Raw genomic sequence first — 57671 nt, 5'->3', positions numbered from 1 at the left:
CAGGAACGCCCACGTCTTGTCCCAGCCGTGCACCGGGTCCTGCGGGTCCTTGTCGCCGAGCACGTAGGGCAAGCCCATCAGGAACGTGCGGCCAGGACCGGAATTGGCCGGCCGCGCGTAGATCAGCTTGTCGGGGTGGGCCTTGCACCATTGCAGCAGTTGCTCGGGTGTCTTCGGCGGATCGCTGACCTTGGCCGGGTTGTATTCGAGCAGCGGACCAGCCGGCATATACGCGACCTCGAGCCCGTAGCCTTGCGCGAGATCCTGCATCTTGCGCGGGCCCGGCGCGTACTTGTCGAGCACGCCGGGGAACTGCGCCGCGTTGTCGGGCAGCAGCTTGATCCACAGGTTCTGTTCGATGCCGGCCGCGAGCGCGTCGGTGCCGGTCAAAACGAGGTCGATGTCGGAGCGGCCCGCGGCCTGCATCGCCTTGATCTTGCCGGGCAATTGCGGCGCGGGCGCGTTCGTGAACGTGATGTTCGCGACGAGATTCGGATTCTTCGCCTTGAACGCCTCGAAGCCCTTCTGCGTGAGTTGAAGATCGCCGGCCACGTCGACGATATTGATCGTGACCGGATCGGCCGCGTGCGCGGCAAGGGTGAACGCCGCGCTCGCGGCGATACAGACGGATACCAGCTTGAACGACAACCTGTGCGAAACAGTCATTGCGTCTCCTCGCTTCTTGGTATGGAAGCCCGCTGGTCGATGCGTTGCGGGCGGTGTCTTTCTACCAAGGGAACATAGCGAAGCGCAACAGCCGATGTCAAGCAAATAGTCGAGAGCGTGGGTCGGGCGAGAAAATGGTCGTTTTACCTGAAATCCTTGTCGTTCAATGCCCGGCACCGCGGGCTAAGGGCAAACCCGAGCCCTCGCCGCGATAGCAATACATGTTGTCTGGTTAGCGGACAACTGCTCAACCTCCGCGCACGCCCTGCGTATTGACGAACAGCGAATACAACCCGTGGCTCGCCGCCATGAACAGCCGGTTGCGATGCCGTCCGCCGAAGCAAACGTTCGCGCAACGCTCTGGCAACGCGATGTGGCCGAGCGGCTCGCCTTGCGGGCTGAACACGCGCACGCCGTCGAGCTCGTCGGTGCCCATGCCCCACCCGCACCACAAGTTGCCATGCGTGTCGACACGAAAACCGTCCGGGGTGCCTGGCCCCGCGTCGATCAGCACGCGGTTGTTCGACAGCGTCGTGCCTTTGCCATTGGCCTCGACATCGAATACGCGGATCTTGCGCGGCTCGCCGCGCGATTGGACCACGTACAACAGCGATTCGTCCGGCGAGAACGCGAGACCGTTCGGAGCGAGCACGTCGTCGATGACCATCGACACCTCGCCCGACTGGCCGTCGATCCGATACACGCACGCCTTCAGCTCGGACTGCTGCTGCTCGCCCTCGTAGAAACCTTCGATGCCGAAGGTCGGGTCGGTAAACCAGATCGAGCCGTCCGATTTGACGACCACGTCGTTCGGCGAATTGAAGCGCTTGCCCTGATAGCGATCGGCGAGCACGGTGATCGAGCCGTCGTACTCGGTGCGCGTCACACGCCGCGTCAGGTGCTCGCAACTGACGAGACGCCCTTCGCGATCGCGCGTATGGCCGTTCGCATTGTTCGACGATTGACGGAACGTGCTGACCGCGCCCGTCGTTTCGTCCCAGCGCAGGATGCGGTCGTTCGGAATGTCGCTCCACAGCAGATAGCGGCCATCGCCGAACCACACCGGCCCCTCCGACCAGCGCGTGCCCTGATACAAGCATTCGACCGACGCCGACGCGATGATCAACGACTTGAAGCGCGGATCGAACACACGGATGGAGGGATCGGGATAGCGTCGGCTGTGATCGGTCATGGGGTTGTCTGCGTATCGGAGCGGTTCGATTGGATGGGCGCGAACTCGCGCTCGAGAGCGAGCAGCGTGCGCGCGGTCTGCGCGATCTTCGCATGATGCTCGCGCGGTGTCGAACTGAGCAGCGGCTGCAGCGGCCCCATGTCGGCGAGGCCCGTGAACGTGATTGCATCGTGCAGCACGCGGATCAGCGAGATGTCGTTGCGCAGCGTTTCGAGCGGCATGAACGCATCGTACAGACGTTGGGCGGTGTCGTGATCGGCGCTATCGGCGCTCCGGCCGCTTTGCACCGCGCGCAGCAGCGCCATCACCATGCTCGGCGCGATACAGCCGCTTCCGGTCGTCCACGCTGCGAGCCCGAACTCTCGCAGATGCACGAGCGCCGGCCGCTCGCCCATGCCCGATACGATCTTCGCGGCCGGCACGCGTTGCAGCAGCCGGCGCAGATACGGATCGTCAGCGGGGTTGTCGCGCGGGATCGCATACTTGACCGCGCTCAGCGTCCCACGCTCGACGAGCCGCGCGAGCGTATCGACAGCGACGTAGTTTTCGCACTTGATATACAGCGTGAGCGGCATGCCGGCCGTGTCGGCGATCCGCGTGAGGCCCGTCTCGACGCCCTCGGACGTCGTGAAGCCGCCGAGCGGCAGCACCATCGCCGTGCGGTAACGCGTCTGCGCGAGGATGCGCGCCTGATCGAGCATCTTGCCGTAGTCGGGACCCAGCGCCGGAATCACCCGTGTCCCGGGACCCGCGGCCTCGGCGAGCAGGTCCAGCAGCTCGCGGTATTCGCTGACCGCGACGTGATAGAGGTTCGCATTGCCGCCATACAGCAGCGTGCGTACGCCGCCCGCTTCGATATGGCGGATAAGCGCGAGATTCTGGGCAGGGTCGAGCGTGTAGTCGGCCCGGCGCGCGAGCGGCGGCACGGCCATGACCGACGCGGCGAACTCGCCGTCGCTAAGCGGTGATTCGTTCATGATGGTTGACGCGGAAACGCGCTAGGCGGAGGTTTCACGGTAGCATCGGCATCGCAATGTTGTCAAACAACCTGCGCGTGACGATCGCCCAGCATGCCGTCGGCGGCGAATTGCGCGGGAGCCGATCACGAAATTTCCTTTTGTATAACAATGAAGCGGGCCCGTAGCCAGCGGAATCGGCGCAGGCTTTTTTTGGCAACAAGGACGCGGCGAGCAATAACCCGCTTTCCCAGATAATCGAGTAAATACGATTTAGTTTAAAGCGCGACGAAATAATGCTGTCAACGAAACATATTAAAATCTGTCGCCGGATGCCGATTAGCCGCGCCGCGCACCCGAGAAGCCCGGCCGGGTTAAAGATTTATTTCAATCAGCATAATAATAGGCGACGCCCGCGTTGCTATCACGTGGCGGCTATCGTTTACCCCGCGGAGCACCGGCGCATTGCGTTCGAGTTTTTAGTGATAGATTATGCGGACCAAAAGAGCGGACCGAAGTTTGTCTGCCAATAACCGCGAACGGGATGTTTGCGAGCCTGAGAGAGCCAAAAAATTGTCGCTACACTTTATCGAGCAGATGGCACCGCTACTGGACGCCGCCGACGAGGCGGAATGGTTCGGCGTGATTACGGGCTTTGCCGAAACGTGGGGCTTCGACAAGATTCTGGTCGCGATGCTGCCGCGGCCAACCATGCGTCTCGAGGACGCTTACCTGCGCAGCACTTACGCACCGGCATGGCGCCAGACGTACGACGAGCAAGGCATGGTGCATATCGATCCGACGGTCGCACACTGCCTGTCACGCTCATCGCCGCTGGTCTGGACGCCCGAGATTTTCGCCAGCCCGGCGCAGCAATCCCTGTATGAGGAAGCTCGCTCGTACGGCCTCGGCGCGGGCGTGACGCTGCCAATTCATGGGCCGAATCTGGAAGCCGGCATGATGTGCTTCGTCAATGACGACAAGCCGTCAGACGGGTTCAGGCGCCATGTGAACGCCGCGTTGCCGAACCTCGTGCTGTTGCGCGACCTGGTGATCGACACCAGCAAACAGCATCTGAATTCACATGCGCAGACCTTGATGCCGAAGCTCACGCCGCGCGAGCGCGAATGTCTGAAATGGACCGCACGCGGCAAATCCACGTGGGAGATATCTCACATCCTGAGTTGCTCGGAAGCGGTGGTGAACTTCCATATGAAAAACATCAGGGCGAAATTCGGCGTGAATTCGCGGCGTGCGGCAGCCGTGATCGCGGCGCAGCTTGGGCTTATTGACCCGGGTTGAGCAGCGCGGCCGCGTCGCGGCTGTACATCACACGCTCGGCGCGACCCAGATCGGCGTCCGACACGGTCTTCATGAAGTACAGACCCAGCAGGATCGACACCGGCGCCGGGATCTCCGCGCCCGACTCGAAGCGGCTGCCGCGCGATTGCGTGACGCCGAAGCGAGCCCAGAAACGGCGCTGGCTCTCTTTTTTCTTCTTCCGATAGGCAATGATCAGAACCCGATCCACTGCCGAAGAGACCTCCGAAGGACGCGCCTGGAGGTGGGTTTGCGGTTGCCAGTGATTGTCGAGGAGTTCCATTTTGGACCCTTGTAGGTTGGGGGCGGAGACGAGTCTGAATTCTGATATACCCGATAAGCATCCACACCTATCCAGGTAGGTAGGTGGCGTAAAGATTCAGAATGCATAAGTTTTCCTGCGTATCTGGCAGCCCCCCAACGCGTACAGGAGAACGTCATGCAAACCACGATCCGAATTGGACTCCGGCAGGAATTCGACAACGAACTGATCAACGAGATGTACCGCTTGCGCGCCCGTGTCTTTCACGGCCGGCTCGGCTGGGAAATTCCGACCATCGCGGGAATGGAGATAGACGGCTACGACGCGCTCGGGCCGTACTACATGCTGATTCAGGGCGAAGACGAACGGTTGCGCGGCTGTTGGCGCCTGATGCCGACCGAAGGTCCGAACATGCTGAAAGACACCTTCCCGCAGCTACTGCATGGCGCGGCCGCGCCGGTCGGGCGACATATCTGGGAACTGAGCCGCTGGGCGATCGAAACCGGCGGTGAGGAACAGTCGTTTGGTTTCACGGATATGACAATCCGCGCAATTCAGGAAGTAATGCGCTTCGCGCAGCGCATGGGCATCACGCATTACGTCACGGTGACCACCACGCCGATTGAGCGCATGCTGCGCCGTGCCGGCCTCGACATCAGCCGGCTCGGGCCGCCGCGGCAGATTGGCATCGAGCGGGCCGTCGCGCTCGACGTCGCGGTGAGCGCGAAAACGCTGACCTCGCTGTTCGGGCCGGTCGCCGTCGCTGCTTGAGCCGCGCCGAAGCGCGGCCTGACAAAAGTCGCAACGCCTTCACCCGCGCGCGGACTCAGGAACCGAACATCCGTTCCAGCGCGTTCTCGAGATGCGCGCGCATTGCGGCCCCCGCGCCCGCCGCGTCCTTGCGGCGGATTGCGTCGAGCACCGCCATGTGTTCGGCCTGCACCAGCCGCTGCCGCTCCACCGTCTTGACGAGCGACAGATTGCGCGACAGGTTCATGCTGAACAGGATCTGTTCCTCGATGAACGACATCACCGTGATGAAAAACGGATTCTTCGACGCGCGCGCGACCGCCTGATGAAACAGGAAGTCATCCTTCGCGCCGATCCCCTGCGCCTCGATGATGCGCTCGAGCTCTTCCCACGCGTGCTGGATCGCGGCGATGTCGTCGGCGTCGGCCTTCAGCGCTGCCTGCGCGGCCGCGCCCGCCTCGGTCACGATGCGAAACTCATAGCAGCGGCGGATATCGGACAGCGTTTCGAGCGGCGCGAAGCGGCGTACGTCCGGATCGGGGCGCCGCGCGACGGTCGTGCCAGAGCCGTGCCGCGTCGAGATGATGCCGTCGGCCCGCAATCGCGCGAGCGCTTCGCGCACGGTCGGTCGGGACGTGGCGAAACGCTCCGCCAGCGCGTGCTCGGTCGGCAATCGCTCGCCTTCCTTGTACTCGCCTTCGAGGATGCGGTTGAGAATGTCGCCGTAGATCTGGTCGGGTAAGCCCTTGGTTTTTCGATCGTTCATCAGCGGACTGGCCAGCTTGTCTGAATATGGCTTGATTGTAAGGCCAACCCTGTTTCGGCTTCAGCAAAGTTTTACGGGTTGTAAGCATGCCAGGCCGCTTCGCGCACGCCGCCGCGCCCGCCATTTTGTCCGCGCCGCGCCGGAATATTTGGCAAATGTTTGATTTACATCCTGGTCCGGTGCATCTTTTCCGGCGATCATCTAAGCTTCATTGGTATAAAAGATCAATAAACCTGCCGCAGCTAGCAATCTGGCAGACGCATTTTTGACTCGGAGCCGATATGTACACACGCATCCTTGTAGCGGTCGACGGCAGCAATACCTCACGCCGTGCGTTCGAAGCGGCGCTCGATCTCGCCAAATCGAATGGCGCGGTGTTGCGGCCATTTTATGTCGTCGAAAACACGCCGATGTACTTCGAGGCGCCCGGCTACGACCCGTCGATCCTGCGCAACCGCCTGATCGAGGAAGGCCAGGAACTGCGTGCCGAGTTTTCGAAAGTGATGGCCGAGCAAGGTGTGAAGGGCGACCCGGCGGTCTCCGAGGCTTCGTCGCTCGGCGATGTCGCCGAGATCGTGCTGCAGGCCGCCGCCGAATTCAACGCCGACCTGCTCGTGATGGGCACGCACGGCCGGCGTGGCTTTCAGCGGCTGATTCTCGGCAGCGTCGCTGAACGCTGCGTGCGCCAGGCCACTCTTCCGGTTCTGCTGGTACCGTCCGCCGCGGGCACCGACAAGGAACCCGCCTGACTCTTTCATCAGGCGCAGGGCGGCACGCCACGCCCTGCCTTGCCGGAATCGAGCCACGCTACCCGTCGACGGGCGACGTCGATATAGGCCGCGGCGACTCACCTTCTCACCTTCTCACCTTCGTCAGAGCACCGCCGTTGCTCGGACTGCCGACCAGCGAACGCGTCACTTTGCCGCCAGTTGCGGGTCATAGCGGGTGGGACAATTTCACCACTACCAATAATCGAACATGCTGAATCCTACTGCTGTGACCCGTTCCTCGACCCGCTCCGCCGGCAACCGCGAGGCCGTGGCGGCACGCGCAGCCGCACGTACCGCCGCGCGCTGCTCCAGCTGTTCGATGCGTGAGATCTGCATGCCGCAGGGGCTGTCGGCGGAGGAACTGCCGAAGCTCGAAACGCTGATCTGTTCGGCGCGCTCGGTGCCGCGCGGCGAAGCGCTGTATCGCAGCGGCGACCGCTTCGACAATATCTACGCGGTGCGCTCCGGCTCGATGAAGACTGTGATGGTCCACCGCGACGGCCGCGAGCAGGTCACCGGGCTGCGTCTGGCCGGCGAGCCGCTCGGGCTCGACGGCATCAGCGCGGACCTCCATGCGTGCAGCGCCGTCGCGCTGGAAGACAGCACGGTGTGCATCGTTCCATATAGCGCGCTGAAGCTGCTGTGTCGCGAAATCAGTTCGATCCAGGAGCGCATGCACAAGCTACTGGGCGCGCAGATCGTCAGCGAAGCCGCGCAGATGATGGTGCTCGGCTCGCTGTCCGCCGACGAGCGCGTCGCCGCCTTCCTGCTGGACGTGTCACAGCGCAATGCGCAGCGCGGCTACTCGTGGTCGGAATTCAATCTGCGAATGACGCGCGAGGACATGGGCAGCTACCTCGGCATGACGCTCGAAACGGTCAGCCGCACCCTGTCAAGATTTCAAAAACGCGGCCTGATCGACACGCGGGGCAAGCACATTCACATCGTCGATCTCGAAGGCTTGCGGCAGATCTAGCGGCCAGAGTGGCCTGGACGGTCGCGCTGTTAGTCTTGGCACGCCGCCTGCGAGCGGGTAGAGTTTTCAGACCCCCCCACGGCAACCGTGTTGCATGGAGACCCGGCCCCAATGAATCGCGACCCTGTCCCGCATCATCCGCTCGTGCAGCGCCTGCTCGACGCGCGTCAAGTCACCGACGACCTGTTTGCGATCGTCAAACCCGACTACCTCTATGAACGGCCGATCCGCGAGCGTCACCGCGTCGTGTTCTACATCGGCCATCTCGAAGCGTTCGATCGCAATCTGCTCGACCAGCGTCTGTTCGATCTGCCGGCTTTCGCGCCGGAACTCGACCAGTTGTTCGCCTTCGGCATCGATCCGGTAGACGGCGGCTTTCCCACCGATCAACCCGGCGATTGGCCGTCGCTCGCCGCCGTGCGCGAGTATGCGACGCGCGCGCGCCGGCAGATCGACACCGCGCTCGACGAACTCGGCAGCGCGGCGCACGACGAGGCGGCCGTGCAGCTGCTGAACGTCGCGATCGAGCATCGGTTGATGCATGCGGAAACGCTCGCGTACATGCTCCATCAGTTGCCTCTCGCGCAGAAGAACACCGCGTTGCGCGAGCCGGTGGTAACGAGCGATGAGCAGCGCGACGCGTTGTCGTCGATGGTCAGCGTGCCGGCCGGCACGGCCGTGCTCGGCATGCCGCGCGAGGCCGGCCGCTTCGGCTGGGATAATGAGTTCGGCGAAATGGGCGTGGACGTGCCCGCGTTCGAGATCGATCGATACATGGTCACGAACGGTGCGTTCCTCGAGTTCATCGAAGACGGCGGTTATCGCGAGCCGAAGTGGTGGTCGCCGAAGGACTGGGCATGGAGGGAAGCGGAGCGCATCGAGCATCCCGCTGGCTGGTCGCAACGCACGGCGCAAGACGGTCGCCCCGCATGGACGCTGCGCACGATGTTCGACGACGTGCCCTTGCCGCTCGACTGGCCCGTCTACGTGAGCCACGCCGAAGCGAGCGCCTACGCGCGCTGGGCCGGCAAAACCCTGCCGACCGAGGCGCAATGGCAACGCGCGGCGCACGGTGCGCCGCAAGCGGCATCGGGGAACTTCGATTTCCGCAGTTGGGATCCACGGCCCGTCGACGCGCATCCGGACAACGTCAGCACGTTCGGCGTGGAAGGTCAGTTCGGCAACGGCTGGGAATGGACCTCGACGCTTTTCGAAGCGCTGCCGGGCTTCGAAGCGTTTCCGTTCTATCCCGGCTATTCGGCCAACTTTTTCGATGGGCAGCACTACGTGCTGAAGGGCGGCTCGGCGCGTACCGCGCTGTGCATGCTGCGGCCGGAATTTCGCAACTGGTTTCAGCCGCATTACCAGTATGTGTATGCGGGGTTTCGGTGTGTGCGGGGTTGTGACAAGTTAAGCAAAAAATGACTCGATGATCATCTTTCGCTTAACTGAAAATATCCGCGCAAAACTGCGGCGCCGTCCGTCCTGAGCACTCAACTCACGACCGAGCCGCATTGCTATCCCGCAGCGGCGTGCTGACTCGAAAGGCCTGCCAGTATCTTGCCCGGCAAAATGGGCAGGTCGCGCACACGCAAGCCAATGGCGTCGTAGACGGCTGCGGCCACTGCGGCATCCACGCCGGTCGCGCCGAGTTCTCCGATGCCGCGGGTACCGATCGCACTTGCATGCGGATCATACTCACTGACGAAGTGGATCTTGATATCGAGCGGAATGTCCGCATTCACCGGGACCGACACGTTCGACAGATTCTTCGCGAGCCAGCCACCGGTATTGGGCTCCTGCACGCTTTCTTCCATCGTCGCCTTGCCCCAACCCCAGATGATCGCGCCCGTCATCTGGCTTCGCGCCGTTTTCGGATTGATAATCCGGCCCGCGGAATAGGCACCCACCGCCCGGCGCAAGCGCACGAGGCCAAGCTCGGGATCGACGCCTACTTCGACAAAGATCGCACCCCACGTCCGCATCGCGTATGGCGTACCGTCGCCGTCCGCGCTGAAGCTGGCGCCACCCGGAAGCGTGAACGCACCGTCCGCGACCATCTCCGGTAGATTAGCCCGCCGCAGGCTCGCGCGAACGTCTTTCCCGCCGAGCGCATCGAGCTTCGCGTTGATTTCCCGACAAGCCAGTGCGATCGCGCTTCCCGTGCTGCCCGTGGCGCTCGATCCATAGACGGGACTCGCCGGGTGAAGGTTGGTATCGCCCCACACAATCGACACGTTCTCGATCGGCAAGCCCAGCTCTTCGGCCGCGATCTGGCAAAAGACCGTCTGCGTGCCGGTGCCGATATCGTGCGTGTTCGCCTCGATCAGCGCCGTGCCGTCGGACCTCAGGCGCACGCGCGCCCCACCGGGAAAGCGGAAATTGCCCATCGAGCTCGTCGCCATCCCATGTCCGATGCGCCACGCTCCGTCTCGTCGTGGCGTCTCGCCGCGCGTGCGCCAGCCATAAAGCCGCGCGCCTTCCTCATACGCCTCGCGAAGCTTTTTTGACGACCAGGGCTTGTTCGTATGCGGATCGACCTCGGCGTAGTTCGCCAGTCGTAGATCGAGCGGATCGATCTTCAGCGCCACGGCGAGTTCGTCCATCGCGCTTTCGAGCGCCCATAGCCCCGGACCTTCCACCGGCGCGCGCATTGGCGTGGGCACGTTGATGTTGCGCCGCTCCAGCCACTGCTTGGTGCGAATGGCGGTCGACGCATAAAGCGTCTTGCTTGCTTCGCTTGCGGGCTCCAGATGCGTGTCCGCAATCGCGCTCGAATTGACGACTTCGTGATCGATGGCGCTGAGCCGGCCGTCCGCCGTTGCCGCAAGCTTGATGTCCTGTTTCACCCACGGCTGATAGCCGACGCAGACGAACTGATCGTGACGCCGCAGATGAAGCTTCACGGGCCGCCCCGCGACGCGTGCCGCGGCGGCGGCAAGAATCTGGTGCGGCCACACATATCCCTTCGAGCCGAACCCGCCGCCCGTGTGCGGTGCGATCACGTGAATGTCGTCCGGCCTCATGCCGAGTGCCGCGGCTACGACAAGCGGCACATTCTCGCTCGCCTGAACCGCATCCCACAGCGTGAGCTTGCCGTGCTCGAATCGCGCAACGGTGCCCGATGTCTCCATCGCATTGTGGTGACGCGCGGCTTGAATATACGTCGCCGCCACGCTTGCGTGTGCGGTTCCGAAAATCGCATCGACGTCGCCCATCTCCAGATCGTCGCCGAGCATGCGTGGCTCGGGCGGCGGCTCGCGCGTCGCGGCGCCGGGAAGGACGGGGTCGTCGCGCTCGCAACGGACAAGCACGGCATCGCGGCCGGCTTCCGCCGCCTCGATGGATTCCGCAAGCACGATTGCGACCGGCTCGCCTTCGTACCGAATCGCGTCGTTTTGCAACGGCAGTGCGAGCACCGCCGCCGGCGGCTGAACCGCACCGAATCGCGGCATATCGTGCGCGGTAAGCACCCGCACCACACCCGGTAAGGTAAGTGCCGCGGTGGCATCCACGTCGATCAGCCGGCCCGACGCGACGGGCGCGCCGACCAACACCGCATGAAGCGTGCCGGGCGGCGTATTGTCAGCCGCGAATTTCGCCTGTCCCGTGACCTTCGCCTGGCCTTCCACGCGGGAGACCGCCGTGCCGATGCTCATGATCGCCCTGCTGCCGTCAGTAACGCACGCACCGCGGCATTGCGCGCCATCGTCACCTTGTAGCCATTGTGAGCGAGCGGCCGGGCGTCGCTCATTGCCGCGTCGACAATCGGCGTGACCACTTCCCTGGTCGGCGCCTGCCCGGCCAGCGACACCTCCGCGGCTGGAAGGCGCCACGGACGTTGCGCCACCGAGCCAAGTGCAATGCGCGCCGACACAATGCGATCCCGATCGAGCTCCACGGATGCGGCTGCCGAGACCAGCGCATATTCGTAGCTGGCGCGCTCGCGGACTTTTACGTAGGCCGATCGTGCGTCCGCGCGGATGGGTATGTGAAAGGAGACGATCACTTCGTCGGCAGCCAGTCTCGTCTCGAGCCGGGCGGCATCGCCGCCCATGCCGGCTGCTTCCTGCTGCGTCAGGTGGAACTCCGTCATCTTGATCATTCGACCGCCGTTCGGCCCGATGACCTCAGCTGTCGCATCCAGACAAGCCAGTGCCACAGCCGGATCGGACGGTTGAACCGCGACGCATGCATCGGTCCAGCCAAAAATTGCATGCCGTTCGTTGATGCCATTGCGCGCGGGGCAGCCCGACCCGGGATTGCGCTTGTTGCAGCCCCATGGCAACGGCGCTTCCGAACGAAAATAAGCGCATCGCGTCTTTTGCATCACATTGCCGCCGAGCGTCGCGCGGTTGCGCACCTGCGCCGAGGCGGCGAGCAGACAGGCTTGAGCCAGCGCGCTCGCGTGGGCGCCGACGAGCGCGTCTTCACCGAGCACGTTCAGGTCCGTCAGCGCGCCGATCACCAGATTGTCACGCTCGCGCACAATACGAACGAGACCTGTGAGTCCACCGACATCGATGACGCGATCGGGCGCTGCGATGCCGAGCCGCATCCAGTTGAGCAGCTCCGTACCGCCCGCGATGATCGCCACGTTGCCCGCCGCCAACGACGCGACTACCTGTTGCGCGGTTGCGCCACGCGCGTATTCGAAGTTTTTCATCGTTCGTGCCCGGCCGCGCCGGCGGCATCGAGCACGGCCGCCGCGATCTGCGGATAGCAAGAGCAGCGGCACAGATTGCCGCTCATCCATTCGCGAACGCTCGCCTCATCGGTCGCGTGCCCTTCAGCGATGCAGGCGACCGCCGAGACGATTTGCCCGGGCGTGCAATAGCCGCACTGAAAGGCATCGTGCTCGATAAATGCCTGCTGTACCGGATGCAGCGTCCCGTCGGCGGCGGCCAGACCTTCGACAGTCGTGACCTCGCAGCCGTCACATTGCACGACGAGCGTCAGACAGCTGTTCATCCGCTTGCCGTCGACCAGCACGGTGCAGGTGCCGCATGCGCCTTCATTACAGCCCTTCTTGGCGCCGCTGAGACCCGAGTCTTCGCGCAACCAGTCCAGCAGCGTGACGCGCGGGTTCACCGTAGCGGCCCGCGGCTGGCCGTTCACACGCATCGCCACCGTGATGCTGCTTGACCAAGGCAGCCCGGCGTCTCCATTTGGAGCTAATTGCTCCCCGAAAGTAGCGTCGTCCATTCCCAATTCCTTGCCGGTTTCAACAATCACTCTGCTTGTATATAGACCATATGGAGTTGATATCAAGGGACGATATCCTTCCTGCTTCCGCACCGTCTCCCAAAGTATCGATCCGGCTCGAACTGCAACGGCGAGCTGCTCGCATGCACTCGCTCGACACTTGCAAGCGGGCCAGGATTAGGTGAGCCGATTTCGACCTGATGCTGATTGAGGCCCCAGGTCCCAGGCCCCAGGCCCCAGCGAAATGCAGTCGATGTAGGTGATGGCGGTCCGCACGATCCAGATAAAAAGTGTCGGCGCAGTATCCTCAAAAAAACAGCATTCGACCAATGCGGGCACCGAATTTAACGATCCTTCTCCGTCGAGAACTGGCCGGTTTGCAACGACCTGTGCCTGACGTCGGTTGGCTGCACGCGCTAAAGGTTATTCGACGTCTGCCCTCATTCACATGGCGGTGAGTGTGCTTCGGCGCGCGTGGGCAGGCGTCGAATAACCCTATATGAACGTCCCCCAGATTGCACCGGCTTTTTGCGTTCGTTCTGACTGACAGGAGGGTTGCAGCTCTATATCCGAGCCTTTTGTGCAGCCTGACCGGCCGCTGGCCCCTATGAATTCCGCTGACTCGCTCCTCATTCTTAACGCGAGCTCGAAGCTCTTGGTTATTCCCAGGTTTCGCGGGTCCCGGTCCGACCTGTGTCGTCATCACTTACGTTTGCCAGCGCAACTTTGACGTTTCACTTGCTTATAAAATTGACTCCCCACGTGAGGGCAAGGCCTGGCAATCAAGCAGGCTTGACGCTGATGTGCGCACGTTCATATGGGCGATCATGCGCCAGCATCGCCCAGATCGTTCGCGCCATCTTGTTCGCTAGCGCGACCGCCACAACATTCGAGGGACTGCGGAGGCTGATTTGCCGGAGCCAATTACCTGGCTCCTTCGTGTGATGCAGCACACTGCGCGCCCCGTGGATCAGCAGAGTGCGCAAATACGGATCCCCTCGCTTACTTATTCCCAACAGTTGGACTTTTCCGCCAGTGCCCGTTTGCGCGGGTACGAGCCCGAGCCATGCCGCGAACTCCCGCCCTGATCTGAACGACTTTGCATCTCCCATTGTCGCGACCGCCGCGATTGCTGTCAGCAGACCAACGCCGGGAATCTCTGCAATCGCCTTGCAGGCATTGTTCTCTTTCATCCAGTTCAGCAAACGGCGTTCGATGTCGGCGATCTGTCGGTCCAGGTTCTCGAGATCGTTCCACTGATCGCGCAGGGATTCGACCAGCATCGCCGGCAGCCGGTCGGCAAGCCTGGCCAACACATGTGGAACCGCTTTGTCCAGCGCGGCGCGGCTCTTGCCCATCACTTCACCGTATTCGGTCAACAAGCCGCGCAGGCTGTTGATCTGCATCGTGCGAGACTTGAGTTTCTGGCGCCGAATCCGATGCAGCGCCAGTACTGCCTGCTGCGCTTCGGTCTTTACGGCGACGCGCTTGCTGGGCATCTGGATGGCCATCCAGATGGCACGTGCGTCCGCCGCGTCATTCTTGTTTCCGATATTGAAAGCCTTGGCGAACTTAGCCGGCACCAACTTCACCTGGTGTCCCATTTCAATCAGCCGCCGAGCCCAATGCTGTGAGCCGCCGCATGCCTCCATCCCGATCAAACACGGTGCGCGGTTCGCGAAGTGTTCGAGGAATGCGGCCCGTTTGATCGACCTGTTGATGACTTCACCGGTTTCTGATTCGACCCAGTGCATCTGCATCACATTCTTCGCGATATCTACTCCGACCGTTGTATAGCTCATCTCGGATCCTCCGGTTTGCCGCGGGAAGGTGTCATCTTCTCCCGGTTGGGTATCTCTGGCACCGTCGGCCTGCGCGGATTCGCTACCTGTGTCATCCCACTGGCGGGTGGGGGACGTTCATTCCATTCTTGACGGCAGTATGCGTTCGTCTACCTCGCCGGGAAGCTGCCATTGAAGGCTCCAACGTCAGCTCGGGAGTATGTTTGTCGAACTGGTGCTCTCGGCCACTAGCAGTCACTGGCGAGAGCACCACAGATTGTCGACGATTTTCGTCCGACGTATCCTAAACGTTTGGATGTACAGCCCCCTCCAACAACGGACAGCGCTCAATTCGATGCAAGCACATCTCAGAATAGCTAGGCCGGTTAGCGATCTTTCCCGAGCAGAAAGCATGTATTGCAAAGCGCTTGACCTGATGGTGCTCGCGAGATTCGAGGATCATCAGGGGTTCGATGGAGTGATGCTCGGACGACCCGGCATGGATTATCACTTCGAGTTCACGCGCTGTCGGGAACACCCGATAGCGCCTACGCCGACCAACGAGGATTTGACGGTGTTTTACGCTCCGGATCAAACGGAGTGGCGGTCAACATGTGAGCGTCTCATCCAGAACGGATTCGCTCACGTGGCCTCGTTCAATCCCTATTGGGACGTATCAGGGCGAACATACGAAGATCCCGACGGCTACCGGATCGTTCTACAGAGGGCTGGATGGCCAGCCTGACGCCGGGTGAGAAGGAGATCACCGTTTGCTTGAATTCCTATTGGTCGCTTAACCGGATTAAGTGCAATACATCCCGAACAATAATGATGGCGCCCTCGGCGCGACGCCTCCTATGGGCCCCAGAATCCAATTCGCATGCTGGAGTGAACTCACTTCCGCACAAAGACACGGAGTCTCAAATTTGGAGATATCCGAACGTCAGATGGAATACGCCGGGCCGACTCACCGGGCCGTCACGGCGTGCTCCTTAGATAAATCTGGCGATGTGCTAGGCGCGGCCATCTTGCGCGCGGACGTCGTGACAGGGTTCCTGTTGTTGAAGCGTGGCACGGCCGCTCCAGCTTGGGCGCTTACGGGATCGGCGGTTATCTCGGCGCTACGCGTCGATTTGCGCTTTCAAGGGCTTGGTATAGGGACAGCTGCGTTGCGACTTCTTCCCGAATGGATGTCGAGATACTGGCCTGAAACGAGCTGCATCATGCTCTCGGTCGACGAAGAAAACGAGCCCGGCCTGCGCTCATATTCGAAAGCCGGTTGGTCGGACCTTGGGCTGCGCGACAAAGGACGGATCGGATGGGTTCGTTATATGAAACGTGACCTCCAGGTAGTGATGCCGCGCGAGCCAAGATAGCCGCGAGGCGAGATCCGGGTTCGACTAGAAGCGATCAGCCAGTGAGTCGACATGAACTGGCGATATTTTTTATCCGAAATACTCTTGCAGCGTGCCTTTCCATCATCCTGATTTCTCCCTATGTCCCCTTCTGTTGATGAACTTCTCGCGCTTGATGTCCTTACATTACGTGAGCACACTGAGCGAGCTGGCGACGCCTTCGACGTATACGAGCACCGGGCGAAACTGTGCGAGTCCTTAGAGATTAATGAAGTGTGCTCCGTGCGACGGGACGGCAAACTCGTGGCTTATGCAATGCTTCGACCGGAAGCAGAAGCGTGCTGGTTCGTTGGCGCTTTTGGTACGCATCCCTTGCATCGAACGTACACGGTGGTAAATGAATTGTTCGGGGAAATCGCGACTCTGGCGACCGAACGAGGGATCGGCGAGCTACGAAGCCATGTCTATAGGACCAACCGTTTGTCTATCGCTTTCCATCGCAAGCTTGGATTTCGGGTGACACGTGAGAACGACAAGGGCTTCGAATTCTTCATCACGCTGGATGAACTAGCCACGAGGCCAGCGGTGCGGCGTACCATTGCCCGGGCGACATCCCGCTTGGAGTAACGCGCGAAGCCAGCTGTGTGCTCAATCGTAACGAGGGGCGGGCATCTCCCGAGTACCCGACCAATTGCCTCTAAGTTCCGGTCACAAAGAGCGCACGTTACCACCTTCATGAGGGTCCGCTTCCGGCAAACCTGACTGGCCGTTCCGGGGTCGTAAGTACGCGTTGGCGGATTTGAAAGTCGCCGCTCCGGAGCCGCCTCGGGCGAGCGCTACGGTGTGCCCGGCAACGAAGCGGTGCTCAACGCGTTCTTGCGCTACCACCATACGCAGGGGCTTTCCGAACGGCTAACGACTATCGACGAACTGTTCGCGCCCTCCACCACGGCGCAGTTCGTTATCTGACGCCATTCGCGGGGGCGGCGAAAATCTCTTCCTCTGGCCCGAGACAGGTTTCTCCATGCGCGCCAACCATGCTTCGCCTACGCAAACTGGCATGCCCGTGCTCCAGACGACGGGCCATATCTCCTCGTTCGGCAACGACGCGATTGCATTGCGCTGGACGAACGAGGACGAACGTCTCGCCGGTTTCTCGCTGATCGATTGCGAGCGCAAACGCACGTTGCGCATCGTCGCGCCGCTCACGCTCACGCTCGCTGACGGAACCACCATGGGCCTGGCCGAGCTGAGGGTCGTTGCGCCCGTGAGCGACGCTGCGCTCGAACCCAACCCGCATGCGTCCCGCTTGAGCGAACGAATCGCAGGGCGACGCGCGAGCGTCTCCCTGGTAGATACACATGGACGCCTAAAGGCGCAATGGAGCGTGGAGCAGCGCGAAGGGTCACGATATCTGCGCGTCCGGCTGGCGATTACGGCGCTTCTTCAGGGCGAAGAGATCGCTGCCGTCTCATTGCTGAAGACGCGCGCTCCAGGCGCCAGGGCCAGTAGTGAGCGCAAGGGCACGCCGGTCATTGCGGGCAACTTCTATCTGGGCTTCGAGCACCCGCTGGCGACAAGTCAGGTGAAGGGCGACAGCCTCAGCTTCATGCTGCATCGCGCGTTGCCGCTGGAGAAAAACAGGACGCTGGTCTACTCCGCTGTGGCAGGTGTAGCCAGCGACGGCCAGGTTCGGCGCGACTTCGGCATCTATCTGGAGCGGGAACGGGCTCGCCCGTATCGCCCGTTTCTACACTACAACAGTTGGGGCGACATCGGCTACCTCACGCCGTACACGCAGGAGCAGGCGCTCGAGCGCATCGCAACAATCGGCCACGAGTTGCACACAGCGCGCGGGGTGCAGATCGATTCGCTTCTGTTCGACGATGGCTGGGACGACCTTGGCGGCGGCTGGCAATTCAGCAAGGCATTTCCACATGGCTTCGCTCCGCTGCGCGACGCTGCCGCGCGATTCGGCGCCGCTCCCGGCATATGGCTTTCCCCGTGGGGCGGCTACGGTATGCCGAAACAGGAACGCGTGACGCGAGGACGTGCCGCTGGTTATGAGGTCATCGACAACGGTCTCGCATTATCGGGGCCGACGTATTACCGGCGCTTTCATGAAGTCGTGATGGACTTGCTCGACAAGGGCGGCGTCAACCATTTCAAGTTCGACGGCACAGGCAATGCCGACAGGGTGTTCCCCGGCAGCCTGTTCGACAGCGATTGGGACGCGGCGATTCAACTGATCGAGGACATCCGCGCGGCCAAGCCCGAAATTTTCATCAATCTCACGACAGGTACGCATCCGTCGCCGTTCTGGCTGCGCCACGTCGACTCCATCTGGCGCGGCGGCAGCGACGATGGCCTGGCGGGCAGCGGCACGAACCGCGAGCGCTGGATCACATACCGCGACACGCAGACGTATCACAACGTCGTGGAGCGCAGTCCGCTCTTTCCACTCAATTCGCTGATGCTGCACGGCATCCTCTACGCGCAGTGCAATCCACGCCTCAATGCGTCGGCGGGCGACGCATTCTCCAACGAAGTGTGGTCGTACTTCGGGACCGGCACGCAATTGCAGGAGCTCTACATTACGCCGGCGCTGCTGGGCGAGCACGACTGGGATGTGCTTGCGCGCGCCGCCCAATGGGCGCGCGAAAACGGCGACATACTTCGCGACAGTCATTGGATCGGCGGAGCGCCGGACGAACAGGCGGCCTATGGTTGGGCAGCGTGGGCGCCGCACAAGGCGATCGTGACGCTGCGCAATCCTCACAGTCGCACGCAACGCTTCACACTCGACCTGCGACGCCAACTGGAACTGCCGGATAACGCGGCGGCTCGATTCGAATCGCGCAGCGTTGGGCGTGCGGGGGATTCCGGTATTCCTGCTCAACTGGACGCTGATCTGTCGCAAGCAGTGCAACTGGCGCCGTTCGAAGTGCTCACGCTCGAACTGCTGCCGGTTGCCGCCGCGAAGCGGTGAAGGGGGGACGAGGTGTAGGCGCTAGTACAACCTGTCGGCCAGTTGAATCGGCTTTGCCTCGATCTGATGGAGGTCGAAGACCAGCACCTCGTTGTTACCTTGCACGAGCCACGGCGCGGGACAATACAGGCGCCTTTGCGGGCCGATGTTCCAGTAGCGTCCGAGATTGTGGCCATTGACCCAGACGATACCCTTGGTCCAGTTGCTCATGTCGAGCCAGGTGTCGCCGACTTCAGTCAGCAGCACGCTCGCCTTATAAAAGAGACCGGGTTTTCGTGGGTTCGTGCAGTCTTCGTTGAGGTTGGCGATAAACGTTTCATCCATCGGCAGCAGGTAGATGTCCCATTCCTCGAGCAACGCGAGCGAGCCGTCGACGTGTTTCATCGTGACCGGCTCGAGCAGACCTTTACGGTCAACGATCGCGGGTCCGAAGTTGACGCGCCCCATGGCCTCGACGAGTATCTCCAGCGCTACCTGGCCGTCCGGGCTCGACCCGTGGTTGTGCCGCGCCGAAGGCAGGGCAAGCGGCGCGCGATGCATCATGTGGAGCGACTGCGCGTACTTCTGCGGCAGTTGCGCTCTCGATACGCCGCCCGCGTACCGTTCACCAAGGAAAACCGTTGCGTAGTCGTGAACGGCGCTGATATCCAGCACACCGCGCGCGTGCTCCGGCAAAGACTTGCGATACAGCACGAAGCCAAACGCCTGACCGTAGCGTTCAAACGGCTGCGGCTCGACGCCATGCTCGCGTGGCAGTGCCGCGGGCAGGTTGTCCCAGATCGAGGCGCAGAGCGTTGGCATCAAGGCCTCAGCGCCTGCGCAGTCAAGCGTGGCGATGACGTCGGGTATGGCTGGCAAGGGTTCGGGCAGATAGCTGGCGATCAGGTCTCGATACTTGATGTACTTCGGCGTCGCCATGCCTTGCTCGCTGATCGGCGCGCAGTAGTCGTAGCTCGTGATGTCGGGCTGATAGTTCCCTGAACCGTCCACGTTCGCGCCGGCAAAAAAGCCAAAGCTCGTGCCGCCGTGAATGACATACAGGTTGAACGACAGTCGCGCCTGCATGAACGTGGCCAAGGTACTGGAGAGGTCGTAGTCCACGCCCGCGAACCCCGCTTCGCCCCAATGCGTGAGCCACCCTGGGTACACCTCGCCAGCCATCGCGGGCACCGAGGGGAATTCGCGGCGCACGGTTGCGATCTGCGCTGCGTCGCCGTTGCTCAGCGCGATCGCGCCGCCCGTTACCGTGGTGCGATTGCGTTCGAGTTGCGGCAGACCGTCTTCGGTGTAGAACGGCCCGGTTATGCCTCCTGCTAGCCAAAGCTGCCTGAGCTCTTCGAGGTAAGCCGGATTGCTCGCATACGAACCGAATTCGTTCTCGATCTGGATCATCAGGATCGGTCCGCCGTGCTCGCTCATCAATGGCTTGATACGTGGAACCAGTTCGTCGATATAGCGAGCCACCGCCGCCATGTAGCGAGGATCGGTGGCCGAGTCGGTCCGCAACTGGATGTCCGGATTGCGCAACAGCCAGGAAGGGAGACCGCCCAGATCCCACTCCGCGCACACGTAAGGTCCGGGGCGCAACAGCACCCACATCTGCTCGGCGTGGCATAGGCGGATGAAGGCCTCGATATCGCGATTCCCGCTGCGGAAGTCGAACACGCCTCTATGCGTCTCGTGGTAATTCCACATGATGTACAACGCGATGCAGTTCATCCCCATCGCCCTTGCCATGCGGATCCGGTGTCGCCAGTACTCGCGCGGGATGCGGGCTGGATGCATCTCGCCGCTGCGAATCTGGAACGGCAGGCCGTCGAGCAGGAAATGTTCGCCGTCGGGGCTAAAGGAGAAGGTATGGCTGCGTTCGAGGTTCACGATGGGCGTTGTCAAGTTGACGAATGCTGGCTACCTGTAAATCGGCTGCACCTGCGAGAACGGTAGAACGCAGTTCCTTAACGATCAACAGCTTGCGAACTTTTTCGGTCCGCGGCGGCGCCATGCCTCGCACGGACCAAAGGTGTCGTTCGCTGGACCGGCCGACCAACGTCAGCTGAGGAACGGCGGATTCAACCGGTGGATGCGATCGCTCGATGGAATCGTTCAGTTGGCGTGCGTATTGCCGGTGCGTGAACTATTCTGAAAAGATCGCAATTGTTCATTCCTTTTCAGGTATTCGACAGGAGGTGTGCCATGTCGATGTCGCCAACCTTGCAGGACTGCCTACGCAGCAAGGGTTCCCGCTACGAAGTCGTGCGTCACCCATACAGCCACTCGAGTATCGAAACGGCTGCTGCGGCGCACATTCCGGGCGACCGCCTCGCCAAGACCGTGCTCCTCGAAGACGAACACGGCTACGTGGCCGCCGTGCTGCCGTCAACTTACGCCGTGCAGCTCTCCGAACTCTGGAGCAAGACAGGGCGCCGGCTCGCCTTGGCCACGGAAGTCGAACTGCGCGAATTATTCAAGGACTGCGATGTGGGAGCGCTGCCGCCAATTTGTATGGCGTATGGCATGAAAACCTACCTGGAATCCAGCCTGGCAGGCCAGCCCGACGTCTACTTCGAGGCGGGCGATCACGAAGAACTGATTCATATGGATGCGGATCAGTTCCTCATGCTGATGGACGATGCGGAGCGCGCCCATTTCGCCCGGCGGATGCGAGGGTTGAGTGGGCGGGCCTGACTCAACTGGCCAACTCGTGCGCTGGCCGCGATAATTTGACCGCCTTTTGCTTCATTTGTCAGGGGGTAACTAATCAGCGGAAGCTAGAATTTTTTTTCCAACTTCCGCTTGATTAGTCACGCGTCATTGCGCCAGCTGCCAGCGCAGCACCGGATGCGTCGCGCCGGCAGGCATCGCCCACACCCCCGTCGGACTGAAGTCATAACCGACGAATGATGCCGGTGTGCTCATCTGCGCGGTGGTCAGCCCGTTCGCCGCGGGAATCGGCGTGCCGTACACGACGCCGACTGTCGCGGTCGTGGTGTCGGTGTCCCAGTACACATCGTTCCCGATCGTGCCGGTATTGGCCCGCGCGATGCCGATCGGCTGATAGGACGGCTGAGTCACGAGACCGGTTGCGAATGACTGGGTGATCGTTCCCGAGTTTATGACGACAAGGCCGGCGCCGCCGCATGGCGTACCGGCAGCGCCTCGGCAATAGCCCAGAAGCGTTGTCGAGCCGGTTGCATAAGACTGGTTGATCGTGCCGCTGTTATCGCCGACAAGGCCGCCGCCGCCCTCATTGATATAACTCAGCGAAACGACCGGACCCGTGGCGAACGACTGGTCGATCAGGCCGCTATTCGCGCCCACCAGACCACCGAGCACATTCCCCGCGGTCACGGCGGCGCTGCTCGAAGAACGCTGGATCGAGCCGGCGTTAGCGCCCACGAGCCCACCGGCTATCGAAAAGTCGAGCAAAGCGAATGCGCCAGGTCCACCGCTAAGAACCGTGCCGGACGTATTCACCCGCAGGACCGTGCCGTTGTTCATGCCGGCCAGCAAGCCCATGTAGACGCTGGCCATCTGGTTGGGAGCCGTGCTCGCCGTGCCCGAAATGTCGACGTTGCGCACGACGCCCTGGGCGCCGATCACGCCGAACATACCCATCAATCGTACGAACTGGGAAGGCGCCAACTGCGCGACCGTTAGCGAACTGATCGTATTGCCTTGTCCGTCGAACTGCCCCGTGAATGGTGTGTCGACGCTGCCGATTGGAACGAAGGCGGTGTTGCTCGTCGCGCTCGCATCGATATTCTTGCCGAGCGCGTAGTTACCGGTGAGGTCGTTGGCGACATTCGACAGATCGGTCAGCGAGTTCACCAGCTTGTACGCGGTGATCTGCGTAACCAGACCGCTGAATGCGGGGGGCGTCCACGCCGGGTTGCTCAGTTGGGTACCGGCAACGTATGTGCCGTTCATGTCATAGAAAGCGCTCAGCGCGCCGGTGCTTTTCGACCAGTCGAGCGTGCCGTGATTCACGACGCTGCCGCCGTTGTCGCTTCCGGTTGCGTCGGCGCGCAAGCTCAGATTGCCCGCGCCTTTGTTCGCAATCGTCGCGCCGCTCGCGACCGACACGTCGCGGTACGCGGCGAGCGTCAGCGAAGCGGGACCAGACCAGCGCAGGGTCGATGCGACGTCCAGATCGCCCGTCGCGCCCATCGCGCCTGTCGTGGTGACATCGACAGAAGTGCCCGAATTCAGGCTGCGGCGCAATGCGCGAGCAGCGGAATTATCGATCGTGAATGCGGGCGTCGAAAGATTCCATTCGCCCGCATGAACGGCTGCCTTTGCGCCGAACGCCAGTTGCGCCGCGCCAGTATCGACTGTCCCGCCGCTGCCGTCCGCGTTGCTGGCGGTGATCGTGCCCAACTGCTCGACACGACCGCTGTCGGCGACGAGCCACACATGTCCGTCGCGGTTCGCCGTGCCCGTCGCCCGAATGCGCGTGCCACCGCCGGCGAGCGCAAACACGTTGCCATCGGCGGCCTGCAGGCTGATCTGCGCGGCTGCGATGCGTCCACTGTTGACGACCGTACCAACGCTCCCCGTCTGCACGAAAACCTGTTTGCTGCTGGCCGAGTCCTGTAACAGCACCTGTTCGCCCACGGCCAGTTCGGCCGTGCCGCCTGGCGCTTTGATCGTGCCCGCATTGACGACCGCGTTTCGCGCGATCAGGAAGACATCGGCGCCGCTCGAACTGATTTTGCCGAGGTTGATCACGCTCGCATTTGACTCGCCCGACAGCGTGAGTGCGTCGCCTTTAATGAAAGCACAGTTGCAGACATCGAGCGTAGACGCGACGAAACGTCCACCCGTTGTCACGACGCCAGAGGGGCCCACGACAATGCCCTGCGGATTGATCACATACACGCTGCCCGTTGCGCTGAGTCTGCCGAGGATTGCCGACGGCGAGCCGCCCGTGACCCTATTCAAGGTCGCGCCGGAGCCGTTGTCGAACGTCACGCGGTTGTGGGCTCCGACAGAGAAGCTGTTCCAATCGATCACGCCGCGCGTCGAACCCGGCTGCGTGACCAGCAGCGCATTGCCATGGCTCGAGATGGTGCCGGCCCCGGCAACGTATTGGCCGCCCTGCGGAAGAACGCCTGCTGCGCACGCAAGGTGCATCAGAGACAGACCGGCAACGGAAATGCACAGGAAAAGCAGCGATAGTGCAGGACGCGTCATACATCCCCCTTTCCGCGCGGGCACGCATGGGAGTGCGCTTGAAGAGCCGGTCTATGTCTATGAAGAATAGCAATTTGGCGCTGCTGCGCCTCGCGATGAACTCAACCTTTCGCGACGATTTGTATTGGCTTTGCGCCGACATGGCGCGTTGCGCAGAAGATGCCAACCGGCGAAATTTCTGCGTTCACTGTGTAGTCTTTCGGTCGACCGTAGGCCCACCCGCCCGGCTTCGCGTCTCCCCACGACCCATTCCGATATCATTTCGCAAGGATGCGCGGCATTTGCCGTTATCACGTATGTAGTCTCTAACCTTTTCCCCGTTGCAGCGGTGACGCGCTCTGAAGTCAGCGATGAAAGTCGATCTAGCCACGCTTTACCTTCTTGTGATCGGAACCTTGTTTGCCAGTTCCGCCATGATGTATTGGGAACACCTGTCCCATCCCAAGCGCGGCAAGGAATTACGAATGCTGGCGGCCGGCTATGCGACCCTCGGAATCGGTTGCGCGGCGGCTGCATTCCGGGTTCAACTGCTCGGTGCAGCTGGCCCCGCAGTGAGTAATCTCGTGATTCTCACCGGCTATCTGCTCGTCCTGGACGGTGTGGCAATGTTCAACGGCCGGCGATATCTCGCGAGCTCGATCGGCTTGCTTCTGCTGATGGGGCTCACGTGGGCCGTGGCTGGCGTGCGTTGGCAGGCTGCCGTCTGGATGTACGTCAGCGCCATCCCGATCGCGCTGGCTTCCGCCATGACGTCGCTCGAACTGCTGCGAGGCGACGGCATGCCGGCGGTTCAATCCCGGCGCGTCGCCGTGGCGGTAACGGGTATCCACGCGCTGTTTTACGTCGCCCGGGCTTTCGTGCTGCCATGGCTGGTGCCGATCTTCGGGCCGCGCGTGCTGGCTGTCTCCAGCGAAATCACGATGTACGAAGGAGTTCTCTACTCGGTCATTTTGCCGATGACCTTGCTCCGGCTGACCCGGGAAGAAATTCATGGTGAGCTTTTGCAGGAGTCCCGCACGGATTACCTGACTCGCCTCGGGAATCGAAAGTTGTTTTTCGAAGAGGGGGAGCGGGTTATCAGCGACCACGGCATAAATCGACTACCCGTCACACTTCTCGCGTTCGACCTCGATCACTTCAAGAGAATCAACGACCACTTTGGGCACAAGACCGGCGACGAAGTTTTGAGGTCATTCGCGGAAACCGTTCGAGCCGTGACGGGTACGGACGCGATTCTTGCACGCATCGGCGGCGAAGAATTTGCCGCCCTGCTGCCGGGCTACGACAGCGACCGCGCAAAAAAGCTAGGCGAGAACGTTCTCAGCCGGTTCGCCGCAATGTCCCATGGCGCCGACGGCGAGCGGATTCGCGCCACCGTCAGCATTGGACTCGCCGAGTCGAGTCGCGAAACGGCTTCCCTCACCGACCTGCTCTCAGCCGCCGACCAGGCGTTGTATCGAGCCAAGTCGCTGGGCGGCAATCGGCTTGAACAGACGCCAACGGCCGCGCTCGCCGCCGCCAGCGGCTCTTCGAGTGGCAATCGGATTTAAGCTCCCGCCAGATAGAGTGTGGGGAAATTTCCGGTTCCGCTCGAAACACTGAATTCGTTGGCCAGCACGGCTCCGTCGATTTTCGGCGTGACCGAGGAGCCACGCGGATTTTCGTCCGAGCGCGATCGCGCACGCAGGTACGATACATGGATGCTCACGATCCCGACACACGACCGACCCAGCCCGTAACCCGCCCTGTCCTCGTCTGGGACGCACCGGTGCGGTTGTTTCACTGGCTGGTGGTCGTGCTGGTCACGGCCGCGTATGTCACGTTGAAGCTGAACTGGATCGACTGGCACGTGCGCGTCGGCGAGACGCTGCTCGCCCTTGTTATCTTCCGGCTGCTATGGGGCTGCTTTGGCAGTGAGACCGCCCGCTTTCGCAGTTTCGTGGCATCACCCGCGGCCGCGCTTCATCATTTGCGCCGCCTGTTTCATCGCGAGCCCGATGTGCAGGTCGGTCACAATGCGGCCGGCGGCTGGATGGTTCTATTTCTGCTCGTCTTGCTGCTGACCGAGACGCTGAGCGGGCTTTACGTCAACAACGACATCGCCGACGCAGGGCCGTTTAGCGAACTGGTGCCCGTGTGGCTCGCCAACGCAATCTCGGATTTGCACGGCCTTGTCTGGTACGTGCTGCTCGCCGCGGTGGTGCTGCACGTGCTCGTGATCGCCCTCTACGCGGTAGCGAAGGGACACAACCTGCTGCGCCCGATGCTGACCGGCTACAAACTACTGCCCTCGTCCGTGGACGCCCCGCGGCAGGCGCCAGCGCTGCTGGCGCTGCTGCCATTCGGCGTCGGCGTTGCCGTGGTGATGCTGCTCGCGGCTTATCTGTGAGCCTGCCGCAAACCCGCTCTCCGGGCGCGGCTACCGTGCCTGCTTCAGTTGCCCTTCGGCGGCATCACCTGGCCGCGAATCTCGCCATCCGGATTTTTCTTCGTGTGAACGTTGATGTACATGTCACCGGCTTCGAACATCTTGGCGTTGTCCGGAGATAGCGTGGCCTGACCGGTCATCGGGCTCGTCACCTCCATGTTGCCCTTCTGCGACAGCCAGACCTTTACGTCAGCGTTTTTACCGGCCGGGGCGGGTCCGTGGAAATGCGCCATTGTGGTCGGACTCGTCAATCCGCTGAAGCTGATATTCCAGGTGACGACCCGCGTGCTGGGGTCGTACGTGAGCTTGGCGCTGCCGCTGCCCGGCGTCTGCACCGGCGGAACCTGTTGGGCGCCCGTCAAAGGCACCTCGAACGAGATGGGCGCCGCTTGCGCCAAGGTCAGCGTACCCGCGAAGGCCAAACCACCGAACACCATGAAAGCGCGCCGCGTGATGGATCGTGACATCTGGTTTTCTCCTGTTGGGTTTGCCCTTGGTGAGCGGGCGATTATTGAAGACTGCAGAAGACCTCGTCGGCGTTGCTGGCAGCCAAACAAGTGAGTCAAGCATAGACGCAAGCAGGCCGTAACGCGAAGGTTGCGTGAGGCCGAAATCCGGCTATGCGTGGCGACCGTCCCGTCACGTCGACGCCAGATGAGTCTGTCCAGCGATTCAAAAGGAAACCGTCGGGCGAAAATCGTTGAGATTTGATCTGGCGCGAAAAATTCTTCCGGTACGATATGCGCTTTGCGTGAAGGCAGCGGATGTAACTGGCGCGACCTGGTGTTGCGCCAGGAGCCTTCATGGATCACACCCATTGTTACGCTGCCATGTTGCGCGCACTCGTCGCGGCGTCTGTTGCGCGCGCTCCGACCGGCGACGTCGCATGCACACTCAGCGCTGGCGTCGACGAATTCGGTGACGGCGATACCGTTGCCTCGGTGATGGCGAGAGCCGATACAGCGCTCTATGCCGCGAAAGCCAATGGCAGAAACTGCGTGATGCTGGCGGGGTCGTCGCAGCGTGCCGATGACATCGTTTCCAGTTTTCCGGCTTAGGAAAGGCTCCGCGGAGGGCTGCGCAGGAGACGCCTGATCGATCGTCCATTCGCACTGCCACTGCAAAAAAAACCGGCATGCAGTCGCCCGCATACCGGTCTCGATTGGGGCCGGTCGCGTCACCGCGAAAAGGGCCGCCGCGCCGATCGGCGCCAGTCCGCGCTTTATTTGCGCTTCAATTGCGAAATATCGCGCACCGCGCCGCGATCGGCCGAGGTCGCGAGCGCCGCGTACGCCTGCAATGCCTGCGACACGACACGCTCGCGATTGGTCGGCTGCCATGCGTCGTCGCCGCGCGCTTCCATCGCCGCGCGACGGCGTGCGAGCTCTTCGTTCGACACCGCGAGATGCATCTTGCGCTGCGGAATGTCGATCTCGATCACGTCGCCGTCTTCGACCAGACCGATCGTGCCGCCCTCCGCCGCTTCCGGCGACGCATGGCCGATCACGAGGCCCGACGAGCCGCCCGAGAAACGGCCATCGGTAAACAGCGCACAGCTCTTGCCGAGGCCCTTCGACTTCAGATACGAAGTCGGGTACAGCATTTCCTGCATGCCCGGACCGCCCTTCGGACCTTCATAGCGGATCACCACGACGTCGCCCGGCACGACCTTGTCACCGAGAATCGCGTCGACCGCGTCGTCCTGGCTTTCGAACACGCGCGCGCGACCCGAGAACAGCCACTGCGATTCGTCGACACCCGCGGTCTTTACGATACAGCCCTTCTCCGCGAGATTGCCGTACAGCACCGCGAGGCCGCCGTCCTTCGAGTACGCGTTCTCCTTGCTGCGGATACAGCCGCTCTTGCGGTCCGTGTCGAGCGTCGCGTAGGTCGCTTCCTGGCTGAAGGCGACCGTGGTCGGAATGCCGCCCGGCGCCGCGCGGAAGAATTTCTGCGCTTCCTCGCCCGCGCCGCCGGCAATGTCCCACTTCGCGATCGCGTTGCCGAGGGTGCCGCTATGCACGTTGCCGCACGACAGATCGAGCAGCTCCGCGCGCGCGAGTTCACCGAGAATACCGATGATGCCGCCCGCGCGATGCACGTCCTCGATGTGGTACTTGTCGGTCATGGGCGCGGCCTTGCACAGGCACGGCACCTTGCGCGAGATACGGTCGATGTCCGACATCGTGAAATCGACGCCCGCTTCCTGCGCGGCGGCCAGCAGGTGCAGCACGGTGTTGGTCGAGCCGCCCATCGCGACGTCGAGCGTCATCGCGTTTTCGAACGCCTGCTTGGTGGCGATGCTGCGCGGCAGGACCGAGGCGTCCTCTTCCTGATAGTAGCGGCGGCACAGATCGACGACCAGGCTGCCCGCCTGCTCGAACAGGCCCTTGCGCCATGCGTGCGTCGCGACGATGGTGCCGTTGCCCGGCAACGCGAGGCCGATCGCCTCGGTCAGGCAGTTCATCGAGTTCGCGGTGAACATGCCCGAGCACGAACCGCAGGTCGGGCACGCGCTGCGCTCGACTTCGGCGACTTCGGCGTCGCTGATCTTCGGATCGGCGGCCTTGATCATCGCGTCGATCAGGTCGATCTTCGCGATCACCTGGCCGTCGGTCGGCGACTTGACCTTGCCCGCTTCCATCGGACCGCCCGACACGAACACGACCGGAATGTTCAGGCGCATCGCGGCCATCAGCATGCCCGGGGTGATCTTGTCGCAGTTCGAGATGCAGACCATCGCGTCCGCGCAGTGCGCGTTGACCATGTACTCGACCGAGTCCGCGATCAGTTCGCGCGACGGCAGCGAATACAGCATGCCGCCGTGGCCCATTGCGATGCCGTCGTCGACGGCGATCGTGTTGAATTCCTTCGCCACGCCGCCGGCCGCTTCGATCTGCTTCGCGACCAGCGCGCCCAGGTCGCGCAGATGCACGTGGCCCGGCACGAACTGCGTAAACGAATTCACGACCGCGATGATCGGCTTGCCGAAATCGTCGTCCTTCATGCCGGTGGCGCGCCACAGCGCGCGGGCGCCGGCCATGTTGCGGCCATGAGTCGAAGTGCGTGAGCGATAGTTAGGCATCGGTATCCTCAGGTATTGCTGTTATCGGTTTTGATGAGCGCCCGCGCGGGCGTGGGGATCGCAGCGCGGACTTTGCGCTGGGAACGAATAGTGCAAGAACGCCAGTAAGACGTCCAATATATTTTTTCTGCGTAATTAGGTCGCGAAAGATATTAATCGATGTCGGGACCGCTCAACCGATTTCACCTTTTCTTGACATTGCCCGCTCCCACCGCGAATAATGCAGCGTTCGTTTAACGAAACCGTGTTCACCATAAGAACATTGAAACGGAAACAGAGGTCTTTTCGAGCGCAACACCGGGTGCGAGGCCAAGCGCGCCCAAGCCTGGGCCCACCCTCCTGGATTCGCGCCAATCTGTCCGCTGTGATCAAGATCAGGTAAGGCAAGTTTGCCGCCAATACGCGCCAGCACCCCGCGCCGGCGCGCCGTACCCGCCCGTCCGCCCAGCACAGGGCCCGGCACTACACAGAGTCACACACATGAAGCGAGACACTCCCCCTCACGCCGCCGGCCGACCGGCCGCTTCGCGCGGCATCGTCGAAGGGCTGGTTTATGTTTTCGAGCAGGTCATGCCCGACCCGTTCGTCCTGTCGATCTGCCTGACGTTCTTCGTCGCCGTGCTGGCGATGCTGATCGCACCGACCGGCACACTGCCGACGCTGCTCGATTCCTGGTACACCGGCACGTTCGGCATTCTGGGCTTCGCGCTGCAGATGATCCTGATCCTCGCGACCGGCTACGCGATCGCGGAAGCGCCGATCGTGCAACGCGGTCTGCGCGCGCTCGCGTCGCATGCGAACTCGCCGACGCGTGCCGCGCTGCTCGTGTTTCCGGTCGTCGCGGTTGCCGCGTGGCTCAATTGGGGGCTCGGGCTCATCGTCGGCGCGTTGCTGTCGCGGGAAATCGCGCGGCGCGTCGACGTCGACTTCGCATGGCTCGTCGCGGGCAGCTATTCGGCCTGGTCGATCTGCAACAGCGGGCTGTCAAGTTCGATCGCGCTATCACAGGCATCGCACGGCAATGCGCTGAATCTCGTCGAGAAAGCGACCGGCCACGTGGTGCCGCTCAGCGAAACCATCTTCGCGCCGTTCGTGTTCATTCCGACCGTGCTGGTCGTCGTCGTGATGACCGCGATCTTCATCAAGATGCATCCGAAGGCGGAGAACGTCGTCGCGTTTCGTCAGAGCGGTGAAGCAGCCGCCGACGCGCCGAGCGACGACCCGCATGCCCGCGCGAGCAGCGAGACATCGCTCGCGGCGCGCCTCGAACAGTCGATGCTCGGCACACTGCTGATGCTCGCGCTCGGCATCGGCTATCTGGCGATGACGTGGCACAAGGAAGGATTCGATCTCGACATCAACAACACGATCCTGATCTTCCTGATGATCGGTCTCGCGCTGCAACGCACGCCGATCGCGTACGCGAATTCGATTCGCCGCGCCGCGCGTCAGACCGGCTCGATGCTGCTGCAATATCCGATGTACGGCGGGATCATGGGCATCATGAAGGGCACGGGTCTCGCGTCGATGATCGCGAAAGCGTTCGTGACGATCGCGTCACCGGTCACGCTGCCGCTGTGGAGCTATCTGAGCTCGCTGATCATCACGCTGCTGGTGCCGAGCGCCGGTGGCCACTGGGCGGTGCAGGGTCCGTTCGTGCTGCCCGCGGCGCTCAGCCTGCATGCGTCGGTGCCGCGCACCGCAATGGGCGTCGCGATGGCCGAGAATGTATCGAACATGCTGCAGCCGTTCTGGGCCGTGCCGATCGTCGCGATCGCGGGTATCCGGATTCAGCGCGTCATGGGCTATACGGCGGTGACGTTCGCGGTGTCGCTGGTGATTTACGCGGTGGCGTTGTGGCTCGTGCCGTAACTACAATGACCTGAGATCGAACGATCTCGCTACCGTCAAAACAAAGGGCCGATGAAGCAATGCTTGATCGGCCCTTTGTGCTTTTGCGGCGTACCGCTCGCTGTTACATCTTGACGACGTCCGGCAGCGTCTTCTTAGTCGTACAGCGAGATCACGCCGTGCTGAAGGTCGCCCTTCACGTCGAACGTCGCGATTGGAGCCGCGTCAATTGGGCGGTCGTTTCGTCGCTCGATTCAGCGGGATTTTGCGGGTTTGATTCGTTCAGGAAATCGTCAGCAAAAGTGACGAGATAAGCAGGAACTCTGCGAATCACGGCTTGAAATCGGCCAGCATCACACCGTCGCGGATATGCGCGAGAGCGGCCGCCACGTAGTCGACGACCGGTGCCGGTGGATGGTCGGGCTTCGCCCACACGAAGCCCGAGCACTTGTGCGGCTCCATGTTCGCCAGTTCGCCCTGCCATGAACGGCACACGAGAAAGAAGCTGATGCGGTTCGTGTCCGAGTCGCGCCGCATCACGAGTTTGAATTCGAGCGCGCCGGGCGCGATCGTCACACCCGCTTCTTCTTTCGATTCGCGAATCGCGCATGCCTCGATCGATTCGCCCGGTTCGAGATGGCCGGCAATCAACGCGTACTGGCCGTCCCTGAAACCGGTATTCGCGCGCCGGATGAAAAGGCACTCGCCCTGCCCATTCAGGAACAGCACGTTCACATCGACGATGCTTTGCATTCGGCTCATTTTCTTGCCGGCATCATGACGGACTAGCCACGTTGCGCGGTCAGCAGCTTGATGCCGAGCGCGACGAAGACGAGCCCGCTGCCGCGTTTGATGGCCGCGACCCACCGGCTGGCTCCGACGCGCGTATGGATACCGCGCACGCCGAGCGAATAAATGGTGTGCACGAGCGCGACGGTGACCGCGATCGTCAGATACATCACGATGAACTGCTCCGCCAGGCCGCGCTCGTGGTCGATGAATTGCGGCATGAACGCCGATAGAAAGATCATCGTCTTCGGATTGCTGCCCGACACGAGCAAGGCTTCGCGGAATACCTTCTTGCGCTCGAACGTATAAGCGGACGATGCGACGCCCGCCGGCTGCGCGGCCCGCGATGCCTCTTTGTTGCCGCCGCGCAGTTGCCTGATGCCGAGATACATCAAATAACCCGCGCCGAGCACTTTCATCGCGACGAAGAGCGGCGGCAGCGTCGTCAATACCGCGCCGACACCTAGCGCCACGAGCGCGACGACGACGCCTTGCGCGAGCAGATTACCGGCGACGCTCGTTGCCGCGCCGCGGTTTCCATAGCGGACCGAATTGCGGATCACGAGCAGAACGTTCGGTCCCGGCGAAATGGTGGTGAGCAGATAGGCACCGGCGAAAAGCAACCAGGTATGGAAGGACATGGCAGGCCCAGCGGTTCGTTGTGGTTGAATACCAATACACCGGACATCATCATGCCACGGAAAAAATCGCTGCCGCCGTCGCTGCGCGCTAATCGCTACGCCGCCTCAACGTATCGAGGCCGTCACCAGTTGCAGCGGCGTCTCGATCACCTTCGACAACTCCCGCTGCTTGCGCCGCTCGGTCACCGCCTTCAACGCGAAGTCGATGCCGAACACGGTCTGGCGGCCGGCGAACTGGTTCATCGTCGCGAGCACGCGGCCGTCGGCGAGTAGCGGCTTGATCGCATCGATCGCGTCGTAGCCGGTGACATAGACGCCGCCGCCGCGACCCGCGTCGCGAACCGCGTCGACCGCGCCCATCGCCATGTTGTCGTTGCCGCATAACAGCGCGCGCAGCTGCGGGTGCTCGGCCAGCATTTTCGCGGCCACGTCGCGGGCCTTGCCGTACTCCCAGTCACCCGACTCGACCGCGACGACCTGCACGCTCGCGGCATCCATCGCATCGCGGCTGCCGGCCGTGCGCTGCTGCGCATTGCTGCTCACCGAAATGCCTTCGATGATGCCAACCTGATCGCCGGGCTTCAGCCGCTCGGCCAGATATTGGCCGACCTGCTTCGCGCCGTTGCGATTGTTCGGCCCGACGAACGGCACCGAGATGCCGGCGGCCGCTTGCGCCGCATCGTCGAGCGGGTTGTCGATCGTGATCGTGATGATGCCGGCCTTGATCGCGCGCGCGATCACCGGGATCAGCGCCTTCGAGTCGGTCGGCGCGATCACGATCGCGTTCACCTTCGCCCTGATCGCCTCGTCGACCATGCGGATCTGCGCGGCGGTGTCGGTCTGTTTGGCCGTGCCGCGAATCGTCAGGCTGAATTGCGACGAGAAGTGGTCCTGGTAATTGCGCGCAGCGTCGACCATCGCGACCGTGAACGGGTCAGACATCGATTTGAGTACGAGCGCGATCTTCGGCTTCGTGCCGGGCAGCACTTCGGCGCCGGCATCGTCCGCGAACAGCGCGATGCCAGTGAGACCGGTTGCGGCCAGCGCGCCCGCGAGCAGCAGGCGGCGGCGCATGTTCTGCGTCATGGCTTGACTCCTTCGCGGAGGTGCCGGTTGCGGAGGTGCCGGTTGCGGAGGTGCCGATCGAACGACGCGACGCTGGCGGCAATTTCGTCGAAGAGCGGCCGGCTGTCGATATCTTCGCTCAGACAACGCGTCTTCAAGGCGGCGAGTTGCGCGGCGAGTCCACCGGATACGTCGCAACGCTCGAGCAGTTCTTCGAGCAGACAGCCGTACGCCCTCACTTCGAGCCGCTGCAACGCGATAGCGAGCTCGCGATCGCCGGCGTCAAAAAACGACGCCGCCCCGAAATCGCCGAGCAGCGCGCGCCCCGCGCCGCCGTGCAGGATATTGTGCGCGTACAGATCGCCATGCATCACGCCGCCCCGATGCAGATGACTCGCGACCTTCGCGATGCCGCTCGCGATACCGAGCACCGTCGCAAGGTCGAAGCGCGCGTCGTCGCGATAGATGTCGCGCGTACACGATGCGAGGCTCGGCGGGCCGGCGAGATTGGCGAAGCGCGTATCGATCAATCCCATCACGAGGCCATGCGTATCCGACGGATGCCCGATCACCTTGCCGAGCACGGGGATCAGGTTCGCATGTTCGCCGCCGCGCATGCAAGCAGCCATCTCGCAGTCGGGCAAACCGTCGCTCGTCACCGCGCCCTTGAACAGCTTGACGGCGACCGCACGCGGCGCGGGCTCGTTGTCCGCGTGCAGCGCCGCGCGATAGATGACGCCCGATGCGCCCTCGCCCAACGGCCGTTCGAGCCGCAACGCATCCCAACGAATGCCGCTGATGGGTGTGTCGATGAGCGCCGCCTGTTCGAGCGCCGCGTTGAACGGATTGCCCGCATACGCGAGCCACGCAAGCCGCGGCAGACGCAGCAACCAACGCGGCAATGCATCGAAACGATTCGCCGCGACCCTCAGCAGTTCGAGCCGCGTGCATGCGAGCAACTCCTCGGGCAGCGCGCGCAGCCGGTTGCCGGCAAGCATCAGCTTCTGCAGTTGCGTGCAGCGGCCGAGCTCCGCGGGCAAGCGTTCGAGATCGTTGTCGGTCAGAATCAGCCAACGCAGCAGCGGCGGCAGCGCGCGCGCCGGCACCTCGCGGATGCGATTCGACTTGAAGCCGATCATGCTCAGTTGCGCGCATTCGCCGAGCACGCCGGGCAATTCGGTGAACGGGTTGTTGGACGCGAACAGGATGCGCAGTTTGCGCAGACGCGGCAGATCGTCCGGCAGCGTCGTCAATGCGTTGTTCGACAGGTCGAGCACTTCGAGCGTATCGGCGAGATCGAAAATCTCGCGCGGAAATTCGCTCAGGCCGCACGCGAGTTTGAGTTCGCGCGCACCCGCCAGTCGCCCGGCCCGCAGTTGTTCTAAAGTCGTGGTCACAGTCGTGGGAAAGAAGATCGGGTAGCGCCCGCAGCGCGTCGTACCGAAGCTGTCGATTTTACTGAGTCGAAGGTCATCTGGGGTTCTCTGCGGTACAGTGATGCGAGCGTCGCGGGGGTCACGGCCGTCGCGGCCATGTCGAATGCGATGAGACAGCAATATCTGGAGCGCGTTCGGGCCATGCAAGCGACACACTATCGGATAACGGCGCAGCCTTCATACAGTTTTGCGCGTCCGGTCGTCGAACGCCGCCGCCTCGCAAGTCCTTGCGCCGCCACCCTGTCAGGAGCCTGAGAAAGTGACGTATGCATACAAGTTGATCGATTCGCCGGTCGGTCAGTTGAAGCTGGTGGCGAAAGGCGAATGCCTCGCCGCGATTCTGTGGGAGCACGACAAGCCTGACCGCGTGCGACTCGGCGAAATGAGCGAAGCGAACGAACTCGCGGTGCTCGTCGAAACCGAGCGGCAATTGCACGAGTACTTCGCGGGCACGCGCCAGGCCTTCGATCTGCCGCTCGACTTTCACGGCACCGAGTTCCAGAAGCAGGTCTGGCGCGCGCTGCTGACCATTCCGTTCGGCCAGACGCGCAGCTACTCGGAGATCGCGCAGCAGATCGGCAACGTCAATGCGGTGCGCGCGGTGGGCGCGGCAAACGGCCGGAATCCGATTTCGATCGTCGCGCCGTGTCATCGCGTGATCGGCGCGTCGGGCGAGCTGACGGGATTCGCCGGCGGCCTCGCCAACAAGATGCTGCTGCTTTCGCTGGAGGCGGGGCAGACCTCGCTCGAAGCAGCGGCGGATGACGCGCATCGGCTGGCGCCGAAGGGAAACGCGGCGCACCCGCTCAAGGACGATGCGCCCGCGAAACCGGCGCATCGTCAGCCGAGCCGGGCAACGCAGGGTTCGCTGTTCGGTAGCTAAAGCAGCGCACACCCGGCACGATGCGCCACCCACCGGCCGTAATCGCCGATGCTTCGTCCGCGATCAGCACCATCGCCCGCGCATGCAACACCTCTCCTTAAGATGCCCTTTGGGGTATCGAACAGGAGGATGACATGCGCATGCTTCTCAACATACAAATACCGAACGAACCGTTCAGCACACTCGTGCGCGAAGGCCGAATCGGCGACCTGATGAGAAAGATCCTCGAGGACATGAAACCAGAAGCCATCTACTTCACCGAGCAGCAGGGCAAACGCGGCGCGGTGGCGGTCGTCGAGGTCGCCGATGCATCGGCGATCCCCGCGCTTGCCGAACCGTGGTTCCTGACGCTCGACGCCGACTGCGAGCTGCGCATCGCGATGCTGCCCGAGGATCTGATGAAAGCCGGGCTCGACGCGCTCGGCGACAAGTGGAAGTAGCGCGGCCCTCAGGAATGCCCAGCCGATAGCTGCAGCAGCATCGAAGCCGCGGCCGTCGCCGCGACCTGGCAGCCGAGCACGATATGCGCCTCGACCGTGTCCTCGATAAAGTCGTGACTCACGCCGCCGATGCTCGGCACGAACATCATGCACGCCGGCATGCAACGCGCGATCACCTGCGCGTCGTGCGCGGCGCCGCTCGGCATGCGCAGCCACTGGCCCGGCGCGAGTGCTTCGGCGGCTCGCGCGATGTGCTCCGCGAGCGTGGCGTCCATGCTGACGGGTTCGATCGGCTCGTCGAGCGTCTGCAATTCGACGCTCACCGCGTCGTGCGCGTTGAAATCGCGCACCAGTTCCGCGAGCGCGCGTTCCATGGCCTGAAGCCGTGCGGGGTTGGCATCGCGGAATTGCAGGTACATGTCGGCCGCGCCGGGCACGACGCTCATCGAGCCCGGATCGAGATCGATGCGGCCCACGGTCCAGACGGTATCCGCGTCCGCCAGTTGCCCAAACGCGTCGTTCATCCGCGCGATGAACGCGACGAGCGCCGCGCCCGCGTCGCGGCGAATCGCCATTGGCGTCGTGCCCGCGTGATTGCGCTGACCCGTGAAGCGCAGCCGCGATTCGCGCAGCCCGACGATCGTCGTGACGACGCCGATCGCTTTGCCGATCGCTTCGAGACGTCCGCCCTGCTCGATATGCGGCTCCAGATACGCGACCTGGCGCCCTGCCTCGAAACGTGCACGCGGCCGGCCCGCCAGTCCGGCGGTCTCGAGTACGTCGGCGAGGCGTTCGCCCTGCCGGTTCGTCGCGCCGCGAATCGAGTCGTCGACCGCCTCGCCGACGAAGCTGCGGCTGCCGAGCAGGCCCGAGAACGTGCCCTCCTCGTCGATCCACGACGCGACGTCGACGGCGAGGTGCCGCGTCGCGGCATGCTCCGCTAGCGCGCGGGCGATTTCGAGCCCGTACATCACGCCCATTGCGCCATCGAGCCAGCCGCCGGTCGGCTGCGTGTCGGTATGCGAGCCGATCACGAGCGCGGGACCGCTCTTGCGCGAGCGTCCGAACACGGTGCCGACGCCGTCGATGCGCGCGTCGAGCCCCGCCTCAGTCATCCTGCCGACCAGCCATTCGCGTGCCGCCAGATCGACCGGCGACAGCGCGAGCCGGACCACGCCGGGACCGGTCGCGCCGAAACCGCGCAGCCGTTTGAGGTCGGCCATCAGCCGGTCAGGATCGATCTTCACCACGTTGTCATCTCCATGCATTGATTGCGGATGCCGCCGCGCGAAAATCACCCGGCGACATATCGTAGGCACGCTTGAACGCGCGATTGAAATCCGACGCGCTATTGAAGCCCCAGCCGTACGCGACCTCGATCACTGGCCTGCGCGGGTGGCGATGCAGTTCATCGGCCGCTTCGCGCAGGCGCCGGTTGCGGATATACGCGTGAAGCCCACCCTCCGGCTCGAACAATCGATACAGCGTGGGCCGCGACAGCGGCGACATGGCCAGCACGCTGTCGACCGTCAGATCAGGTTGGCCGAGATTTGCGTCGATATAGCGGCGCGCTGCCGTGAACATCGCGGTGCGTGCCACCGCCCGCGCACTGCCGGTCAAGCCTGTTTCCTTGCCGAACGCCGCCGCCATCAACAGCGCGCAGGTGTGGAGCGCTTCCTGAGCCGCGGACGCGTCCATCGTGGGCAACGTGCGGCACAGTTCGGACAGCTGCGCGGGAATCAGCCGCGCCAGCGGCGTCTGATATTCGATTACGCGGCCATGTATGGACTCCGCCTCCGGCAGCACCGGATCGATGATGGCGCGCGGCAGGAACAGCGCGAGCAGACGACACGGGCCGCGCGTCATCCGCATCGGCTGGTTCATGTCGAGCGCGAGAATGCCCGGCCGCGTTTGCAGCGCGACGCGCTTCGGATAGAGGCCCGTGGTCGTTTCGAAGGTCCCTTCGACGGCTATATGAAACACGATCTGGCGCACGTTGTCGGTCGAAATGCGCGCGACCGACCGCGATTGCGCGACCGGATCGGTGCGGCAACCCGTAAAGGCCATGCCGCCGGCGCGATAGGTATCGATGGTGCCGCGAAAGCCGTCGGCGAGTTGCCGGCGCGAAATCGGCACATCGAGAAAATGGCCGACGCGCTCGCGCCACACAGGCAGCTGCTCGCGCGGCACAGTGCCGAAGGTGTCGAAGTGGGTGTAGTCGAAAGCCGCTGGCATTGCTGCGGCCGCGGTTGCGGTGCGGTTGGCTGCCTGATCGGTCGTCAAGGTGTCCCCGCCGGTTTTGTCGTGTGCGCCTGCATGATAGCCGTGGTCGGCGAAAACGTCATGGGCTTCGGACGCCGCGCGCTGGATCACCGTCGAGACGCTGCATGTCGATGGCGCTTCGAAGCTGTGAGCTGCCGTTCGCGAGCAACGAAGCGCGCCGCGTAAACCCGGAACGGGCTGCATAAGAAAGCGCCACGACCGCGGGCACTCTCACGAAGCGGACTAACCATCCGCTTCCGCCATTCACCAACTCATTTCCACAGCGTGCGGCCAAAGAACGTCAACGTACGATCCCACGCCTGTTGCGCCCAGACCGGGTCGTATTGCGTCCTCGCGATGCGGCCCGACCCGACCGCCGTTTCGTTCGCGAACGCGTGATGCGCCAGATAGCGATGAAACTCGACGTCGACTTTCGCGTCGGTGAGTTTCTTTTCGAGCGCGTCGACGGTGTCGGCGGCGAAGAAGTCGTCCTGCAGACCCCAGTGGCCCATCACCGGAACCTTGATCTTCGACGCGTCGATATAGTCGAGCGGCGGGAAGCCATACCAGACGACGCCAGCCGCCACTTCAGGCACGTTGCACAGCGCGAGGAACGTCAGCGCGCCGCCCATGCAATAGCCGGTCAAGCCAACCTTCGCCGCGTGCTGCTGCAGATACTGGACCGCGCCGCGCACGTCCTGCGTTGCGGCATCGCCGAAATCGAGGCCGCTCATCAAGTGGTGCGCCTCATCCTCTTCGACCGTCGACTTGCCGCGATACAGATCGGGCACCAGCGCGAAGTAGCCGGCTTTCGCGAGGCGATCGGCGACGCCGCGAATCTGGTCGTTCAAGCCCCACCATTCCTGGATCACGACGACCGCGGGCGCGCCCGCGGTTTTTTCAGGCTTCGCGAGATAGCCCTGTAGCTGCTTGCCGTCGGGACGGTTGAACGTGATCATCGAACCTGCGTGTTGGGTCATCGGTCGCTCCTCGAGTAGACGAAACCGCTAGCATAGCGCCACTACCCTGTTTTCTGTTCAATCGGAACCGTGCCAACGCGCGAGCGTGATCCCGCGGAATCTGCGGGTTATGTGAATCGAACGATATGAGGATCAGCATAAGAATAATCAGGCCCCGCGCGACATGTGATTTCGCGCACGCATTCAAGCGCTTTTATCCAATGGGTGAATGACTCGACTGAGAGCTTGACGTACTGCGATGCGCGCTAGAACCGCTCTATCACACCGAATTGGACGCCCGCGACCGGCGCGCCCGGATAGGCAACGGGCAGCCCGGTCACGTTGACGCCGCGCAGCGTGAAGCGCGAGTCGTCGTGATTCGCGAGATAGGCGGCGCTGAAATACAGCAGCAGCGTCGGCGACATGCTGTATTCGAATGCCGCGCTGAACTGGTCCGCGCTGCCGCCAGGCGTCGTGTAGTCGCGCACGTGCGCATAGCCGAGCGAGGCACGCGCATTGGTCGAAAAACTGTACTGCGCCGACAGTGAGCCGCCCGCGCCGTGATAGACCGGTGTGCCGCCATCGCCGTTGAAAAAGGACAGCCACACGCGCAGCTTGCCGAAGGCGTAGTTCGCGCCGCCGAGGTTCGCGCGCAGCGCGCCGGCACCGTGCGTCTGCTGGCGCGCGTACAGCAGATGCAGGTGGTCGAGCCGATACGACGCGGTCACGTAATAACCGTCGATGCCGTTGCCGTCGCTCTCGGACGGATCGCGCATCGCCATCATCAGCGTCGCACTGAAGCCGGCGATGCGCGGCGACAGATACGCAACCGCGTTGTTCGCATACGGCGTGATCTTCGACAGATTGTTGAGCCCCGAGGCGATCGTGCCGGCGCCGAACGCGTCGAGATCGCCCTTGAACGGGATATAGATCGGCGAATACTGACGGCCGACGCGCAGTTCGCCCCAGCTGCCGCTCGCGCCGATCCATGCCTGACGATTGAAGATCGAGCCGGGCACCTGCAAGCTGCCGTCGGTCGAGCTGAAGCCGTTTTCGAGCGTGAACACGATCGCGTTGCCGCCCCCGAGCGGCTGCGCGCCATGCAGCCCGACCCGCGAGCCGCGATACGCGCCGGAGTCCATGCGCGCGACCCAGCCCGAACCGGGGTCGGTGATTTCGACGCTCGTATCGATCACGCCATACAGCGAGACGAAGCCGGTGTTGATTCCTGAGGCGGCGCCGGTGCCGGTATCGATGTCGGTGACGGCGGCTGCGCCGTGCGCATAGAGCAGAAGCGCGCCACCTCCCCAAGCCGCTCTCACGCCGACGCTGATCGTCAAGGCTTCGCGGACTGTGTTCAGCAGGCAAGCCATGGCGTGACGCAGGATGAGTTCCTCCTCGAACACATCGATCGGATATACCGCGAGCGAACTTACCACGTTCGGGCGTACCCGTGCGGGCCATCCAGTACGCTCGCGCACATCCCAACGATGCAAGCGCGCGCCAGCGTCCGCGACTTGAGGACGGCGATGCAGGAGTCGCCGCGGCCCGTGTGCGACGCCGTGCCAGGGGCACCACGTTTTTTCCCGCGCCGTGTGGTTTTTCGTGCGACGAATGATTTTGACCAAGGGGAAACCCGTATAATCCTCAAGACGTCAGACAACTTGCGTGCAATCGCCGGCAGCCTGACCGCGATCCGCCGTGCAGCGTCCACCCCGAACCGCCTTCTGCCCGATCCGTGAATTCCACCGCCCCCGCCAGTTCCGCCGCCGCCGCCGCCCCCGCCCTGCCGTTTCGTCACGCGCTTTACGCGATGCTCGGCATCGGCCTCGTCAACATGCTGGTCGCGCTCGACCAGACCGTCGTCAGCACCGCGCTGCCGTCGATCGTCGCCGAGCTGCACGGCTTCGAATATTTTGCGTGGATCGCAAGCGCGTACCTGCTCGCCTCGGTCGTCACGGTGCCGGTGTTCGGGCGGCTCGGCGACTACTTCGGCCGCAAGCGCTTCGTGATCGCTGCGGTGATCACGTTCACGGTCGCGTCCGTGTTGTGCGGCCTCGCCAACAGCATGCTGTTTCTCGCGATCGCGCGCGGACTGCAAGGCATTGGCGGCGGCATGATGGTCGGCACCGCGTTCGCGTCGATTCCCGATCTGTTCCCCGACCCGCGCACCCGCGTGCGCTGGCAGGTCGTGCTGGCCGCGGCCTACGGCATCGGCACGGCGGCCGGCCCGTCGCTCGGCGGCTGGATGAGCGAGCACCTCGGCTGGCGCTCGACGTTTCTCGTCAATCTGCCGGTGGGCGCGGCGGCGCTCTATTTCATCTGGATGCATCTGCCGAATTTCCGGCGGCCGCATGACGGCGAAGTAAAGATCGACTGGCTCGGCGCGGGGCTCGTCGCGGGCGTGCTCGGCGGCTTGCAGGCGTTTATCGAAGCGGTGCCGAAGCACGGCCTCACCGTGGGCAATCTCGTGCTCGGCGCGTGCGTGATCGCCGGCGCTATCGCACTCTTCACGTGCGAAAAGCGCGCCACGCATCCGATCGTTCCGCTCGATCTGTTCAAGGACGCGCAGCTCGTCACGCTATTCACGCTCGGCATGCTGTCCGGGTTCGTGATGTTCTCGCTGATCTTCTTCGCGCCTTTGCTGCTGCAAGGCGGCTTCGGTCTTTCGCCGCAGCAGGCCGGCCTGCTCGCGACGCCGATCGCCGCGTGCATCGCGCTCGGCAGTGTGGTGAACACGCGCATCGTGATTCACATGAAGAAGCCCACGCGCATTCTGACGATCGGTTTCGGGCTGCTGATGTTCGCGTCGATCGCGCTCGCGTTCGCCAATCCGGACACGCCGCGCTGGCGCATCGTGCTGCCGATGGGCGCGGTCGGCATCGGCCTCGGCTTCATCCTGAACAACCTGAACGTGTTCGGCCAGGAGATCGCCGGACGCGAGCGCTTCGGCATCACGACCGCGCTATTGCAATCGACGCGCATGGTCGGCGGCATGCTCGGCACCAGCATCGTCGCGACTGTCGTGCAGCATCACTATCGCAACGTCGTCACGCGCACGATGAGCGTGCTCGGAGAGCCGGCCGCATCGCAATGGCGGCCGCGTTTCGTCGATCTGCGCATCCTGATCGACGACGCGTCACGCACGCAGCTGATTGCGGATATGAAGAAGTCGGGACTCGATACGCTCGCGCTGATCGATAGCGCACGCGACGCGCTCGTGCAGTCGATTCATATCGGTGTGTGGCTGACGGCGGTGGCATCGCTCGCGGCCGCGCTGCTGGTGCAGCGGATTTCGCATGTGGTGTTTCGCAAGAGCTGACAAGTGGCCCGATGATGGCCGCCGATATCCGCGGTGCGGCTAGCTCGCACCGTGCAATGCAAAAGGAAACAAAAAAGCCTGGTGAACCGCATCTTTCGTGCAGCCCGCCAGGCTTTTTGATTGAGTTAAATCGTCCTTAACGCACGAGACACGGCCGCTTGTTGTCGAACTTCCAGTTCGGAATCAGATATTGCATGGCAATGCCGTCGTCGCGCGCGCCGAGGCCGTGCTGCTGATACAGCGCGTGGGCCTTCTCGAGCGCATCCATATCGAGTTCGATGCCGAGCCCCGGCTTCTGCGGCACCTTGACCTTACCGCCGACGATCTGCAGCGGATCTTGCGTCAGGAACTGACCATCCTGCCAGATCCAGTGCGTATCGATCGCGGTGATCTTGCCCGGCGCCGCTGCCGCGACGTGCGTGAACATCGCGAGCGAAATGTCGAAGTGGTTGTTCGAATGCGAACCCCACGTGAGGCCCCAGTCGTTGCACATCTGCGCGACGCGCACCGAGCCCTGCATGGTCCAGAAATGCGGATCGGCGAGCGGAATATCGACCGATTGCAGCTGGATGGCGTGACCCATCTGACGCCAGTCGGTCGCGATCATGTTGGTCGCCGTCGGCAGGCCGGTTGCGCGCCGGAACTCGGCCATCACTTCGCGGCCCGAATAGCCGTTCTCCGCGCCGCATGGATCTTCCGCGTAGGCGAGAACATCGTGCTTGTCACGGCACAGGCGCACCGCTTCCGCGAGCGACCATGCGCCGTTCGGGTCGAGCGTCACGCGCGCTTCGGGGAAGCGCTCGGCGAGTGCCGTGACCGCTTCGATCTCGGCGTCGCCTGGCAGCACGCCGCCCTTCAGCTTGAAGTCGTTGAAGCCATAGCGCGCCTTCGCGGCCTCGGCAAGACGCACGACCGTCTCCGGCGTCAGCGCTTTCTCGGTGCGCACGCGCTCCCAGTCGTCACGCGCGCCGGCGTTGTTCGCGTACGGCAGATCGGTCTTGTTGCGATCGCCGATATAGAACAGGTAGCCGAGCATTTCCACTTCGTCGCGCTGCTGGCCTTCGCCGAGCAGTGCCGCGACCGGCACGCCGAGATGCTGCCCGAGCAGGTCGAGCAGCGCGGCTTCGAGCGCGGTCACCGCGTGAATCGTCGTGCGCAGGTCGAAGGTCTGCAGGCCACGCCCCCCAGCGTCGCGATCGGCGAACTGCGTGCGCACCTTGTTCAGGATCGCCTGCAGATTGCCGATCGACTGACCGACCACGAACGGCCGCGCGTCGTCGATCGTCTTGCGGATGTTCTCGCCGCCCGGCACTTCGCCCACGCCGGTATGGCCCGCGCTGTCGCGCAGAATCACGATGTTGCGCGTGAAGAACGGACCATGCGCGCCGCTCAGATTCATCAGCATGCTGTCGCGACCGGCGACGGGCACGACGCGCAGTTCGGTGACGACCGGCGTGGCGTTCGATTCGGTAGGTTTGGTGGACATGGGAAAAGCACCTGTGTGATGAAGTAGGCCGGCCGGCGGAAGCCGCCGCGCGCTGCGTGCGTGTTCGACCGGACCGGATGAGAACTCGAATACAGAAAAATCGACGGCCGCATGCGAGCCGTCAGTGTAGTCAATGCGCGTTGCCGCGCAACGAATCGGGCAACGGCTCGCGATTGCCGGGCTTGTTGCGCGTCAGGAAGCCGGCCGCCGCCGCGAGCAGCGACGCGACGCCGAGACCGTATAGCCCGCCCGTGATCGAGCCCGTGTGTTGCTGCAGATAGCCGAAGGTGGCCGGCGCGAAGAAGCCGCCGAGGTTGCCGAGCGAATTGATCAGCGCGAGCACGCCGGCGACGACGCGCGCATCGAGGTAGCCCTGCGGAATCGGCCAGAACAGCGACGCCGCCGCCTTGAAGCCGATCGCCGAGAAGCAGATCGCGACGAACGAGAACACCGGGTTGCCCGACGTCGACGCGAACAGACCGACTGCCGCGATGACGAGCGCGACCGCGAGCCAGCCCTGCTGATGACGCCATTTCGCCGATACGACCGCGAACCCGTACATCGCGACGATCGAGATCAGCCACGGAATCGAGTTGAACATGCCGACCTCGAAGTCGGAAAGGCCGCCCATCTTGCGGATGATGGTCGGCAGCCAGAAAGTGGCCGCGTAGATGGTCAGCTGGATCGCGAAGTACAGGAAGCAGAACAGCGCGATTTGCGGATCCTTCAGCAGCTTCACCGTCGGCAGATGCGCGCCGCCTTGCGCTTCGCGCTCGCCCTGTTCGGCCGCGATCGATTGTTCGAGCACACGCTGTTCTTCGGCCGTGAGCCAATGCGCGTCGCGGATGCGCGACTTCAACAGCAACCAGCTGACGACGCACAGCGCGATCGAGAACGCGCCTTCGATCAGGAACATCCACTGCCAGCCTTGCAGGCCGAGGCCGCGAATCGACAGCAGCGAGCCGGTGATGGGACCGGACAGCACCGACGCGAGCGCCGAGCCCGACAGAAAGATCGCCATCGCCTTGCCGCGTTCCTTTTGCGGCAGCCACTGCGTGAAGTAAAAGACGACGCCGGGAAAGAAGCCCGCCTCGGCGACGCCGAGCAGGAACCGCAGCACGTAAAACGACGTGTCGTTCCAGACGAACGCCATTGCGCCCGCCACCAGCCCCCAAGTGCCCATGATGCGCGTGAGCCAGGCGCGCGCGCCGAACTTCTGCATCAGCACGTTCGACGGCACTTCGAACAGCGCGTAGCCGATGAAGAACAGCCCGCTGCCGAGCCCGTAGGCGGCCGCGCCGATGCCGAGATCGGCCTTCATGTGCGCGTTGACGAAGCCGATATTCACGCGGTCGATATAGTTCGCGATGAACATGATCAGGAAAAGCGGCAACACGTTGCGCTTCACCTTCGCGACCGCCGATTCCAGCGGGTCGAGCGCGGTGGTCAGAACTGATGTCAAGTTGTGTCTCCTGTCGGCCACGAGGCCTGGTGGAACGCAGCGCGGCGCACCCGGTGGGTGCAAGACCCTGCTCTACGCCTGATATGTTGTCTGACGACAGTCTACCGCGTTAATTTTGTCAAATCCAATGGGGTGTTTACCCTGTGGTTCCAGAGTGACTGCCTTGACAGACCCCGTTGACCAACCCGGAATCCGCCTCGAACTAAGACGTCTGATGTCTACAATTGGCAGACTGTCGTCAGCAGCCCATGCGTTTGCGCAAATGTCCGCCTCATCCCCGCCCCCAACCGCGCATCCGCACGCAAAAAATAGCCCGCGCCGATGCCGCCGAACGCGGCAGAATCGAGTACAGTCCTGTGCGATACTTTGCAGGATCAGTCAACCAGCCACAAAAATGAGCAGCCTAACTGAAAAGGTGGTGGCCACCCTTTCCGATGAGATTCGCCGCGGAGCGCTGAGGCCAGGCGACCGCATCCCCACCGAAGTCGCGATGATGAAGCAGCTGTCCGTGAGCCGCTCCGTGGTCCGCGAGGCGATTTCGCGTCTGCAGGCAGAGAGGATCGTCGAGACGCGCCATGGCATTGGCACGTTCGTGCTCGCGCCCGCCGCCGAAAAGCCGATGCAGCTTCCGGCCGCCGATCTCACCAGCATGCTCGACGTGATGGCGATCATCGAGTTCCGGATCGACGTCGAAGCGGCCGCGGCCGCGCTCGCGGCATCGCGGCGCACCGAGCAGAACCTGAAGCAGATCCGCACTGCGCTCGATCGATTCGAGTCGGAACTCGAGCGCGGCAGCACCGACACGCTCGCACACGACATCGAGTTCCATCTGCAGATCGCGCGCGCGAGCGGCAACCGCTATTTCTTCGACGTGCTGAGCCAGCTCGGCCGCTCGGTCAGCCCGCGCACCCGGCTCGGTTCGGCCGAGATCGCGGAGCTAGACCATATCGAGGTGTTGCGCAGCGTGCTCGGCGAGCATCTGATGATCTATCGCGCGATCGAGCGTCAGGATGCCGACGACGCGCGCGCCGCGATGCGCATGCATCTGAGCAACAGCCGCGAGCGACTGCGCCGCGCGCATGACCTGACGAAGGCTGGCGTGTGATCACATGCGGGGCTGAGCGGCCGCTCCGCAACACGACACGCCGCCGGCAACGCCCTCACTACCCCACGTCGAGATCCATTAACGCCGAGCTCAGCGATTTGCCATGCGCGTCGAGCGCGAGCGAACGCGTAACGCCGCCGCCGAGCGCGTCGCCGAGCACGAAGTTGAATGCGGCAAGGCCCGGCAACTCATGGCGCACCACATCGCCGCGCACCACATCGCGCAGATGCGTCTTGACGCGCTCGGGCGTCAGCACATCGCGCAACCGCTCGTAATGCAGCGCGTCGTAGCAGATCACCGAGATATTGAGCGTATTGCCCTTGTCGCCGGTGCGCGAGTGGGCCAGTTCCCGTAGTTTCATCTCAAGCCTCCATCAGCGAGAAAGCCGGCGCCGCATGCTCGCGCGGCAGCAGCACCGACTGCACCGCGACCACCTCGCGCGCCGCCTTCGTCACGCCGCCGCCGCCCGCCGGTCCGTTCGTGTACAGCGTCTCGACCTCGTTGCCGATGCGCAGCGCCTGCGCAAGCGACGCCGTGCGTCCCGCCACCCGGGCGCGCACTTCGTACGGCTCGCCATGACCGGCCGCCACCGCGTCACCATGCAGTGCGTTCACGCCGATCAGATCGAAGCGCAACTCGCGCGTCTGCACGCCGGTCAGCGCGAGACGCTCGCGCACGATATCGAGCGCCAGCCGCGCCCGCGCAAGCGCGCCGGGTCCGCCGTACGAAATCTGCCCCTCGCCGATATAGCCGTCGAAATACGCAACCGACACTTTCAACGTCGCGGTGCGCTCCGTGCCGCCACCGCCGGTGACGCGCACACGGTCCACGGCTTCCTGCTCGACGCGCACCTGCGAGAAATCGGCGACCACGTCGGGCTGCAGATAACGACGCGGATCGTGGATCTCGTAGAGCAACTGCTCCTTGCAGGTCGCCTCGGTCACGAGCCCGCCACTTTGCGCGAGCTTCGTGATCACCACTGAACCGTCCCGCGCAACTTCGGCGATCGGAAAGCCGAGCCGTGCGAGATTCGGCACGTCCTTGAAACCGGGGTCCGCGAAATAGCCGCCGGTGATCTGCCCCGCGCATTCGAGCAGATGGCCGATTACCGTCGCCTGGCCGAGCATCGGCCAGTCGTCCATGCGCCAGCCGAATTCGTGGATCAGCGGCGCGACGAACAGCGACGGATCGGCGACGCGCCCGGTCAGCACGATCTGCGCGCCGGCCGAGAGCGCCTCGACGATGCCGCTCGCGCCGAGGTACGCATTGGCCGATATCAGCCGGTCCGCGTACGCGGCCACCGCCTCGCCCGATTCGACGAAATGGAAGTCGCCCGCGCGCACGACGTCGAGCACGTCGTCGCCGGTGACTGCGGCAATCCTCAGGGCGCCGAGACCCAACTCGCGCGCGATCTGCGCGGTCCGGCGCGCTGCCGCGAGCGGATTGGCCGCGCCCATGTTCGACACGATACGCACGCCGTTGCGCGCCGCGACGGGCAGCACCGCGCGCATGCGCGCTTCGAGCAGCGGGTCGTAGCCGAGCTCCGGGTCCTTGCTGCGCGCCTGCTGCGCGATCGCGATCGTGCGTTCGGCGAGGCATTCGAACACGAGATAGTCGAGCTGGCCGTGTTCCGCGAGTTCGAGCGCGGGTTCGATGCGGTCGCCCGAATAGCCCGCGCCCGCGCCGATGCGCACGACGCGTCGAGGTTCAGTGGCTGTCATGGTGCTCCCGTTCCTTCAGTGAAGCTCACAGTGGAAAAATCCCGAGCACGACGCACGCGATCGTCATCACGACCGACGCGCCGAACAGCAGGGGAAACGTGAATCGTTGATGATCGGCCAGATCGATACCGCACAGCCCGACCACGAGGAACGTCGCGGGCGTGAGCGGACTGACCGGAAAACCGGTGGTCATCTGTCCAAGCAACGCGGCCTGACCGACGTGCACCGCCGGCACGCCGAGCTGGCCCGCCACTTCCGCGATCACCGGCAGTACACCGAAATAAAACGAATCGGGATCGAACAGCATGCTGAGCGGCATCGACAGCAGGCCGAGCACGATCGGAATATGACTCGCCATCGCCGGCGGCACGAAGCCGACGGCCGCCTGCGCCATCGCCTTCAGCATGCCGCTGCCCTGCATCACGCCGGTGAACACGCCGGCCGCGAGCAGGATGCCGGCCATCATCAGCGCGGCGCGCGCATGCGCGTCGATCCGTTTGCGCTGCATGTCCACATTCGGATAGTTGACCATCAATGCGATGCACAGGCCCACCATGAACATGATCGCCGGCGGAATCTTCTCGCCCATCACGACCATCGTACCGAGCACGACGAGCGTCAGCACGATGTTGAACCAGAAGTTTTGCGGGCGGCGCAGCGCCTGTTGTTCCGGCGTCAGTTCGCGTTGGGGCATCGGCACGGAACCGCTCGCAGCGTTGAGACCGAGGCGCTTTTCCTCGCGCCGCCCGAGCCAGTACGCCATCGAGAACACAAATACTAGGCCGATCGCCTGCACCGGAATAAGCGGATTGAACAACGCCGAGATCGGCAGATGCAGCGACGCGGACGCGCGAATCATCGGCCCCGTCCATGGCAGGAAATTGATGCCGGCCGCCATCGATACCGCCGCGGCGAGCACGCGCCGGTCCATCTTCAGGCGGTCGTAGAGCGGCAGCATCGCCGGAATGGTGACGAGGAAGCAGACGGCGCCGGAGCCGTCGAGGTGGATCAGCAGCGCGAGCAGCGTGGTGCCCATCACGATGCGCGTGGGCCGTGTGCCGACCGCGCGCAGGATGCGCTCGATGATCGGGTCGAGCGTACCGGCGTCGGTGATCGTGCCGAAGTACAGGATCGCGAAGACGAACATGCAGACGACGGGCGCGAGGCTCTTGAGGCCATCGACGACGAACTTGCTCGTCTGCAAGCCGAAGCCGCCGAGCAGCGAGGCCGCGAGCGGCACGATGATCAGCGCGACGAGCGGCGACATGCGTTTGGACAGGATCGCGCCGAGCAGCACGACGATGGTAGCCAGCCCCAGCAATGGCAGCATGAGCTTGTCTCCAGGTTGTTTTTTAGTGTGATCGAGCGTAAGTTCGGGGCACCAATAATGCAATTGAAATGAATTGATTGCAGCAATCACAAATCATCATGGATCTGAATCTCCGCGACATCCGCGCGTTTATCGCGGTCGCGCAAACGGGCAGCTTCACGCGTGCGGCCGCGCGGCTGCATCTGTCGCAACCGGCGTTGACGGTGCAGATTCGCCGGCTCGAGGAAACGGTCGGCCTGCGCCTGTTCGATCGCAACAGCCGCAACGTCGCCCTGACGCCGACCGGCCGCGAGCTGCTGCCCGTGCTGCAGAAATCGCTGCACGACATGGAGCACGTGCTGCTCGATGCGCGCGCGCTCGGCGAAGGCGGGAGCGGCACGGTGCGCATCGCGTGTCTGCCGACCTTCGCGGCGAGCGTGCTGCCCGAACTCGTGCAGGCGCTGAGAAAAGCCGTGCCGCGCGTCGGCTTCGAGGTGCGCGATGTCGTCGCGAGCATGGTCAACACGTTGGTGCGCAACGAGGAAGCGGATATCGGACTGACGGGCGGCGAGCTGAACGACAGCGGGCTCGAGGTACTGCATGCGGGCATCGACCGGCTCGTCGCCGTGCTGCCGAAGCAGCACGCGCTCGCGCGACGGCGCCGGCCCGTCACGCTCGCCGATCTCGCCAGCGAGCCGCTCGTGCTGACCGCGCAGGGCACGAGCGTGCGAGCGGTCGTCGACAGCGCGTTCGCCGACGCGCAATGTGAGCCGCGCATCGCCTGCGAACCGACCTACATGATGAGCGCGGTCGCGATGGCGCGCGCCGGGCTCGGCATCACGATCCTGCCGGCGTCGGCGCGCGAGGTGCGCGCGGAGCCCGAGCTGGTCGCGCGACCGATCAACGAAGCCGCGTTCACGCGGCGCATCGCGCTGATCAAAAAGCGCGGCCGAACCTTGCCGCCGGTGACCGAGACTTTCGTCGCGATGCTGATCGAACGGCTCGGCGCGTCATAGGGCCGCACAGCGTGGTTTTGCGCGTCGCGCGCAGCCCTAATTTTCACGATACGAAAAGATGCCGCGCGTCGTAAAAAATCATGTTGCGGGGCACAAAGCGGCCATTTCACGATGCCCGGCGGCGTTGCACATCGCAAAACGGATCTCACAAACCTTTGTTTTTACACGAATATTTTTAGTATAAAGACCGGTTCGACGCCCAATTGCCCGCCGATTCGCTGACGTAGACTCTTTCACAAGAGCACGCGCTTCACGCAGTCGGATTCGAGGGGCCTCACGACACGGCCACCCAAATCCCGCAAATTGCGAAGAAGCCGTCACGAATCGCGGCTTTTTTATTGGCAACTGGGAGACTAAAAATGAAAGGCTTTCGCTTTGGTTCGACGCAGGGAGCGTTCTACATTCTGCCGGGTCAGGACGGCTGGGAAGCCACCTACGGCAACGAAACGCTCGGAGAATTCTCGAGCCCGCAACAGGCCGCCGACGACCTCGCGCGCGGTCTGAGCTGCGAGCATCTGTCGGAGCTCGACACGTCGACGCTCGAAATTCCGGAGAAGCTCGCCGATTGGGAAATCGTTCACGTATAAGGACGGGCATGACCGACGGCGACGTAGCAGTGACAGTAGAAACGACAATGGCGCCCGAAGGCGCCATTGTCGTATTTGCGGTCCTGCTTGCGGCTTTGTCCGCGGTTGTGCTGCGTGCTTACCGCATCAGTCGCCCGCGCGAGCTCAAGCCACCGAATCGACGATTGCGTTCAGCGTCGCGCTCGGGCGCATCGCCTTGCTAGTCAGCTCGACGTTCGGACGGTAGTAGCCGCCGATATCCACCGGCTTGCCCTGCGCCGCGCCGAGTTCCGCGACGATCTTCGCCTCGTTGTCGGCCATCGCCTTCGCGACGCCCGCGAACTGCGCCTGCAGCGCGGCATCGTCGGTTTGCGCGGCCAGTGCTTCGGCCCAGTACATCGCGAGGTAGAAGTGGCTGCCGCGATTGTCGATACCGCCGACCTTGCGCGCCGGCGACTTGTCGTTGTCGAGGAACTTGCCAGTCGCCTGATCGAGCGTCTTCGCAAGAATCTGCGCCTTCGGGTTGTGATACGCGGTGCCCAGATGCTCGAGCGATGCCGCCAGCGCGAGGAATTCACCGAGCGAATCCCAGCGCAGGAAGCCTTCCTCGACCAGCTGCTGCACGTGCTTCGGCGCCGAACCGCCCGCGCCGGTTTCGAACATCCCGCCACCGGCCATCAGCGGAACGATCGACAGCATCTTCGCGCTGGTGCCCAGTTCCATGATCGGGAACAGGTCGGTCAGGTAGTCGCGCAGCACGTTGCCGGTGACCGAGATCGTGTCCTTGCCGGCGCGGATGCGCTCGACCGAGAACTTCGTCGCTTCGACCGGCGTCATCACGCGGATGTCGAGACCGTTCGTGTCGTGATCCTTCAGGTACTGCTCGACCTTCCTGATGATCTGCGCATCGTGCGCGCGCGCCGCGTCGAGCCAGAATACGGCCGGCGTGTTGGAAGCGCGGGCGCGGTTCACCGCGAGTTTGACCCAGTCGCGGACCGGCGCGTCCTTGGTCTGGCACATGCGGAAGATGTCGCCCTGTTCCACCGGCTGCTCGAGCAGCACCGCGCCGGCTTCGTCAGTGACGCGGACCACGCCGTTCGCCGGGATCTGGAACGTCTTGTCGTGTGAACCGTATTCTTCGGCGGCTTGTGCCATCAGCCCGACGTTCGGCACCGTGCCCATCGTGACCGGGTCGAACGCACCGTGCTTCTTGCAGTCTTCGATCACCGCCTGGTACACACCGGCGTAGCAACGGTCCGGAATCACCGCCTTCGCGTCGTGCAGCGCGCCATCGGCGCCCCACATCTTGCCCGACTCGCGGATCATCGCCGGCATCGATGCGTCGACGATCACGTCGCTCGGCACGTGCAGGCTCGTGATGCCCTTGTCCGAGTTGACCATCGCGAGCGGCGGACGCTGTTCGTACTGCGCCTCGATGTCGGCTTCGATCGCCGCGGCCGTTTCAGCCGGCAGATCCTTCAGACGCGCGTACAGGTCGCCGATACCGTTGTTCGGGTTGAAGCCGACCTTGGCCAGTGCTTCCGCATGCTTCGCGAGCACGTCCTTGTAGAACACCGACACCACGTGACCGAAGATGATCGGGTCCGAGACCTTCATCATCGTGGCCTTCAGGTGCACCGAGAACAGCACGCCGTTCGCCTTCGCCTCGGCGATCTGCGCTTCTATGAAGCTGCGCAGCGCGTTCTTGCTCAGCACCGACGCGTCGATGATTTCGCCTGCCTGCACCGGCGTCTTCGCCTTCAGGACCGTGATCGTGCCGTCGGCGGCGGCCAGTTCGATCTTCACGCTACCGGCCTGCGCGACCAGCGCCGACTTCTCGCTGCCGTAGAAATCGCCATCGCTCATGTGCGAGACGTGCGACTTCGAGTCCGCGCTCCATGCGCCCATCTTGTGCGGATGCTTGCGCGCGTAGTTCTTCACCGACAACGGCGCGCGGCGGTCCGAATTGCCTTCGCGCAGCACCGGGTTCACCGCGCTGCCCTTGATCTTGTCGTAGCGGGCCTTGACGTCTTTCTCGGCGTCGGTCGTCGCGACGTCCGGGTACGACGGCAGCTTATAGCCCTGGTCGCGCAGCTCGGCGATCGCGGCCTTCAACTGCGGCACCGACGCGCTGATGTTCGGCAGCTTGATGATGTTCGCTTCCGGGCGCATGGTGAGTCCACCGAGCTCCGCCAGATCGTCGGAAGCCTTCTGCTCCGCGCTCAGGTAGTCCGGAAATGCGGCAATGATCCGGCCGGCGAGCGAGATGTCACGCGTTTCGACGAGCACGTCGGACGAGCGCGTGAACGCCTTGACGATCGGCAGCAGCGAGTACGTCGCCAGTGCGGGCGCTTCGTCGGTCAGGGTGTAGATGATCTTCGGCGGTGTGGACATGATTAATGCTTTGCTAGGAAGTGATAGACAGAGCGTTGGCAGTCGAAGCCAGCGCAAATCGTGGCGCGACGGCTGACGGCTCAGTTCGGCACGACGCAACCCCGCGACCTTCGTTTTGCGATACGACCGAGAGTATATGCGCGTTTTCCACTAAATGTGACTAAACAAACAGGTCGCGAGACCCTACCCAAAGGGGTCGAGTCATGACTGGCAAGGGTTTGCGGCCGATCACCCCGGTCTTAAGACAGATATCTTATAGATGACTTGCGGAATATTATTTTTGGATGAATGCGAATTGGTCGCATTGACGAGCCGCAAATGCCGCCACCGAGCCGTGACTGCTGTCCTCCAGCGGACGCCGCCGCGGGTAGTGATGGGCGGGTGCCGAAGAGTGTGACTCGGATGCCGGCGGCGGAGTGATGGGGTCGCTCGCCGCGGGCTGGTTCAGTTCGTATCGTCTTTCCCGTCATTCCAGAATCGTTTGAAGTCGGGCGAGCGCGTCCTCGACTACCTCGGCCGGAGCGCGCTCGACTTTGCGTGCGCCGCGGGCCTCGAGGTCCAGAGTGCGCACCATATTCACCAGAGCCACCCCCTGAGTCTCAGTTCCCGAACCCGAGAGCGGTACCGCGAATCCAGCGTATCGAGCGAACTCCCCCCCCTGCGTGATCGGCGCAACGAGCGCGACCCCAAGAGCATTGAATGCGGCAGGCGACAAAACCAGCGCGGGACGGAAATCGCCTTGCTGCTCCTTGCCAAGCGTCGGATTCAGGCTCACGCGCACGATATCGCCGCGCTCAAACTTGATGCGCCTTACCATGCTTCGCGCCCCGCCGGCTTGACTTCACTCCAGACGTCGAGATCGGCTGGCGGTGGCGCCTTCGGATCGCACTGCGCGACGAGTTCATCCAGTGAATACTTGCGACGCGCAGGCGTAAGCAACACCCCCTCGGGGCGCACGTCCGCGTTCAGCGAACTGCCCACCGACGCATGAATTTGCTCCAACAACACGGTCGGCAACCGTACTGCAGCGCTGTTGCCCCACTTCTGAATCTTGAGTTCCATATTCCAGCTCCAAATGTATATCCATTGTAGATACTCACAGCGAAAACAGCAAGTCGCCCGTATCTACATTGACTCTACATTTGGATCTTGAAATCGCCTATTAGTCGGCGAAGAAAAGAACCCAAACCTAAACGAGGCAACCAGCCCGCCGCCGCAACGACGCACCAGTCGCCCACAACGACAACCCTGCTTAATGCCCGCGTCCCAGGAACTCCCCCACCATCCGGTTGAACTTGTCCGCATGCTCCCACTGCGCCCAATGCCCGCAGCGGCCGAACACATGCAGATCGGCGTTCGGCATCCCGGCAACGAGCCGCAGGCCGATGTCCATCGGCACGAAACGATCGTCGCGACCCCAGATCACGAGCGTCGGCGCGGTTACTTCGCCAAGGCGCGGCCCGTAGTCGTTGAACTGCTTCGGATTCGCGGCGAGGCTGGCGACGAAGTTCTCGAGGTGATCGCGGCGCGCCAGCATGTTCGCGAGGCGCGCTTGCATCAGGTCTTCGGTCAACGCCTTCGTGTCGAACACGAAGACGCTCATCATGCGCTGCAGGTTCTCGATGGTCGGGTTGCGGTACAGGCCTTGCAGCAGCTTGATGCCTTCGGTCGGCATCGGCACGAACTGGCTCGGGCCGCCGGTGCCGCCGCCCATCAGCACGAGCTTGCCGACGCGTTGCGGCTCGGCGAGCGCGAACGCGACCGCGCTATGCCCACCCATCGAGTTGCCGATGATATGCGCGCGTTCGATATCGAGCGCAACGAGCAGCGCCTTCAGGCAGCGCGCGTTCAGTTCCGAGCGCGAGCCCTTGCAGACGATCGGGTCGCTCTTGCCCCAACCGAGGCAGTCCATCAGGATCACGCGATAGCCCGCCGCGACGAGCGGCTCGACGTTCCGATTGAAGTTGGCCCAGCCGGTCGCGCCCGGTCCCGAGCCGTGCAGCATCACGACCGTTTCCGCACCCTGCCCCACTTCGTTGTAGTGGAGCTGCATCTCGCGGCCGTCTTCGGTGACGCGCACGAATCGGCTGGTCGCTTCCTCGGTGATCGCCGCTGCTTGCGTGTTGGTGTTGCTCATGTCGAATTCCTTTGTTTCACGGATTAAGTGACCGCGAGTCGCCGTTGACGGCGGACCCGCGCGGTATTTCGGGCTGCAAAGCTATTGCGCGGCCACCGGGGTATATCGAAGTGTCGAGCGATTCACGACGAGCCACGCGCCAATCGCGGCGACCGCGATCAGCGGAATGCTCGCGCCGAGCAGCACGCTCGCACCCTGACCGATCGCGAGCAGTTGCCCCGCGATCAACGGTCCGAGGATCGAGCCGAGACGGCCCACCGCCACGGCCGCGCCGACGCCGGTGCCACGCACTTCGGTCGGGTACAGGCTGCTCGCCAGCGCATACAACACCGACTGCCCGCCGACCAGGAACAGCCCCGCGAGCAGACCGCCCCACGCCATCGACGTGCCGCCATTCGCGCTCAGCAACGCGCCAAGCGCAACGACGATGCCGACATACATGCCCGCGACCGTGCGGCGCCGGCCCATCCGGTCCATCATGCCGGCGATCACGATCGCGCCGATGCCGCCGCCGATGTTGAACATCATCTGTACGACGCCGGACTGCACGCGCGTCAGACCGCGCGTCAAGACGAGCGACGGCAGCCAGTTGATCAGGAAATACAGCACGATCAGCGTGCCGAGATAGCTGATCCACAACGCGATCGTCGTGCCCGCGCGCCCTTCCTGCCACAGCGCGTGCGTCACGCTAGCCGACGCATCGCGTCGCGCGCCTTTGGTTGCACGCGCCGCGACGAACTGCGCCGACTCACGAAGGAACAGCGCAAGCAGCGGCAGCACCAGCAACGGCCCGAAGCCGCCGACGTAGAAGATATGCCGCCAGCCCGCGTCGCCCGGACTGATGATGCCGACCACCGCCGCGAGCGCCGCGCCGAACGGCATGCCGCAATACATGGCGCCGACCGCGGTGTTGCGCTGATGGGGCGGCGCCGCTTCCGAGCACAGCGCGATCAGATTCGGCATCGCTGCGCCAAGACCGAGGCCGGTCAGAAAGCGCGCGGCGAGCAGGCTGTTCAGGTCCCACACCTGCGCGGTCGCGAGCGAGAAGATGCCGAATAGCGCGACCGACCACATCAGCACGCGCTTGCGCCCGAGCCGGTCGGCGAGACGTCCGCCGATCGCGGCTCCTGGCA

The 57671-nt window shown here is 63.3% G+C and carries 52 protein-coding genes (2 of these 52 running past the window's edge); 21 read left to right on the top strand and 31 right to left on the bottom strand.

Going from position 1 to position 57671, the window contains the following annotated elements:
* The 3 genes from HDG33_RS09705 to HDG33_RS09695 all read right to left on the bottom strand — a co-directional run.
* Positions 1-666: the 5' portion of an extracellular solute-binding protein gene (locus tag HDG33_RS09705; protein ID WP_184024804.1), read on the bottom strand. The gene continues 504 nt to the left of window position 1, outside the view; only the first 666 of its 1170 coding nucleotides appear in the window; the start codon lies at positions 664-666; the stop codon falls past the left edge of the window.
* A gap of 247 nt (positions 667-913) precedes the next feature.
* Positions 914-1858 carry an SMP-30/gluconolactonase/LRE family protein gene (locus tag HDG33_RS09700; protein WP_018423605.1) on the bottom strand — a complete coding sequence of 315 codons (945 nt, stop codon included), beginning with the start codon at positions 1856-1858 and terminating at the stop codon, positions 914-916.
* Complete coding sequence (locus tag HDG33_RS09695) at positions 1855-2835, bottom strand: dihydrodipicolinate synthase family protein (RefSeq protein WP_184024801.1); 981 nt, start codon at positions 2833-2835, stop codon at positions 1855-1857. Before HDG33_RS09695 ends, HDG33_RS09700 begins: the two co-directional genes overlap by 4 nt.
* A gap of 576 nt (positions 2836-3411) precedes the next feature.
* On the opposite strand from HDG33_RS09695, the gene HDG33_RS09690 reads away from it, so the two are divergent.
* Positions 3412-4116: a LuxR family transcriptional regulator gene (locus HDG33_RS09690; RefSeq protein ID WP_184024798.1), complete on the top strand. Its 705-nt coding sequence runs from the start codon at positions 3412-3414 to the stop codon at positions 4114-4116.
* Here the strand turns inward: HDG33_RS09690 and HDG33_RS09685 are convergent.
* On the bottom strand, positions 4100-4417 hold the full coding sequence (locus tag HDG33_RS09685) for a hypothetical protein (RefSeq protein WP_013092374.1): 318 nt from the start codon (positions 4415-4417) through the stop codon (positions 4100-4102). The genes HDG33_RS09690 and HDG33_RS09685 overlap by 17 nt on opposite strands.
* 156 nt (positions 4418-4573) lie before the next feature.
* Between HDG33_RS09685 and HDG33_RS09680 the strand changes: the two genes are divergently transcribed.
* Positions 4574-5167, top strand: coding sequence for an acyl-homoserine-lactone synthase (locus tag HDG33_RS09680; RefSeq protein WP_184024795.1), 594 nt, complete (start codon positions 4574-4576; stop codon positions 5165-5167).
* A 55-nt stretch (positions 5168-5222) separates the two neighbouring features.
* Here HDG33_RS09680 and HDG33_RS09675 read toward each other — a convergent pair whose 3' ends face one another.
* A complete protein-coding gene (locus HDG33_RS09675; protein WP_184024792.1) occupies positions 5223-5912 on the bottom strand; it encodes a FadR/GntR family transcriptional regulator in 690 nt (229 codons plus the stop codon).
* Between the two features lie 281 nt (positions 5913-6193).
* On the opposite strand from HDG33_RS09675, the gene HDG33_RS09670 reads away from it, so the two are divergent.
* From HDG33_RS09670 to HDG33_RS09660, 3 genes are all read left to right on the top strand, one after another.
* Positions 6194-6661, top strand: a complete 468-nt coding sequence (locus HDG33_RS09670) for a universal stress protein (RefSeq protein WP_090807329.1) — start codon at positions 6194-6196, stop codon at positions 6659-6661.
* 229 nt (positions 6662-6890) lie between these two features.
* Positions 6891-7658: a helix-turn-helix domain-containing protein gene (locus tag HDG33_RS09665; protein WP_184024790.1), complete on the top strand. Its 768-nt coding sequence runs from the start codon at positions 6891-6893 to the stop codon at positions 7656-7658.
* A gap of 111 nt (positions 7659-7769) precedes the next feature.
* Positions 7770-9083 (top strand): SUMF1/EgtB/PvdO family nonheme iron enzyme, encoded by a 1314-nt coding sequence (locus tag HDG33_RS09660; protein ID WP_184024787.1) that lies wholly within the window; start codon positions 7770-7772, stop codon positions 9081-9083.
* A gap of 92 nt (positions 9084-9175) precedes the next feature.
* Here HDG33_RS09660 and HDG33_RS09655 read toward each other — a convergent pair whose 3' ends face one another.
* The 4 genes from HDG33_RS09655 to HDG33_RS09640 all read right to left on the bottom strand — a co-directional run bounded on the left by HDG33_RS09655 (position 9176) and on the right by HDG33_RS09640 (position 14665).
* On the bottom strand, positions 9176-11317 hold the full coding sequence (locus tag HDG33_RS09655; RefSeq protein WP_184024784.1) for a xanthine dehydrogenase family protein molybdopterin-binding subunit: 2142 nt from the start codon (positions 11315-11317) through the stop codon (positions 9176-9178).
* Complete coding sequence (locus tag HDG33_RS09650; protein WP_184025623.1) at positions 11314-12324, bottom strand: xanthine dehydrogenase family protein subunit M; 1011 nt, start codon at positions 12322-12324, stop codon at positions 11314-11316. The genes HDG33_RS09655 and HDG33_RS09650 overlap by 4 nt, the downstream gene beginning before the upstream one ends.
* Positions 12321-12863, bottom strand: a complete 543-nt coding sequence (locus HDG33_RS09645; RefSeq protein WP_221311363.1) for a (2Fe-2S)-binding protein — start codon at positions 12861-12863, stop codon at positions 12321-12323. Before HDG33_RS09645 ends, HDG33_RS09650 begins: the two co-directional genes overlap by 4 nt.
* Positions 12864-13645: 782 nt before the next feature.
* Positions 13646-14665: an IS110 family transposase gene (locus HDG33_RS09640; protein WP_184024781.1), complete on the bottom strand. Its 1020-nt coding sequence runs from the start codon at positions 14663-14665 to the stop codon at positions 13646-13648.
* Positions 14666-14864: 199 nt separating this feature from the next.
* Here HDG33_RS09640 and HDG33_RS38220 point away from each other — a divergent pair, with 199 nt between their 5' ends.
* The 5 genes from HDG33_RS38220 to HDG33_RS09620 all read left to right on the top strand — a co-directional run bounded on the left by HDG33_RS38220 (position 14865) and on the right by HDG33_RS09620 (position 18988).
* Positions 14865-15389 carry a VOC family protein gene (locus tag HDG33_RS38220; protein WP_409258990.1) on the top strand — a complete coding sequence of 175 codons (525 nt, stop codon included), beginning with the start codon at positions 14865-14867 and terminating at the stop codon, positions 15387-15389.
* Between the two features lie 181 nt (positions 15390-15570).
* A complete protein-coding gene (locus HDG33_RS09635; protein WP_184024778.1) occupies positions 15571-16020 on the top strand; it encodes an N-acetyltransferase in 450 nt (149 codons plus the stop codon).
* Between the two features lie 120 nt (positions 16021-16140).
* Positions 16141-16626 carry a GNAT family N-acetyltransferase gene (locus tag HDG33_RS09630; protein WP_184024775.1) on the top strand — a complete coding sequence of 162 codons (486 nt, stop codon included), beginning with the start codon at positions 16141-16143 and terminating at the stop codon, positions 16624-16626.
* A gap of 216 nt (positions 16627-16842) precedes the next feature.
* On the top strand, positions 16843-16968 hold the full coding sequence (locus tag HDG33_RS09625; RefSeq protein ID WP_260330384.1) for a hypothetical protein: 126 nt from the start codon (positions 16843-16845) through the stop codon (positions 16966-16968).
* A 55-nt stretch (positions 16969-17023) separates the two neighbouring features.
* Positions 17024-18988 carry an enterotoxin gene (locus HDG33_RS09620; protein WP_184024771.1) on the top strand — a complete coding sequence of 655 codons (1965 nt, stop codon included), beginning with the start codon at positions 17024-17026 and terminating at the stop codon, positions 18986-18988.
* 21 nt (positions 18989-19009) lie between these two features.
* Here the strand turns inward: HDG33_RS09620 and HDG33_RS09615 are convergent, their stop codons facing one another.
* The gene (locus tag HDG33_RS09615) at positions 19010-20881 is read right to left on the bottom strand and encodes a beta-galactosidase (RefSeq protein ID WP_184024768.1); all 1872 of its coding nucleotides are present in this window, start codon (positions 20879-20881) and stop codon (positions 19010-19012) included.
* Positions 20882-21181: 300 nt separating this feature from the next.
* Between HDG33_RS09615 and HDG33_RS09610 the strand changes: the two genes are divergently transcribed.
* The gene (locus HDG33_RS09610; RefSeq protein ID WP_184024765.1) at positions 21182-21673 is read left to right on the top strand and encodes an aminoacyl-tRNA deacylase; all 492 of its coding nucleotides are present in this window, start codon (positions 21182-21184) and stop codon (positions 21671-21673) included.
* Between the two features lie 123 nt (positions 21674-21796).
* On the opposite strand, the gene HDG33_RS09605 is transcribed toward HDG33_RS09610, so the two are convergent.
* Complete coding sequence (locus HDG33_RS09605) at positions 21797-24181, bottom strand: filamentous hemagglutinin N-terminal domain-containing protein (RefSeq protein ID WP_184024763.1); 2385 nt, start codon at positions 24179-24181, stop codon at positions 21797-21799.
* Between the two features lie 350 nt (positions 24182-24531).
* Here HDG33_RS09605 and HDG33_RS09600 point away from each other — a divergent pair, with 350 nt between their 5' ends.
* Together HDG33_RS09600 and HDG33_RS09595 are read left to right on the top strand one after the other, a co-directional pair.
* Entirely contained in the window at positions 24532-25731 is a 1200-nt protein-coding gene (locus HDG33_RS09600; protein ID WP_184024760.1) for a diguanylate cyclase, read from the top strand.
* Positions 25732-25877: 146 nt separating this feature from the next.
* A complete protein-coding gene (locus tag HDG33_RS09595) occupies positions 25878-26570 on the top strand; it encodes a cytochrome b/b6 domain-containing protein (protein WP_184024757.1) in 693 nt (230 codons plus the stop codon).
* A gap of 44 nt (positions 26571-26614) precedes the next feature.
* On the opposite strand, the gene HDG33_RS09590 is transcribed toward HDG33_RS09595, so the two are convergent.
* A complete protein-coding gene (locus HDG33_RS09590) occupies positions 26615-27076 on the bottom strand; it encodes a CHRD domain-containing protein (protein WP_184024754.1) in 462 nt (153 codons plus the stop codon).
* 336 nt (positions 27077-27412) lie between these two features.
* Between HDG33_RS09590 and HDG33_RS09585 the strand changes: the two genes are divergently transcribed.
* The gene (locus HDG33_RS09585; RefSeq protein ID WP_260330382.1) at positions 27413-27667 is read left to right on the top strand and encodes a diguanylate cyclase domain-containing protein; all 255 of its coding nucleotides are present in this window, start codon (positions 27413-27415) and stop codon (positions 27665-27667) included.
* A 164-nt stretch (positions 27668-27831) separates the two neighbouring features.
* On the opposite strand, the gene ilvD is transcribed toward HDG33_RS09585, so the two are convergent.
* Positions 27832-29694: a dihydroxy-acid dehydratase gene (gene ilvD, locus HDG33_RS09580; RefSeq protein WP_184024751.1), complete on the bottom strand. Its 1863-nt coding sequence runs from the start codon at positions 29692-29694 to the stop codon at positions 27832-27834.
* 480 nt (positions 29695-30174) lie between these two features.
* On the opposite strand from ilvD, the gene HDG33_RS09575 reads away from it, so the two are divergent.
* The gene (locus HDG33_RS09575; protein WP_184024748.1) at positions 30175-31566 is read left to right on the top strand and encodes a short-chain fatty acid transporter; all 1392 of its coding nucleotides are present in this window, start codon (positions 30175-30177) and stop codon (positions 31564-31566) included.
* A 309-nt stretch (positions 31567-31875) separates the two neighbouring features.
* Here the strand turns inward: HDG33_RS09575 and HDG33_RS09570 are convergent, their stop codons facing one another.
* The 4 genes from HDG33_RS09570 to HDG33_RS09555 all read right to left on the bottom strand — a co-directional run bounded on the left by HDG33_RS09570 (position 31876) and on the right by HDG33_RS09555 (position 35437).
* Positions 31876-32307, bottom strand: coding sequence for an NUDIX domain-containing protein (locus HDG33_RS09570; RefSeq protein ID WP_184024745.1), 432 nt, complete (start codon positions 32305-32307; stop codon positions 31876-31878).
* 23 nt (positions 32308-32330) lie between these two features.
* Positions 32331-32975: a LysE family translocator gene (locus HDG33_RS09565; RefSeq protein ID WP_184024742.1), complete on the bottom strand. Its 645-nt coding sequence runs from the start codon at positions 32973-32975 to the stop codon at positions 32331-32333.
* A 105-nt stretch (positions 32976-33080) separates the two neighbouring features.
* Positions 33081-34061: a substrate-binding domain-containing protein gene (locus tag HDG33_RS09560; RefSeq protein ID WP_184024738.1), complete on the bottom strand. Its 981-nt coding sequence runs from the start codon at positions 34059-34061 to the stop codon at positions 33081-33083.
* Positions 34058-35437: a leucine-rich repeat-containing protein kinase family protein gene (locus HDG33_RS09555; RefSeq protein ID WP_184024735.1), complete on the bottom strand. Its 1380-nt coding sequence runs from the start codon at positions 35435-35437 to the stop codon at positions 34058-34060. Before HDG33_RS09555 ends, HDG33_RS09560 begins: the two co-directional genes overlap by 4 nt.
* Before the next feature lie 298 nt (positions 35438-35735).
* On the opposite strand from HDG33_RS09555, the gene HDG33_RS09550 reads away from it, so the two are divergent.
* Positions 35736-36359, top strand: coding sequence for a methylated-DNA--[protein]-cysteine S-methyltransferase (locus tag HDG33_RS09550; RefSeq protein WP_184024732.1), 624 nt, complete (start codon positions 35736-35738; stop codon positions 36357-36359).
* Between the two features lie 134 nt (positions 36360-36493).
* The gene (locus HDG33_RS09545) at positions 36494-36799 is read left to right on the top strand and encodes a panthothenate synthetase (RefSeq protein ID WP_090807469.1); all 306 of its coding nucleotides are present in this window, start codon (positions 36494-36496) and stop codon (positions 36797-36799) included.
* 8 nt (positions 36800-36807) lie between these two features.
* Here the strand turns inward: HDG33_RS09545 and HDG33_RS09540 are convergent, their stop codons facing one another.
* The 4 genes from HDG33_RS09540 to HDG33_RS09525 all read right to left on the bottom strand — a co-directional run bounded on the left by HDG33_RS09540 (position 36808) and on the right by HDG33_RS09525 (position 41459).
* A complete protein-coding gene (locus tag HDG33_RS09540; protein ID WP_184024729.1) occupies positions 36808-38049 on the bottom strand; it encodes a Zn-dependent hydrolase in 1242 nt (413 codons plus the stop codon).
* 4 nt (positions 38050-38053) lie between these two features.
* Positions 38054-39082 carry a helix-turn-helix domain-containing protein gene (locus HDG33_RS09535; RefSeq protein WP_184024726.1) on the bottom strand — a complete coding sequence of 343 codons (1029 nt, stop codon included), beginning with the start codon at positions 39080-39082 and terminating at the stop codon, positions 38054-38056.
* A gap of 251 nt (positions 39083-39333) precedes the next feature.
* Positions 39334-40041 carry a dienelactone hydrolase family protein gene (locus tag HDG33_RS09530; protein ID WP_184024723.1) on the bottom strand — a complete coding sequence of 236 codons (708 nt, stop codon included), beginning with the start codon at positions 40039-40041 and terminating at the stop codon, positions 39334-39336.
* 245 nt (positions 40042-40286) lie between these two features.
* Positions 40287-41459, bottom strand: coding sequence for a porin (locus tag HDG33_RS09525; RefSeq protein WP_184024719.1), 1173 nt, complete (start codon positions 41457-41459; stop codon positions 40287-40289).
* Between the two features lie 374 nt (positions 41460-41833).
* On the opposite strand from HDG33_RS09525, the gene HDG33_RS09520 reads away from it, so the two are divergent.
* Positions 41834-43342 (top strand): MFS transporter, encoded by a 1509-nt coding sequence (locus HDG33_RS09520; RefSeq protein WP_184025602.1) that lies wholly within the window; start codon positions 41834-41836, stop codon positions 43340-43342.
* Positions 43343-43478: 136 nt separating this feature from the next.
* On the opposite strand, the gene gudD is transcribed toward HDG33_RS09520, so the two are convergent.
* Both gudD and HDG33_RS09510 read right to left on the bottom strand, forming a co-directional pair.
* Positions 43479-44828 carry a glucarate dehydratase gene (gene gudD / locus HDG33_RS09515; protein WP_184024716.1) on the bottom strand — a complete coding sequence of 450 codons (1350 nt, stop codon included), beginning with the start codon at positions 44826-44828 and terminating at the stop codon, positions 43479-43481.
* A gap of 130 nt (positions 44829-44958) precedes the next feature.
* Positions 44959-46290 carry an MFS transporter gene (locus HDG33_RS09510; RefSeq protein ID WP_184024713.1) on the bottom strand — a complete coding sequence of 444 codons (1332 nt, stop codon included), beginning with the start codon at positions 46288-46290 and terminating at the stop codon, positions 44959-44961.
* Positions 46291-46684: 394 nt separating this feature from the next.
* On the opposite strand from HDG33_RS09510, the gene HDG33_RS09505 reads away from it, so the two are divergent.
* Positions 46685-47395 (top strand): FadR/GntR family transcriptional regulator, encoded by a 711-nt coding sequence (locus HDG33_RS09505; protein ID WP_184024710.1) that lies wholly within the window; start codon positions 46685-46687, stop codon positions 47393-47395.
* Between the two features lie 58 nt (positions 47396-47453).
* On the opposite strand, the gene HDG33_RS09500 is transcribed toward HDG33_RS09505, so the two are convergent.
* Genes HDG33_RS09500 through HDG33_RS09490 form a run of 3 tightly spaced genes read right to left on the bottom strand, consistent with a single transcriptional unit; the run spans position 47454 to position 50446 of the window.
* Positions 47454-47756: a hypothetical protein gene (locus HDG33_RS09500; protein ID WP_184024707.1), complete on the bottom strand. Its 303-nt coding sequence runs from the start codon at positions 47754-47756 to the stop codon at positions 47454-47456.
* 1 nt (position 47757) lies between these two features.
* Positions 47758-49116, bottom strand: coding sequence for an acyclic terpene utilization AtuA family protein (locus tag HDG33_RS09495; RefSeq protein ID WP_184024704.1), 1359 nt, complete (start codon positions 49114-49116; stop codon positions 47758-47760).
* A gap of 25 nt (positions 49117-49141) precedes the next feature.
* On the bottom strand, positions 49142-50446 hold the full coding sequence (locus tag HDG33_RS09490) for a CitMHS family transporter (protein WP_184024701.1): 1305 nt from the start codon (positions 50444-50446) through the stop codon (positions 49142-49144).
* A gap of 98 nt (positions 50447-50544) precedes the next feature.
* On the opposite strand from HDG33_RS09490, the gene HDG33_RS09485 reads away from it, so the two are divergent.
* A complete protein-coding gene (locus HDG33_RS09485; protein WP_184024698.1) occupies positions 50545-51441 on the top strand; it encodes a LysR family transcriptional regulator in 897 nt (298 codons plus the stop codon).
* Positions 51442-51800: 359 nt separating this feature from the next.
* The gene (locus tag HDG33_RS09480; protein WP_013092475.1) at positions 51801-52028 is read left to right on the top strand and encodes a hypothetical protein; all 228 of its coding nucleotides are present in this window, start codon (positions 51801-51803) and stop codon (positions 52026-52028) included.
* 144 nt (positions 52029-52172) lie between these two features.
* Here HDG33_RS09480 and HDG33_RS09475 read toward each other — a convergent pair whose 3' ends face one another.
* The 5 genes from HDG33_RS09475 to mhpT form a co-directional block, all read right to left on the bottom strand.
* Positions 52173-54401 carry an NADP-dependent isocitrate dehydrogenase gene (locus HDG33_RS09475; RefSeq protein WP_184024695.1) on the bottom strand — a complete coding sequence of 743 codons (2229 nt, stop codon included), beginning with the start codon at positions 54399-54401 and terminating at the stop codon, positions 52173-52175.
* Between the two features lie 466 nt (positions 54402-54867).
* A complete protein-coding gene (locus HDG33_RS09470; protein WP_184011682.1) occupies positions 54868-55218 on the bottom strand; it encodes a type II toxin-antitoxin system ChpB family toxin in 351 nt (116 codons plus the stop codon).
* A complete protein-coding gene (locus HDG33_RS09465) occupies positions 55212-55463 on the bottom strand; it encodes an AbrB/MazE/SpoVT family DNA-binding domain-containing protein (protein WP_184011680.1) in 252 nt (83 codons plus the stop codon). Before HDG33_RS09465 ends, HDG33_RS09470 begins: the two co-directional genes overlap by 7 nt.
* Positions 55464-55653: 190 nt before the next feature.
* Positions 55654-56538: an alpha/beta fold hydrolase gene (locus HDG33_RS09460; protein WP_184024692.1), complete on the bottom strand. Its 885-nt coding sequence runs from the start codon at positions 56536-56538 to the stop codon at positions 55654-55656.
* 81 nt (positions 56539-56619) lie between these two features.
* Positions 56620-57671, bottom strand: partial view of a 3-(3-hydroxy-phenyl)propionate transporter MhpT gene (mhpT, locus tag HDG33_RS09455; protein WP_184024689.1) — the 3' portion only. Its footprint extends 211 nt past the window's final position; the window shows 1052 of its 1263 coding nt (coding positions 212-1263); its start codon lies beyond the right edge, outside the window — the gene reads right to left on this strand; it ends in the stop codon at positions 56620-56622.

Source organism: Paraburkholderia sp. Cpub6 (assembly GCF_014201065.1).
Lineage (GTDB): Bacteria > Pseudomonadota > Gammaproteobacteria > Burkholderiales > Burkholderiaceae > Paraburkholderia > Paraburkholderia tuberum.
The sequence above is the reverse complement of the archived record's forward strand: the minus strand, read 5'-3'. Positions and strand labels throughout refer to the sequence as shown.

Bases quoted from the DNA above. Each gene is read 5' to 3' on its own strand.
- HDG33_RS09700 (WP_018423605.1), bottom strand. From the start codon at position 1,858: ATGACCGATCACAGCCGACGCTATCCCGATCCCTCCATCCGTGTGTTC.
- HDG33_RS09695 (WP_184024801.1), bottom strand. From the start codon at position 2,835: ATGAACGAATCACCGCTTAGCGACGGCGAGTTCGCCGCGTCGGTCATG.
- HDG33_RS09690 (WP_184024798.1), top strand. From the start codon at position 3,412: ATGGCACCGCTACTGGACGCCGCCGACGAGGCGGAATGGTTCGGCGTG.
- HDG33_RS09685 (WP_013092374.1), bottom strand. From the start codon at position 4,417: ATGGAACTCCTCGACAATCACTGGCAACCGCAAACCCACCTCCAGGCG.
- HDG33_RS09680 (WP_184024795.1), top strand. From the start codon at position 4,574: ATGCAAACCACGATCCGAATTGGACTCCGGCAGGAATTCGACAACGAA.
- HDG33_RS09675 (WP_184024792.1), bottom strand. From the start codon at position 5,912: ATGAACGATCGAAAAACCAAGGGCTTACCCGACCAGATCTACGGCGAC.
- HDG33_RS09670 (WP_090807329.1), top strand. From the start codon at position 6,194: ATGTACACACGCATCCTTGTAGCGGTCGACGGCAGCAATACCTCACGC.
- HDG33_RS09665 (WP_184024790.1), top strand. From the start codon at position 6,891: ATGCTGAATCCTACTGCTGTGACCCGTTCCTCGACCCGCTCCGCCGGC.
- HDG33_RS09660 (WP_184024787.1), top strand. From the start codon at position 7,770: ATGAATCGCGACCCTGTCCCGCATCATCCGCTCGTGCAGCGCCTGCTC.
- HDG33_RS09655 (WP_184024784.1), bottom strand. From the start codon at position 11,317: ATGAGCATCGGCACGGCGGTCTCCCGCGTGGAAGGCCAGGCGAAGGTC.
- HDG33_RS09650 (WP_184025623.1), bottom strand. From the start codon at position 12,324: ATGAAAAACTTCGAATACGCGCGTGGCGCAACCGCGCAACAGGTAGTC.
- HDG33_RS09645 (WP_221311363.1), bottom strand. From the start codon at position 12,863: ATGGACGACGCTACTTTCGGGGAGCAATTAGCTCCAAATGGAGACGCC.
- HDG33_RS09640 (WP_184024781.1), bottom strand. From the start codon at position 14,665: ATGAGCTATACAACGGTCGGAGTAGATATCGCGAAGAATGTGATGCAG.
- HDG33_RS38220 (WP_409258990.1), top strand. From the start codon at position 14,865: ATGTTTGTCGAACTGGTGCTCTCGGCCACTAGCAGTCACTGGCGAGAG.
- HDG33_RS09630 (WP_184024775.1), top strand. From the start codon at position 16,141: ATGTCCCCTTCTGTTGATGAACTTCTCGCGCTTGATGTCCTTACATTA.
- HDG33_RS09620 (WP_184024771.1), top strand. From the start codon at position 17,024: ATGCGCGCCAACCATGCTTCGCCTACGCAAACTGGCATGCCCGTGCTC.
- HDG33_RS09610 (WP_184024765.1), top strand. From the start codon at position 21,182: ATGTCGATGTCGCCAACCTTGCAGGACTGCCTACGCAGCAAGGGTTCC.
- HDG33_RS09605 (WP_184024763.1), bottom strand. From the start codon at position 24,181: ATGACGCGTCCTGCACTATCGCTGCTTTTCCTGTGCATTTCCGTTGCC.
- HDG33_RS09600 (WP_184024760.1), top strand. From the start codon at position 24,532: ATGAAAGTCGATCTAGCCACGCTTTACCTTCTTGTGATCGGAACCTTG.
- HDG33_RS09595 (WP_184024757.1), top strand. From the start codon at position 25,878: ATGGATGCTCACGATCCCGACACACGACCGACCCAGCCCGTAACCCGC.
- HDG33_RS09590 (WP_184024754.1), bottom strand. From the start codon at position 27,076: ATGTCACGATCCATCACGCGGCGCGCTTTCATGGTGTTCGGTGGTTTG.
- HDG33_RS09585 (WP_260330382.1), top strand. From the start codon at position 27,413: ATGGATCACACCCATTGTTACGCTGCCATGTTGCGCGCACTCGTCGCG.
- ilvD (WP_184024751.1), bottom strand. From the start codon at position 29,694: ATGCCTAACTATCGCTCACGCACTTCGACTCATGGCCGCAACATGGCC.
- HDG33_RS09575 (WP_184024748.1), top strand. From the start codon at position 30,175: ATGAAGCGAGACACTCCCCCTCACGCCGCCGGCCGACCGGCCGCTTCG.
- HDG33_RS09570 (WP_184024745.1), bottom strand. From the start codon at position 32,307: ATGAGCCGAATGCAAAGCATCGTCGATGTGAACGTGCTGTTCCTGAAT.
- HDG33_RS09565 (WP_184024742.1), bottom strand. From the start codon at position 32,975: ATGTCCTTCCATACCTGGTTGCTTTTCGCCGGTGCCTATCTGCTCACC.
- HDG33_RS09560 (WP_184024738.1), bottom strand. From the start codon at position 34,061: ATGACGCAGAACATGCGCCGCCGCCTGCTGCTCGCGGGCGCGCTGGCC.
- HDG33_RS09545 (WP_090807469.1), top strand. From the start codon at position 36,494: ATGCGCATGCTTCTCAACATACAAATACCGAACGAACCGTTCAGCACA.
- HDG33_RS09530 (WP_184024723.1), bottom strand. From the start codon at position 40,041: ATGACCCAACACGCAGGTTCGATGATCACGTTCAACCGTCCCGACGGC.
- HDG33_RS09520 (WP_184025602.1), top strand. From the start codon at position 41,834: ATGCTCGGCATCGGCCTCGTCAACATGCTGGTCGCGCTCGACCAGACC.
- gudD (WP_184024716.1), bottom strand. From the start codon at position 44,828: ATGTCCACCAAACCTACCGAATCGAACGCCACGCCGGTCGTCACCGAA.
- HDG33_RS09505 (WP_184024710.1), top strand. From the start codon at position 46,685: ATGAGCAGCCTAACTGAAAAGGTGGTGGCCACCCTTTCCGATGAGATT.
- HDG33_RS09500 (WP_184024707.1), bottom strand. From the start codon at position 47,756: ATGAAACTACGGGAACTGGCCCACTCGCGCACCGGCGACAAGGGCAAT.
- HDG33_RS09495 (WP_184024704.1), bottom strand. From the start codon at position 49,116: ATGACAGCCACTGAACCTCGACGCGTCGTGCGCATCGGCGCGGGCGCG.
- HDG33_RS09490 (WP_184024701.1), bottom strand. From the start codon at position 50,446: ATGCTGCCATTGCTGGGGCTGGCTACCATCGTCGTGCTGCTCGGCGCG.
- HDG33_RS09485 (WP_184024698.1), top strand. From the start codon at position 50,545: ATGGATCTGAATCTCCGCGACATCCGCGCGTTTATCGCGGTCGCGCAA.
- HDG33_RS09480 (WP_013092475.1), top strand. From the start codon at position 51,801: ATGAAAGGCTTTCGCTTTGGTTCGACGCAGGGAGCGTTCTACATTCTG.
- HDG33_RS09475 (WP_184024695.1), bottom strand. From the start codon at position 54,401: ATGTCCACACCGCCGAAGATCATCTACACCCTGACCGACGAAGCGCCC.
- HDG33_RS09470 (WP_184011682.1), bottom strand. From the start codon at position 55,218: ATGGTAAGGCGCATCAAGTTTGAGCGCGGCGATATCGTGCGCGTGAGC.
- HDG33_RS09465 (WP_184011680.1), bottom strand. From the start codon at position 55,463: ATGGAACTCAAGATTCAGAAGTGGGGCAACAGCGCTGCAGTACGGTTG.
- HDG33_RS09460 (WP_184024692.1), bottom strand. From the start codon at position 56,538: ATGAGCAACACCAACACGCAAGCAGCGGCGATCACCGAGGAAGCGACC.